The sequence below is a fragment of the Pseudomonas ovata genome (assembly GCF_003131185.1).
GTDB classification, from domain to species: Bacteria; Pseudomonadota; Gammaproteobacteria; order Pseudomonadales; family Pseudomonadaceae; genus Aquipseudomonas; species Aquipseudomonas ovata.
This window is the reverse complement of sequence record NZ_QFFU01000021.1, coordinates 1-55,370: the sequence shown is the minus strand read 5'-3', so window position 1 is coordinate 55,370 and position 55,370 is coordinate 1. Positions and strand designations below refer to the sequence as shown.

Here is a 55,370-nt window from a genome sequence, read left to right as displayed (position 1 = left end):
CTGATCGGCCACACCCAGCCACGGCGGATTGCGGCGCGCAGCGTGGCCAGCCGGGTCGCCGAAGAACTGGCCACGCCCCTGGGAGCACTGGTCGGCTATCAGGTTCGGTTCGAGGACCAGAGCGGCGATAACACGCTGATCAAGCTGATGACTGACGGCATTCTGCTGGCCGAGACCCAGAACGATCGCTTCCTGGAGCGCTACGACACCCTGATCGTTGACGAGGCCCACGAACGCAGCCTGAACATCGACTTTCTGCTCGGCTACCTCAAGACCCTGTTGCCGCGCCGTCCGGACCTGAAGGTCATCATCACCTCGGCGACCATTGACCTGCAGCGTTTCTCCGAGCATTTCAATGACGCGCCGATCATCGAAGTGTCGGGCCGTACCTTCCCGGTCGAGACCCTGTACCGCCCGCTGGCCAGCGAGCAGGACGAGGAGGGCAACAGCGTCGAGGAAGACCTCACCGTCGACCAGGCGATTTTGGCCACCCTCGATGAACTGGCGGCCATGGAGCGCAGCGAAGGCAAGCTGCCGGGCGATGTGCTGGTGTTTTTGCCTGGCGAGCGCGAGATTCGCGACGCCGCCGAGGTGCTGCGCAAGGCCCAGCTGCGGCACACCGAGATCCTGCCGTTGTATGCACGCCTGTCGCCGGCCGAGCAGCAGCGCATTTTCCAGTCGCACCCCGGACGCCGCGTGGTGCTGGCCACCAACGTCGCCGAAACCTCGCTGACCGTGCCGGGCATTCGCTACGTGATCGACACCGGCACCGCGCGCATCAGCCGCTACAGCTACCGTGCCAAGGTCCAGCGCCTGCCCATCGAGGCGGTGTCCCAGGCCAGCGCCAACCAGCGCAAGGGGCGCTGTGGCCGGGTCGAGCCGGGCATCTGCATCCGCCTGTACAGCGAAGAGGATTTTCTCGGACGCCCGGAATTCACCGACCCCGAGATCCTGCGCACCAACCTGGCGGCGGTCATCCTGCAGATGCTGCACCTGCGCCTGGGGGATATCAGCGACTTCCCGTTCATCGAGCCGCCGGACGGCAAGGCCATCAGCGACGGCTTCAACCTGTTGCAGGAGCTGTCGGCGGTCACCCGTGAAAACCAGTTGACCCCGCTGGGTCGCCAGCTGGCGCGCCTGCCGGTGGACCCGCGCATGGGCCGCATGCTGCTGGAGGCTGCACAGCAAGGCAGCCTGCAGGAAGTGCTGATCATCGCCAGTGCGCTGTCGGTGCAGGATGTGCGCGAGCGTCCGCCCGAGCGTCAGCAGGCGGCCGACCAGGCGCATGCACAATGGAAGGACGCCGACTCGGATTTTGCCGGGCTGGTGAACCTCTGGCGCGGGTTCGAAGAGCAGCGCCAGGCGCTGACTTCAAGCCCGTTGCGCAACTGGTGCCGGCGTAACTTTCTCAATTACCTGCGCCTGCGCGAATGGCGCGATGCGCACCGGCAACTGAGCCTGATCTGCCGCGAACTGAAGCTGCCGGTCAATGCGGAACCGGCCGACTATGGCAAATTCCACAAGGCGATTTTGTCCGGCCTGCTCAGCCAGGTCGGCCAGAAGACCGAAGAAGGCGACTATCTGGGCGCCCGCCAGCGCCGTTTCTGGGTGCATCCCTCTTCTGGGCTGGGGCGCAAGCGTCCGCAGTGGGTGATGGCTGCCGAACTGGTCGAGACCACCAAGCTGTATGCGCGCATGGTGGCCAAGATCGACGTCGACTGGATCGAGCCGTTGGCCGGGCACTTGATCAAGAAGAATCACTTCGAACCGCACTGGGAGAAAAAGCGTGGCCAGGTCGTGGCCTTCGAGCAGATCACCCTGTACGGGCTGATCATCGTCGGTCGTCGTCCGGTGCACTATGGCCCGGTGGACCCGGTGGTTTCGCGCGAGATGTTCATCCGCGAAGGCCTGGTGCGCGGCGATATCCTGTCGCGGGCCAAATGCCTGAGTGCCAACACACGCCTGCTTGAAGAACTCGATGAGCTGGAAGCCAAGGCCCGGCGCCGCGACATCCTGGCCGACGAAGAAACCCTGTACGGCTTTTATGACGCACGGCTGCCGGCCGAGGTGCATCAGACTGCAACCTTCGACAGCTGGTACCGGGTGCACAGCCAGAAAGACCCGCAACTGTTGATCATGCGCGAAGAAGACGTGCTGGCCCGCGAGGCCAGCGAAGTCACCGCTGCACAATACCCCGACACCTTGCGCCTGGGTGAACTGACCCTGCCGCTGACCTATCACTTCGAGCCCAACCACCCGCGCGATGGCGTGACCTTGCGGGTGCCGGCGCCGCTGTTGCAGTCGCTGCCGGCCGAGCGCCTGGAGTGGCTGGTGCCGGGCCTGCTGGAAACCAAGTGCATTGCGCTGGTGCGCAACCTGCCCAAGGCCACCCGCAAGAACTTCGTGCCGGTGCCGGACTTTGTCCGCGCCGCCCTGCAGCGCATCACCTTTGCCGAGGGCTCGCTGCCCCAGGCACTGGGCCGTGAACTGTTGCGCATGACCGGCGCACGGGTCACGGACGAGGCCTGGAGCGAGGCCGCGGCCGAGCTTGAAGGGCACCTGAAAATGAACCTGGAGGTGGTCGACGGCAACGGCAAGTTCCTGGGTGAAGGCCGCGACCTGGACGCGCTGACCGCCCGCTTTGCCGAAGCCGGGCAAGCCGCGCTGGCCATGCCGCACAGCGCCAAGGGGCAGCAGCCGGTGGAGGCCAAGGGCTTTGCGCCCGTGGCGCAGCAGACCCAGCAGAAAATCGCCGGACTGTCGCTGACCGTCTACCCGGCGCTGGTCGAGGAAGGCGGTACGGTCAAGGAAGGACGTTTCCCGACCCAGGCCGAAGCCGAGTACCAGCACCGCCGCGCCTTGCAGCGCCTGCTGTTGCAGCAACTGGCCGACACCGCGAAATTCTTGCGCGGCAAGTTGCCGGGGCAGACCGAGCTGGCGCTGTTGTACCGTGACCTGGGCCGGGTCGATGCACTGATCGAAGATATTCTGCTGGCCAGCCTGGACAGCTGTGTGCTCGAAGGCGAAGACACGCTGCCGCGCGATGGCGCCGGGCTGTTGTCGCTGGCCGAGCGCAAGCGCGGCGAATGGGCCGAGCATGCCGAGCGCCTGGCGCGCCTGGCCCTGGACATTCTCAAGCTGTGGCATGGCCTGCAAAAGAGCTTCAAGGGCAAGATCGACCTGGCCCGCGCCGTGGCCCTCAACGACATCAAGGGGCAATTGGGCAAGCTGGTGTACCCGGGCTTTGTGCGCGAAACGCCGGGGCAGTGGCTCAAGGAACTGCCGCGTTACCTCAAGGCCGTGGAGCTGCGCCTGGAAAAACTGCCCGGCCAGTTGCAGAAGGACCGGGTCTGGAGCATTGAGCTGGGCGAGCTGTGGGCGCAATACCAGGCCCGCGCTGCCAAGCACGCCCAGGAAGGCAAGCGCGACCCGGAACTGGTGACCTGGCGCTGGTGGCTTGAAGAGTACCGCGTCTCGCTGTTCGCCCAACAACTGGGTACCCGCATGCCGGTGTCCGACAAGCGGCTGAGCAAGCAGTGGAGTCAGGTGCAAGGCTGACAGTACCGACACTGCGGCTGTCCTTGGAGACTGCAATGCGGTCTCTGGATTGTGCCTCACCCGTAGGAGCGCGCTTGCCCGCGACCGAGTGCGTAGCAGTCGTAAAATTTCAGCGTTTCACAAATTTTTCGGTCATTCGCTGCAGATTTTCGGCGTTTTGGAGATTTTGCGAGCGCTGCGCACTCGGTCGCGGGCAAGCGCGCTCCTACAGCACGCGGGTGTGTTCGGGCTGCGATAGCACCCGCTTGCGGCGATATGTCAAACTTTGCGCCTTGCCTGGCCTATAGGCCCCTACCTTCAAGAAGAGAGAAACGACCGTGCACAACGTCGTCATCAGCGGCACCGGCCTTTATACCCCGGCCCAGAGCATCTCCAACGAAGAGCTGGTGCAGTCCTTCAATGACTGGGTCGCACAGTTCAACCACGAAAACGCCGCGGCCATCGAGCGTGGCGAGGTTCAGGCGCAGGCCGCGTCCGATGCTGCTTTCATCGAGAAGGCGTCCGGCATCAAGAGCCGCTTCGTGATGGACAAGCAAGGCATCCTCGACCCGCAGCGCATGAAGCCGTCGCTGCCCGAGCGCAGCAACGACGAGCGCTCGATCCTCTGCGAAATGGGCGTGGCCGCCGCCGAGCAGGCCCTGCTGCGTGCCGGCAAGACCGCCGCCGACATCGACGGCGTGATCGTGGCCTGCTCCAACCTGCAGCGCGCGTACCCGGCCATCTCGATCGAGATCCAGGCAGCATTGGGCATCCAGGGCTACGGCTTCGACATGAACGTGGCCTGTTCGTCGGCCACCTTCGGCATCCAGACCGCCTGCAACAGCGTGCAACTGGGCCAGGCCCGTGCCGTGCTGGTGATCAACCCGGAGATCTGCACCGCTCACCTGAACTTCCGCGACCGCGACAGCCATTTCATCTTTGGCGATGCCGCCACTGCCGTGGTGGTCGAACGGGCCGACCTGGCGACATCGGCACATCAGTTCGAGATTCTCGGCACGCGCTTGTCGACGCAATTCTCCAATAACATCCGCAATAATTTCGGCTTCCTCAACCGCACCGCTGATCAAGGCGTCGATGCGCAGGACAAGCTGTTCGTGCAGGAAGGCCGCAAGGTGTTCCGTGAGGTATGCCCGATGGTCGCCGAACTGGTGGGCAGCCATCTGCAGGACAGCGGCTTGAACGTCAGCGACGTGCAACGCTTCTGGCTGCACCAGGCCAACCTGAGCATGAACCACCTGATCGTCAAGAAATTGCTGGGCCGCGAAGCGACGCTCGATGAAGCGCCGGTGATCCTCGACACCTATGCCAACACCAGTTCGGCAGGCTCGGTGATCGCGTTTCACAAGTACCAGGATGACCTGCCAGCTGGCGCACTGGGTGTGCTCAGCTCGTTCGGTGCCGGGTATTCGATTGGTTGTGTGATTCTGCGCAAGCGCTGATCCACAGACCCTAAAAGCAGGCCCACGAAAAAGAGCCTGCCGGTATCGCCGGATGATGGGGAGCGATACCTGCAAGCTCTTTTCTTGAAGCGGACGCTGAGCGGGTCAGCGTCCTTGTAGCGCCGCTTAGAACTTGACCTCGGCATCCAGTTGCAGGATGTCGACGTCCTTGTTGCGACCGGCACGGCTGGCAAAGTCGGCTTCGGCCATCAGGTAGGTCGCGCCCAGGGCGAAGTTCTTGTCGATTTCATAACCGACTTTGAACTTGTGGCCACGGGAACCTGTGGTGCCGTTGGCGAAGTCCGAATCGGTGAAGGCACCGACCACGGCGTTACGCTGCACGTCGCGGTAGTTGTAGTCCAGGCTGAACCCGAACGCCTTGGTCTTGGCACCGGCCAGCCAGGCGGTGTCGTGGCCGTCGGTGGACTCATCGTTGACCACGTACTGACCATAAAAGGCCAGTGGCACGGCCAGGCCGGTCAGGTCGATCTGGCCAAAACCTTCGTACAGGCGGAACTCGGTGGTGGTGTTGCCGTTGACCGACAGGGCGCAAGGGGTGGTGCTGGCGGTGGCGCCGCAGGTGCTGTCCTTGTCGTTGTCGTAACCGTAGACGCTACCGCCCAGGGTCACTTTCAGGTCGTCGATCGGCGCGAAACGTGCGCCCACCTGGCCGGCGTACAGGCGCAGGTCATTCTTGAATTCCACGCCGTTGCCGTCGACGTTGTCCTTGAGCGTGTAGTGACCGGCGCTGGCGAACAGCTCGGTCTTGCCGGCCAGTGGCAGCTTGTAGGCCAGGGCCAGACCTTCCGGGTTGATGTCGCTGTCCCAGATCACGTCGCCCATGCTGACCCACGGCTGGTTCATCTTGCCGCCGATGAGCGACAGGCCCTTGATGGCGGTCGGGTGGTAGTCGATGTAGGCCAGGTCCAGCCAGATCGATTTCTTCGAGAAATAGCCGTCCAGGTCCTGGTTGGTGGAGCGTGCGTCGTTGCCGCCACCGGTGGCGATACGGATGCCGCTGTCGACCTGCGGGTTGATTTCGGTGTAGGCACCCAGGCGTGCACGAACGCGCTGGCGATCCTTGTCACGGCCACCGTTGTCGGCTTCGCCGTCGATGTCGATGTTTTCCTGGCGGATACGCACATCGCCCTTGATCTGGGTCTTGGCTGCCCAGGCGACTTTTTTCTCGAAATCGCTCTGCGTCGACGACTTGGTGGCAGCGGCAGCTTGCTGCTCCTTGGCCAGGTCGGCTTGCAGTTCGGCATGTTGAGCTGTGCTGATCGAGCCGTTGGCCTTGAGCATGTCGAGCAGTTTGGCATCGACTGCGGCGCTGGCCGGTACGCTCATGGCCAGTGCGAAGCCGCCACACAGGGCTGCTGCAGTACGAATGGAAACAGGACGCATAATTCTCTCCAAGATGAGTACGCAGGTTCGTGTCGACCCGCTGAACATCCCTGACGGGATAACTGCAAGAGGGGTATGTAACCCCCGGTTCTAAAAACAGGCGCCAGTATTGCTGCCAGTCATTACAAAAAAGTGGCAATGTAATGGCGTGTCCGTGACAATCCTGTTTCATCTTGAAGGCTCAAGAAGCTTGAGATAGAGCGGTCGGCCCATTGGGGTGGTGTATAAACCTGACTGATCGGTGATACTCGGGCCTGCCTGACCACCGGGGGAGAAGCTGAATGTCCGTGCAAGTCGTCGACAGCCTGAGCGCCGTGACGGCCGTCCAGTGGGACGCGCTGTTACCCGATGCCCAACCGTTTTTGCGCCATGCTTTTCTCAGCGCACTGGAAGACAGCGCCAGCCTGGGGCCGCGTTCGGGCTGGCGGGCCGAACATGTGCTGAATATCGAGCAGGGCGAGTTGATTGCCGCCTTGCCGGCGTACCGCAAGGGCCACTCGTATGGCGAATACGTGTTCGACCATGCCTGGGCCGATGCCTGTCGCCGGGCCGGCATTGCCTATTACCCCAAGCTGCTGGTGGCCGTGCCCTTCAGCCCGGTCAGCGGTGCGCGGGTGCTGGCGCGCACCCCGGAGGCCGGCCTGGCGCTGCTGGAGGGTTTGCCGAACTACCTGCTCAGTCAGGGCCTGTCCAGCGCCCATGTGAACTTCACCGATTCGCACGCCGACGCCCTGCTGGCCGAACAGCCTGGCTGGCTGCAGCGCTATGGCTGCCAGTACCACTGGCATAACCGCGGTTACCGGGACTTCCAGGACTTTCTCGAGGCCTTGAGTTCGCGCAAGCGCAAGCAGATGCGCAAGGAGCGCGAGCAGGTGGCCGGGCAGGGCATCGAGTTCGATTGGCTCGACGGAGCGCAGATGAGTGAGGTGCTCTGGGATTTCGTCTATGCCTGCTACAGCAACACCTATGAAATTCGCGGCCAGGCGCCGTACCTGACCCGTGAGTTCTTCAGCTTGCTGGGCGAGCGCATGCCCGAGGCGATCCGCGTGGTCATTGCCCGCCAGGGCAGCCGCCCGGTGGCAATGGCTTTCAGCCTGGTAGGCGGCGGCAGTTTTTATGGGCGTTATTGGGGCTGCCTGGCCGAGTACGACCGGCTGCACTTCGAAACCTGTTTCTACCAGGGCATGGACTACGCCATCGCCCACGGCCTGCAACGCTTCGACGCCGGCGCCCAGGGTGAGCACAAGCTGATTCGCGGTTTCGAGCCGCAGATCACCCATTCCTGGCACTACCTGCTGCACCCGGGGCTCAAGGACGCCGTGGCGGACTTTCTCGAACAGGAGCGGGTGGGCGTGCTGGCCTATGCCGACGAAGCGCGGGGGGCATTGCCGTATCGGCAGGCTTGACCCAGCGGGTATCCTCAAGCGTGTCCATGCCCACTCAGTGAAAGAGGCCGGCGCTCCGGTTGCCTGCGACAGGGCCCGTCAGGCCATTGCAGGTGCAGTGCCTGTGAGACCGCCATCGCCGGCAAGCCGCCTCCCACCGGTTCAGTGGTGAGGCGTCCGTTTGCGTTTACCTTGCGGCAGGTTGGCGCAGATAGCCCAGCGTATCAATCCACCCCCACAAACCCGCCGGTCTGGTGCTGCCACAGCCGTGCATACAGCCCGCCGTGGGCCAGCAGTTCGCTGTGGCTGCCCATTTCGACGATGCGGCCCTTGTCCAGCACCACCAGCCGGTCCATGCGCGCGATGGTCGACAGGCGGTGGGCGATGGCGATCACGGTCTTGCCTTGCATGAGGGTCTCCAGGCTTTCCTGAATCGCGGCCTCGACCTCCGAGTCCAGCGCCGAGGTGGCCTCGTCCATGATCAGGATCGGCGCATCCTTGAGCAGCACCCGGGTGATCGCGATGCGCTGGCGCTGGCCGCCGGACAGCTTGACCCCGCGTTCGCCCACATGCGCATCAAAGCCGGTACGGCCCTCGGCATCCGACAGCAACGGGATGAACTCATCGGCCTTGGCACGGTGCACTGCTTCCCACAGCTGCGCCTCACTGGCGCCGGGGTTGCCATACAGCAGGTTGTCACGGATCGAGCGGTGCAGCAGCGAGGTGTCCTGGGTGATCATGCCGATCTGCGCGCGCAGGCTTTCCTGGGTGACGCCGGCCACATCCTGGCCGTCGATCAGGATGCGCCCGCCCTGCACGTCGTACAGGCGCAGCAGCAGGTTGACCAGGGTCGACTTGCCGGCCCCGGACGGGCCGATCAGGCCGATCTTCTCGCCGGGGCGAATGTCGAGGTCCAGGTGCTGGATGATGCCCCGGTCATTGCCGTAGTGAAAATTCACCTTGTCGAACGTCACGCCGCCCTGGGTGATGGCCAGTGCCTGGGCGTCGGGCCGGTCGGTGACCGCCACGGGCTGGGCGATGCTCTGCAGGCCGTCCTGCACGGTGCCGATGTTTTCAAAGATGCCGTTGACCACCCACATGATCCAGCCCGACATGTTGACGATGCGGATCACCAGGCCCGTGGCCAGGGCAATGGCACCCATCGAAATCAGCGACTGGGTCCACAGCCACAGCGCAAGGCCCGTGGTGCCGACGATCAGCAGGCCGTTCATGCTGGTGACCACCACATCCATGGCCGTCACCACACGCCCGGCCAGTTGGGTCTTCTCGGTCTGCTCGGTGATGGCCTCGCGGGCGTACTGCTGTTCATGGTTGGTATGGGCGAACAGCTTGAGGGTGATGATGTTGGTGTAGCCGTCGACGATGCGCCCCATCAGCCGCGAGCGCGCATCGGAGGCGTCCACCGAGCGTTGCTTGACCCGTGGCACGAAGTACATGAGCGTCAGGATATAAGCACCGATCCACGCCACCAGCGGGATCACCAGCCGCCAGTCGGCCTCGGCGAACAGCACCAGGGCGCTGACCGAATAGATCAGCACATGCCACAGGGCATCCATCGCCTGCACGGCCGACTCACGCAGCGAATTGCCGGTCTGCATGATGCGCTGGGCAATGCGTCCGGCAAAATCGCTCTGGAAAAAGTTGAGGCTCTGCTTGAGCACATAGCGGTGGCTCTGCCAGCGAATCAGGCTGGTCATGCCGGGGGCGATGGTCTGGTGCACCAGCAGGTCGTGCAGGCCGACGAAGATCGGGCGCAGCAGCAGGGTGACCACCACCATCCAGATCAGCTCGGTTTTATGCGTGCTGAAAAACTCGGCTGGCGGGGTGACTTGCGCCAGGTCGATGATGCGGCTCAGGTAGCTAAACAGCGCGACCTCGATCAGCGCCACGATCAGGCCGACCACCATCAAGGCCACAAAGCAGGGCCACACCTGGCGCAGGTAATGCAGATAGAAGGGCAGGACCCGATTGGGCGGTGCAGCACCGGGCGCGTCGCGGAAAATGTCGATCAACCGCTCGAAACGACGAAAAAGCATGCGTATGACGCTCTTGCAGGGGGTGGGAAAGGTTCCCGTCGGCCAGCCCGGCGAAGGCCGCAAGGCTGGCCGGCCCCGATCAGTCCACGCGTTTGGCGGACTTGATCAGGATCGGGTCGACAGGCACGTTCTGCATGCCTTTCTGGGTCTTGGTGCTGGCATTGACGATCTGGTCGACCACGTCCATGCCCTTGGTCACCTTGCCGAACACGGCGTAACCGTAGTCACGCACGCCGTTGTCGAGCATGGCGTTGTCGTTGGTGTTGATGAAGAACTGGCTGGTGGCCGAGTTCACCGCCGAGGTGCGGGCCATGGCAATGGTGCCGCGCGCGTTCTTCAGGCCGTTGGCGGCTTCGTTCTTGATCGCATCCTTGGTGGGCTTCTGGTCCATGTTCTGGGTAAAACCGCCGCCCTGGACCATGAAGCCCGGGATCACGCGGTGGAAGATCGTGTTCTTGTAGAACCCGCTGTCGACATAGCCGAGAAAATTCTGGGTGCTGATCGGCGCCTTGTCATCGGCCAGTTCCAGTTCGATCTGGCCGAAGCTGGTGTCGAGCACGACATGCGTGCCCTTGGCAGGCTCGGCGGCCATCAGGTGGGCCGAGAACAACAGGGTGCTGGCAAGGGCGAGGGTCTTGAACATGGGGCAGTGAATCCTTCAGTGGTGGTATCGACTGGCCGGCAAGCAAATCACGTTTGGCCCGGCTTGCCCAGCCCGATGCAGTCGACGGGCTGTGTCAGACCCTGTGTGCGGCGATGAATTCAAGTACGGTGCGGTTGAAGGCTTCGGGCTGGTCCAGCGGGGTGGCATGCCGGGAGTGGTCGATGACCACCAGGCGCGCATCAGACATCAGTTTCACGTAGGCCTGCTTGACCGCCACCGGGGTGTAGTCGCGGTCGGCACTGATCACCAGCACCGGGCAGGTGATGCGTGACAGCCGCTCCTGCACGCCCCAGCCGACAATGGCATCGAAACTGGCGAGGTACGCGCGTTTGTCATTACGCGCCCAGCGCTCGGCGATCTTGCGCCGCAGGTCGGCCTGCCCGGGTTGCGGAAACAATAATTTGCCCAGGGCCTGCCCCAGGGTCTGCATGCTCATGACCCGGGCCAGGCTCCAGCGCTTGAACCATTGCCACACATCGTTGGCGCCACGCACCTTGACCTGCGGCCCGCTGTTGACGATGCACAGGCTCTTGAGCAGGTGCGGTTGATCGACCGCCAGTTGAAAGCCGACCATGGCGCCCATCGACAGGCCGACCAGGTGCACCGGTCCCAGGTGCAGGTGGTCGATCAGCGCTTCGACATCGGCGCTGAACATCCGCATGCTGTAGCGCTCGCGCGGTTTGTCCGAGCGGCCATGGCCGCGCAGGTCCAGGGTGATGACCCGGTAGCCGGCGGCCCTGAACGCCGGGACCTGGTATTCCCAATCCAGGCCGCTGGAGCCCAGACCGTGCAGCAGCAACAGCGGGGCGCCCTGGCCATAGTCTTCGTAGTGCAGCGAACAGCCGTCATGTTCGAAAAAAGCCATGCGTCCATCTCCTGTCAGGCTTGCGGTGGTGCCGCAAACGGCGCGGCCAGCGGCGCGGTGTCGAAGGTGCGGATCAGTTCGATCAGGATCTGCGTCGCCGGGCCCAGTGGTTTGTCCTTGCTGGAGTAAAGATAGAAGGTCGGGCTGCGGGTGCCGCCTTTATCGAGCGGCAAGGGCTTGAGCACCCCTTCGCGCAGCTCGCGTTCGATCATGTGCCGGGGCAGCCAGGCAAAGCCCAGGCCGCTGCTGACGAAGGTGGCAGCAGTGCCCAGGCTGCCCACGGTCCAGCGCTGCTCGGCGCCCAGCCAGCCGACATCCTTGGGTTGCTGGCGGCCCGAATCGCGGATCACCACCTGCAACTGCGACTCCAGGTCCTGGAAGGTCAGTTCGCGGTTGGCCTGATGCAGGGCATGCTCGGGGTGGGCCACGGCGACGAACTCCACCGGGCTCATTTCCGTGCCCAGGTGCCCGGCAATGCTGAAACTGCTGATCGCCAGGTCGGCCACGCCTTCAAGCAGCACTTCCTCGACGCCGGACAGCACCTCCTCGCGCAGACGTACCCGGCAACCACGGCTCTGCGGCATGAAAGCGGTCAGCGCACGGACAATGCGCGCGGTGGGGTAGGCGGCGTCCACCACCAGGCGCACCTCGGCCTCCCAGCCCTGTTCCATGTAATGGGCCAGGTCTTCGAGCTGGCTGGCCTGCTTGACCAGTTGCCGCGAGCGGCGCAGCAACACCCCGCCGGCGTCGGTGAGCACCGCCTTGCGACCGTCGATGCGCAACAGCGGCACGCCGAGTTGCTCCTGCATGCGCGCCACGGTGTAGCTCACCGATGACTGCGAGCGGTGCATGGCTTCGGCGGCCTGGGCAAAACCACCGTGGTCGACCACCGCTTGCAGGGTGCGCCATTGATCGAGGGTGACACGGGGGGCTTTCATCGACGCAATCTCCGGGAGTGTCTATCGTCCAGTTCAGACATCTCGCCTGGAGACTGCCCGATGAACCGATTCTGTTGTATATGGCTGGCGCTGTTGCCGGTCACCGCCCTGGCGTACCCGATCGAGGTGCAGAAAAGCACACCGGGTGTGCAGATCGACTACACCCGCCACGCCACCTTTGACGACACCGGTACGATCACCCTGAACAACTACGGCCAGGTCGATGCGCGCTGCACGGTGCAATTCAATAACGGCCCGGAAGCGCCACGCACCCGACGGGTGCAGGTCAAGGCCGGGCAAAGCGTGAATGTGGTGTCAAAGTTTTCCCGCAGCATCATCAAGCTGCGGGTCAGGCTGGACTGTGAGCCGGCTGCAGAAGGGTAGATCAATAGAACGGATTGTTCGATAGGTTTGAGCCGGTTTTTAAGCTTTTTTATCGATCAATCCCTGCTTAAGATCCACTCCATCAACTCGACACTTATGCAAATGGAGCCCTTCACATGTCCCGTGTACTGATCATCGAAAGCAGCGCCCGCCAACAGGATTCGGTGTCCCGCCAGCTGACCCGGCAGTTCATCGAGCAGTGGAAGGCCAGCCATCCAGCCGACGCCATCACCGTGCGCGACCTGGCCGTTAACCCGGTTCCGCACCTGGACGCCACCCTGCTGGGCGGCTGGATGAAGCCTGAGGATCAACGCAGCGACACTGAACAGGCCGCCCTGGAGCGCTCCAATGTACTGACCGACGAACTGCTGGCCGCCGACGTCGTGGTCCTGGCCGCACCCATGTACAACTTCGCCATCCCCAGCACCCTCAAGGCCTGGCTGGACCATGTGCTGCGGGCCGGCGTGACCTTCAAATACGGCGAGACCGGCCCGCAAGGCCTGCTGACCGACAAGCGCGCCTTTGTCCTTACCGCCCGCGGCGGCCTGTACACCGGCAGCAGCCTGGACCACCAGGAACCCTACCTGCGTCAGGTGCTGGGGTTCGTCGGCATCCATGACGTCACCTTCATCCATGCCGAAGGCCTGAACATGGGCGGCGAGTTCAGCGAAAAAGGCCTGAGCCAGGCCCTGGCCCGCGTGGCCGAAGTGGCGTGATGAATCCCTGATTGACCGCAACGACTTCCCTTTGGTACCTGTGCTCCTGGGTACGTGGCCCGATCGACCCCAGTGATGGTGGTTGCTCGGGCTTTTTCTTTTGAGGGGGGCTGCAGGTCTGGTTAGGCTTGATGGGCTTCAGCCGGGAATGGCGTTGTGCCCTTCGCGGTTGAAACCCCTCCTACAAGTCAGCAGGCCAAGGCCGAGGTGAGGTTTCATGGACAGCCTGTTGCCCAGCCGCTAAGGTCGCGTCCGTTCATCCGGGGGCAATCATGATCTATCTACTTATCGTCACGCTGATCCAGGCGTTTTCCTTCAGCCTGATCGGCGTCTACCTGGCCGGGCATGTCGACAGCTACATTGCCGTGCTGATCCGCGTGCTGCTGGCCGGGCTGGTGTTCATTCCGCTGACGCGCTGGCGCCAGGTGGAACCCGGTTTCATGCGCGGCATGCTGCTGATCGGCGCCTTGCAGTTTGGCATCACCTACGTGTGCCTGTACCTGAGCTTCCGGGTGCTGACGGTGCCGGAGGTGCTGCTGTTCACCATCCTGACGCCGCTGCACGTGACCCTGATCGAAGACGCGATGAATCGTCGCTTCAATCCCTGGGCATTACTGGCGGCGGCGGTGGCGGTGCTGGGGGCGGGGGTGATTCGCTACGACGGGCTGGACGGCGATTACCTGGGCGGCTTTTTGCTGCTGCAACTGGCCAACTTCACCTATGCGGCCGGGCAGGTGCTGTACAAGCATCTGGTAGCACGCTACCCCAGCGACCTGCCGCATTACCGGCGTTTCGGCTATTTCTATCTCGGGGCGTTGGCGGTGGTGCTGCCGGCGTGCCTGGCGTTCGGCAACTTCAGTCACCTGCCGGCTGCACCCCAGCAATGGTTGGTGCTGGTGTTTCTGGGCCTGTGTTCCACCGCGCTGGGGATGTACTGGTGGAACAAGGGCGCGTGCCTGGTGCACGGCGGCACCCTGGCGGTGATGAACAACCTGCATGTGCCGCTGGGGCTGCTGGTGAACCTGTTGATCTGGAACGGCCACGAGGACTACACCCGGCTGTTGATCGGCGGCACCGTCATTGTTGCGTCGGTGTGGATCAGCCGTCTGGGGATGCGCCGCGCGCCAGTGGCGTCGCGGCTGTCCTGATCAGGCAGGCGAGGGCAGACGCACTCAGCGATAGCGTTCCAGCCAGTGCGCGTAAGGCGCCGGCAGGGTCCAGGAGGCTTTGTCGACGCCCAGCTCCTTGGCCGCAAAGTAGGTCCAGTGCGGGTCGGCCAGGTGCGCCCGGCCTACCGACACCAGGTCGAGCTGGCCGGCCTGCACGGCTTCATTGGCCAGTTGCGGCGTACCGAAGCCCCAGGCCGAGGTCACTGGAATACCGGCTTCACGACGCACCTGCTCGGCCACCGGGCCCATGAACGCAGGGCCCCACGGAATGTTGGTTTCAGCGATGGTGAAACCGACGCTGACACTGAGCAGGTCCAGGCCGCCGGCCTTGAAGCGCCGCGCCAGTTCAATGGACTCGGCAAGGGTCTGCTCGTCACGGCCATCGTATTCGATGACGCCGAAACGGGCGGTCAGCGGCAGGTTTTCCGGCCAGACTTCACGCACGGCGGCCAGGGTTTCCAGCAGGAAACGACTGCGGTTGTCGAAGCTGCCGCCGTAGGCGTCGGTGCGCTGGTTGCTGTGCTCAGAGAAAAAGCTTTGTCCCAGGTAACCGTGGGCGAAGTGCAGCTCGATCCATTCAAAACCCACATCGCGGGCGCGACGGGCGGCATCGACGAAGTCCTGCTTGACCTGGGCGATGTCGTCCAGGGTCATGGCGCGCGGCACCTTCGGCAGGTGGTGGCCGAAAGCGATGGCCGAAGGGGCAATGGTCTGCCAGCCGCGTGGGTCGCTGTCGGCAATATGATCATCGCCTTCCCAAGGGCGATTGGCGCTGGCCTTGCGGCCGGCGTGGGCAATCTGGATGCCCGGCACCGAGCCGGCCGCCTTGATGGCCTTGACCGCCGGGATGAACGCCTGGGCTTGCGCGTCGGTCCAGATGCCGGCGCAACCGGGAGTGATGCGACCTTCAGGCGCCACGGCTGTCGCTTCCACGACCACCAGGCCTGCGCCACCGCGGGCCATGCTGGCCAGGTGCACATGGTGCCAATCATTGACCACGCCTTCTTCGGCGCTGTACTGGCACATCGGCGGAATGGCAATGCGATTGCGCAAGGTCACGTCTTTGAGCTTGAAGGGTTCGAATAATGCAGACATGCAAAAACTCCGGGAGGCGGGTTGGTTCTGTTGTTCGATAGTATTCGAAATATGGCGAAGATTGAACCCCCTCGTTATCATGTCGCCCATGAGAACCTTCAAACACCCCGCCATTCAGGACTTTGTCCTCGAACGCCTGCTCTACGCCCTGAGCGATCCAGTGCGCATGGACATCGTTCGCCACCTCGCCCGTGTCGACGAAGCCAGCTGTGGCGAACTGGACGGCGGCCGGCCCAAATCCAGCATGTCGCATCATTTCCGGGTATTGCGTGATGCCGGCCTGGTGCACACGCGCAATATCGGCACCACGCACATGAATTCATTGCGCAAGGCTGAGTTGAGCGAGCGGTTTCCGGGGTTGCTGGAGGCAATTCTGCGGCAGAAGTGAACAGCGGGATATTTCATCGAGGCGCGTGTGCGAAATGCTCTGGACAGTGAGGTCAAGGTGATGCTGGCCCAAGGCCGGTTGGCATCACCTTGCGTGCGACGTGGGATGTTGCGCCTGTAATCAGCCCCCGCCGGCCGAACCACCGCCGCCGGCACCACCTGCGCCGCCACCCGAACCTGCGCCGCCGCCGGAGCCACCACCGCCCGCAGCACCGCCGCTGGCCCCGCCGGCCCCGCCATTAGGTGCGCCACCGGCGCCGGTCGCGCCACCGGGACCTGCCTTGCCGGCATCGGTCGCGTTGCCCGCGCCGGTCCCGGTGCTGTTGCTGCCACTGCTGGTGCCGTCGGTGTTGCCGCCATTATCGGTGGTCGAGCCGGGGTTGAGTGTGCCTTGCGAGCCAGTGCTCGGGCTGTCCATGCTGCCTGAAGACCCGGTGCCCGTACCGGTGCCAGTGCCGTTCATGTCAGTGGCAGCAAAGCTCATCGGGGTAAAAACGCCCAGGCATAACACCAGGGCCAGTTGTTGAGGACGAATCATTTTCATGGTGAACCTCCTTTTGTTATCACCTAGGATTCGGCCACCCTGTGTCCGTGGGGTGCCATGCGCACGACGAATGGTCGTGAAATGCCTGGGCCGTTCTCGCGCATTGCTCGCACGGGTATGCGTCAATGCCGTACGGAACCCGCCTGAGCACTGGAACCCATCCGCGCACGCAGACTCCATCACCCGCTGTGGGATATCACCTTTCATCCAGCAAGGAGCAGGACCATCAAATTCAAGACTGTGCTGTGCGTTGCCGTCTGCTCGATCGCGGGGCTGTTCCTGTCCGGCTGCATCAATGAAATCCGGCTGGCCCATCAGCAGGCCATCGATCCGGTGCAGGTCACCTTCCGGGTGGTAGACCAGCAGGGCCGGCCCATTCCCGGCACCGTGGCCAAGGTGATCCAGCAACTGGACGTGGGCACCGAGCTGTTCTGCCTGAGCCTGCCGGGTGCAAGAGGCTGCACCAAATACAAGAACATTCATATCTTCAAGGGCAAGGTCGGCGACAACGGCGAACAGAGCGTGACCGTCGAATACGCCAGTCCCTTGATCATCCGAGTGGCCACTGCCTGTCGCGACAACAGCCCCAAATCGAACCGGCAGTATTTTCATCGCGTGGTTTCGCGAGAGGATTTTTCCAGAGGACAGGTCCTGATCCTGGGCTATGGCCAGGACCCGGACAAAGAAACGTCCGTGACCAGCATGCCGTGTCATTTCCAGGAAACGCCGCTGCAGGAGTGGGACGACTTTTTCTGATGGCCAGGCGTCCGAGTGGGCTTGCCAGCAAGCCCGACCGGGTTTCGCAAACGCTTTGCCTGAGCAAAAGGTGACAGGCGCCGGAACCAACCCCCCGCGTGCGCACTCCATCACACCCTCAAGGACAGTACTTTCAGACCATCAGGAGTCAGGCCATCAAACTCAAAGCCATGGTGTACACCGTTGCCTGTGCAACATTAGGGTTGTCCCTGTCAGGGTGCATCGGCGAAATGAGGGAGGCCCGCCGGCAAGCCATTGAGCCCCTCGATATCACCCTGCGCGTCGTGGACGACGACGGCCGGCCGATCCCCGGCACCGTGGCCCAGGTGACCCAGAACCTTAACGTGGGCGAGCGGTTTTTCTGCATCAGCCTGATGGGCGGAAACTGTGCGAAGTACAAGCGCATCAATATTTTCAAAGGCGAAGTCGGCGACGATGGCGAACAGACCTTCAAGGTCGGTTACAGCAGCAACCTGACCCTGGTGGTGGCCAAGTCGTGCCCTGACCCGGCAGGGCACCGTGAGTATTTCATCCGCCATGTGAAGTCGGAGGAATTTTCCAGGGAGCCGGTGGTGATCATGAAACGTGGGTGGAACCCGTCCAAAGGCATGTATGTCAGCGACCTGCCGTGCGCAACGACCACGCCGCCCTTGAGACACTGGAGCAGTTCTTACTGAGGCACACTGCCCGGATGACGCTTGAGACCGAAATCCAGACGTGCCGCTTCAGGATCTGTGGTGCCTGGCCCAGGCGCGCCTGGGCAATCCGCTTTTTGCGGATTCACGCATTGCGCACCAGGTGCGGCGCCTCGGCTGCCGGTTCCGCCTCCACCGCCGGTCCCGGCAACGCCAGCGCACCCGCCGCCGGTTCGCGCCCGGCCAGGCCCTGGCGCATGTCGGCGCCGCTGGGTTGTTGATACAGGCTCAGGCCGAACTCCGGCAGCACCGCCAGCAGGTAGTCGAAGATATCGCCCTGGATCCGCTCATAGTCGGCCCACACGATGGTGCGGCTGAAGCAGTAGATTTCCAGCGGCACGCCGTGTTCGGTGGCAGCCATCTGGCGGACCATGCAGGTCATGTCCTGGTGCACTTCGGGGTGGTTTTTCAGGTAGGCCAGGGCATAGGCGCGGAAGGTGCCGATGTTGGTCATGCGCCGGCGGTTGGCCGACAGGGTCGAGACATTGCCCTGGGCGTGGTTCCAGGCCTTGAGCTCGGCCTGCTTGCGTGCCATGTAGTCGGTGAGCAGGCGCACGCCGGAGAATTTCTCTTCCTCTTCATCATCGAGAAAGCGAATGCCGCTGGTGTCGATGAACAGGCTGCGCTTGATGCGCCGTCCGCCCGATTGCTGCATGCCGCGGTAGTTGCGAAACGACTCGGACATCAGGCGCCAGGTCGGGATCGAGACGATGGTCTTGTCGAAGTTCTGCACCTTGACGGTGTGCAGGGTAATGTCGACCACATCGCCGTCGGCCCCCACCTGCGGCACCTCGATCCAGTCGCCGACGCGCAGCATGTCGTTGCTGGTCAGTTGCACGCTGGCCACGAACGACAGCAGGGTGTCCTTGTAGACCAGCAGGATCACCGCCGACATGGCACCCAGACCCGACAGCAACAGCAGCGGCGAGCGGTCGATCAGGGTGGCGATGATGATAATCGTGGCGAAGATATACAGAATCATCTTGGCCAGTTGCACATAGCCCTTGATCGAGCGGGTGCGGGCATGCACGGTGCGGGCGTAGATGTCCAGCAGGGCATTGAGCGACGCGCCGATGGCAAGGGTCATGAACAGGATGGTGAACGCCAGGGCGATATTGCCGATCACGTTCCTGCCGGCAGCGCTCAACCCCGGCACCAGCACCAGGCCGAACTGGATCACCAGCGACGGCATCATCTGCGCCAGGCGATGGAAGACCTTGTTGTGGCGCAGGTCGGCAATCCATTGCAGTGCCGGTTTGCGGCCCAGTGCCTTCATGCTGTAGATCAGCATGAACCGCGCCAGGCGCCCTACCAGCAAGGCGGTGATCAACAGCAGGGCCAGCGACAGGCCGGTGTGGATCAAGGGGTGCTTGTCGAGCATGTCCCACAAGGATTGCAGGCGCAGCGTCAGGGTTTGAATCTCCATTGCGGCCACAGGGCTCCGATCAGGAAAGAGGGTGAGGATTAGAACATTCCTGGTGCTGCGATGACAGGCGCGGGCCCACGGCGTCATGTAACTGTCATGGATGCGGCAAGGCGCCGGCTTGGTCTTTTGCAATGGACTGGGTAGGGTGGGCTTGCGCCCGTCTGGATGATCCACGTCGGCGCTGCCGCCCAGGCAGCCGCTGTCACTGCATTAGGAACTGTATGTTGTTCACTGTTCGGCTTGCCCGTGTTTTCGCACCGCTGATGGCGATAGTGACCTTGCCCTGCGCCCTGGCGGATGACCACAGCCCCGACGCCTTGCCCTTGCCGCCTGAAATCGCCACCGGCTACCGGCCGGGCATGACGGCCGTGCAGGCCTCGAAACACATGGCCGCCGCTGCCAACCCGCTGGCCACTGCCGCCGGCCAGCAGATGTTGCGCGCTGGCGGCAGCGCCATTGATGCGGCGGTGGCCATGCAGGCGGTGCTGACTCTGGTCGAGCCGCAATCGAGCGGCATTGGCGGCGGTGCGTTCCTGATGTACTGGGACGGCCAGCGGGTGCAAGCCTTCGACGGCCGGGAAACCGCCCCCGCCGGCGCGGATGAAAACCTGTTCCTGAAGGCCGATGGCACGCCCATGGCGTTCAACCCGGCGCGCATCGGCGGGCGCTCGGTGGGGGTGCCCGGTGTGTTGCGGGCCTTGAAACTGGCGCATGAGCAACACGGTAAGCTGCCTTGGCGCGATCTGTTCGAGCCGGCCATCCGCCTGAGCCGGGAAGGGTTTGCGCTGTCGCCGCGCTTGCAGGCGCAAGTGGCCGCCAGCGACTTCATCAAGGACTCGCCGGAGATGGCGCGCTACTTTCTCGACGCCGACGGGATGGCCAAACCGGTGGGCAGCCTGTTGCAGAACCCGGCCCTGGCCGCAACCTTCGAGGCCATCGCCAGCGACGGTCCGCAGGCGTTCTATCGTGGCGCACTCGCCCAGGCCATCGTCGACAAGGTCAACCATCATCGCAATCCGGGCTCGCTGAGCCTTGCCGACCTTGCGTCCTATAAGGCCAAAGAGCGCACCCCGGTGTGCGCCGACTACAAGCGCTGGAAGGTCTGCGGCATGCCGCCGCCGTCTTCGGGGGGCGTGGCGGTGTTGCAGACGCTGGGGGTGCTGGAGGCCTTGCAGCGCCAGTCGCCACAGCTTGATCTGGCCGCCATGGCGCCGACTGCCAGCCAGTCGCCGGCCGGTCAAGCGCCTGCCGTCGAGGCGGTGCACCTGTTGGCCGAGGCGCAGCGCCTGGCGTTTGCCGACCGCACCCTGTACCTGGCCGACAGCGATTTCGTGCCGGTCAACGTACAAGGCCTGCTGGACCCCGGCTACCTGGCCGCACGTGCGGCGTTGATCAGCCCGCACAGCATGGGCCGCGCCCAGGCAGGCATGCCGCCGGGCCCGAAGGTGGCGCTGGCAGCGGACCGCTCGCCCTTGCGGACCTCGACCTCGCACCTGACGGCGGTCGATGACCAGGGCGGCGCGATTGCCATGACCACCTCGGTGGAAGCCAGCTTCGGGTCGCACCTCATGGTCAATGGCTTTTTGCTGAACAACCAGTTGACCGATTTCTCGTTCATCCCGCGTGAAGACGGCAAGCCGGTGGCCAATCGCGTGCAGCCCGGCAAGCGCCCGCTGTCGTCGATGGCGCCGACGCTGGTGTTCGACAGGGCCAGCGGCGAACTGTTGGCCACGGTCGGCTCGCCCGGCGGCTCGCAGATCATCGAATACGTCAACAAGACCCTGATCGCCCTGCTGGACTGGCAGCTTGACCCGCAGGCCGCCGTCAACCTGCCCAACTTCGGCAGCCGCAATGCCGGCACCGAAGTGGAGGCCGGCCTGATCGGCGCGGACGTGATCAGGCAATTGAAGGCGCGTGGCCATGAGATCAGGCCGCTGACCATGACCAGCGGTACCCAAGTGATCCTGCGCACGGCCAATGGCTGGACAGGCGCGGCCGACCCGCGCCGGGAGGGCAGTGCCGCGGGCGATTGAGCCCTGGCCACGGTTGAAATCCTGGCCGTTTCATGGCCTGCCAGACAGCGGGCCCGGCAATAAAATCCGCCTGCGGCGTTAAAGACGCTCGGTTCCGAGGCGCGAAACCGTTACGATACGCGACTGTATTTTTGTATTCCGTCGAGGTAGCACCCGTGTTTTCCGAATTAGCCCTGCACGAACGCCTGCTCAAAGCTGTGGCCGAGTTGAAGTTTGTCGAGCCTACGCCTGTGCAGGCAGCGGCCATTCCCCTGGCCTTGCAAGGGCACGATCTGCGGGTGACGGCGCAGACCGGCAGCGGCAAGACCGCCGCGTTCGTGCTGCCGATCCTCAATCGCCTGATCGGGCCTGCCCGTGTGCGGGTCGACATTCGTGCGCTGATCCTGCTGCCGACCCGCGAGCTGGCCCAGCAGACCCTCAAGGAAGTCGAGCGCTTCTCGCAGTTCACCTTCGTCAAGGCCGGCCTGATCACCGGCGGTGAAGACTTCAAGGTCCAGGCCGCCATGCTGCGCAAGGTGCCGGACATCCTGATCGGCACGCCGGGGCGCATGCTCGAACACCTCAATGCCGGCAACCTGGACCTGAAACTGGTCGAAGTGCTGGTGCTCGACGAAGCCGACCGCATGCTCGACATGGGCTTTGCCGAAGACGTCGAGCGCCTGTCGCAGGAATGTGCCCAGCGCCAGCAGACCCTGCTGTTCTCGGCCACCACCGGCGGCGCCGGCCTGCGTGAAATGGCGCAGAAAGTGCTCAAGGACCCGCAGCACCTGCAGCTCAACCGCGTCAGCGAACTGGCCACCGGTACGCGCCAGCAGATCGTCACCGCCGACCATAACGTGCACAAGGAGCAGATCATCAACTGGCTGGTCGCCAACGAGACCTACCAGAAGGCGATCATTTTCACTAACACCAAGGCCATGGCCGACCGCCTGTACGGACGCCTGATCGCGCAGGACCTCAAGGCCTTCGTGCTGCACGGCGACAAGGACCAGAAGGACCGCAAGGCCTCCATCGAGCGTTTCAAGCAGGGCGGGGCCAAGATTCTGGTGGCCACCGACGTTGCAGCCCGTGGCCTGGACATTGATGGCCTGGACCTGGTGATCAACTTCGACATGCCACGCAGCGGCGACGACTACGTGCACCGCATCGGCCGTACCGGTCGTGCCGGTGGCGAAGGCCTGGCCATCTCGCTGATCTGCCACGGCGACTGGAACCTGATGTCGAGCATCGAGCGCTACCTCAAGCAGACCTTCGAGCGCCGCGTCATCAAGGAAGTCAAAGGCACCTACGGCGGACCCAAGAAGGTCAAGGCCTCGGGCAAGGCCGTGGGCGTCAAGAAGAAAAAGACCGACGTCAAGGGCGACAAGAAGAAGACCACTGCCAAGGGGCCGAACAAGCGCAAGACGGTCAACCGTCCAAAGCCTGATTCGCTGGTCAGCGAAGACGGCATGGCCCCGCTGAAAAAGCGCAAGGCGCCGGCACCCGCTGCCGAGTGATGCCTTGAACGGGCAGGGGGCGCTGCACTGACGGCGCCCCCTGCCACACACTTTCCCCGCTGTTCGCCGACATCCTGTCCATTGCCATCCGGCAACCCGCCTGAACGCCTCGCACTGCCTTGGGTCACACCCATGAGGCCACCTTTGACTGCGCGTCATACGGCCACTCATTCATGCGGGACGGAGGATGAATCATGAAATACGATTGGGATCTGATCGAACGTCTGCTCCACGAAGTCCAGAACGGGGCTGGCGAAACCTTTACGCCACGCCAGTACGCGACCGAGCACGCCGAGGCCAAGATGGCCCAGGGCGAGCCGCCGGCCAGTCTCGATGAACTCAAGGCGCAGGCCGCCGACCTTGAGGCGTTGCTGGTCAAGCGTGGCTACATCGAGCCACGTCCGCAGGAAGAAGGCGGCACCGGCTCCAACTTCATCCTGACCCCGCGCGGCTCCAGCCTGCTGGCGATGATCGACAGCAGCATCCCCGGCAACGACCACCCGCGCCAGGTGCTGGACGAACAGAACGGCGACCCGCTGGAGCCTGTGCGCTTCGACCACATCGCGGCCAAACCCCAGGTGGCGTGAAATCACCCCGCGGTGAGTTCAATCGCTAAAATTATTGCGTGCCTTAGGAGCGCGCCGCCTTGAGGCAATCGAGGTCGTTGAAGTCGTTGCGCATGTCATCGATGCGCCGCAGCAGCCGCTGGCGCTGGTCGGGGCTGCTCTGGGCGTAGACATCCACCACCAGATTGATCGCGGCCTGTTCGGTGCGCTCGTAGGCTTCGCGGTAGTCCTGGGTCCAGAAGGTCTGGCGGTCTTGTAGCAGGGCGGTGATGCGCGTGGCAAAGTCGCTCTGCTGGCGTTGCTGCACGGCGGTCAGGAAGCGGTTCTGCCAACTGGCGCGGTTGGCCAGCCAGGCCTGGTTCTGTTCGCCCAGTGAGGCCGACCACTGTTGCACTCGGGCCTTCTGCGCCGGGTTCAGCGAACCCAGCCAGGGCGACAGGCGTTTTTCCATGCGCTCGGCGCGTTCGGCAATCTGTTTGTCCAGCGACTGGTTCAGGTACTGCTTCTGGCGCTTGGCCTGGTCACGCTCGAACGCGGCCTGCATGTCCTGCACCTGGCGGTCGTCCAGGCGGCTCAGCAGTTCCACGGCCGAAGGCGTGACCTGCTGCGCAATGCGTGCAATGGCCTGCTCGGCCTCACGGGTGCGGGCGGTGAGGCCGGCGGCGGTGACCTTGTCATCGCGCACCATCTGCTCCAGGCCGTCGAGCCAGCTCAGGTAGCCGGGTAACTGGGTGCTGCAATGCCATTGCAGGTGCTGCTTGAGGCGCTCATCCAGCCAGTCCTTCTGCTCGCCCTTGACCTTCAGGTAGTCGTTGAGCGACCAGGGAATGATCATGTCCAGATTGCGGTAGGCAAGGCCCACCTGGCTGCAGCCGGTCAGCAAGGACACGGCAAGCAACAGCGTCACAACGACTTTCGACAGGTACTGCATGACCGCTCCTTGATCTGCTGGCGTTGCAATAGAGGCCAGCTTACACAAGGCAGTTCCATGGCGTTCAGAACAGTGTGCGCACAGCCTTGATGGTGAAGGTCTGCTCGCAGCGCGGGTTGTGCCCGCTGTAGACGTTGCAGCTGTCGCTGGACAGGCTCGAGCCGCTGTAGATCAGGTTCATGTCGATGCCCAGCCAGGGGCGCGAGAGTTTCAGCGACCAGTCATTGAAGCCGCCGATCAGGCTGCCGTCGCTGGCGATCTGGGTGGTGTCGAACTGATGCGTGGCGTACTGCATGCGCACGTTCATGCCCAGCCGCTCCAGGCTGCCCAGGTCGACGAACAGCGTGCTGTTGCGCACGCCAATGTCATCGCTGAAGGCCGCGCCCAGCCGGCTGTCGAGCACACGCAGGCCGGCATAGACCTCGTGGCTGTCGATCTGGCTGGTCTCGGGGTAGCTGTAGCGGATCATGCCCAGTTCGTAACCCAGGGTCTGGTCGAAAGGCTTCTTGAAGCCCAGGTACGAATCCAGCTCCAGGTCGCTTTCAGGCACCAGGCCCATGTTGGGTGACCACTGGCCCATGTACAGGCCGCTGGCGTGGGTCAGGTCCAGGCCGCCATGAAAGGCGTCGGAGCCACCGGTCGGGGACACCAGGCCCTGGGCCATGGTGCGTGTCGGCGTGGTGCCGACTTTCAGGCTGAAATCGCCCAGGCTGCGTTCCAGGACCTGGGCCGCCGCCGGCTGACTCAGCAGCAGGGCGCCCAGCAAGGGCGCAAGATGTCTAAACACGAGCATGGCTCACTCCTGAGGTGAACAAGGAGTGTGGAAAGAGAGGGCATACGTCATAAGGTGCAAGCTGCAAGCCTTGGGCCAGAGCGTTGCCAGCATACCGGTGAAACATTCAAGGGTTTGACCGTTCGTCGATCCGCCGGCAAATCCGTTGTGCAGGCAGCCGCAGAATCAGTGCGCGGCGGTCATCTCGGGGGCAGGCGTTACCAGGCTATCAATCACCATCAGGGCTTGCTCGAACGAGGGGTAGCCGCTCTTGGCCACGTCCAGCTCGGCGTACTCGGCACGCCAGTGGGCGGCCTGCTTGTCATCGCGGCCGGTCAGTTGTTGCGAGAGCAGGGCAATGGCCAGCGGGTGACGATGGTCGGCAGCGGTTTGCAGCCGCTCGATAATCGCGTCAGGCTCGGCCTGCTGGCGAATCAGCAGCACGGCCTGGTAGAACTCGGCCTCGCCCGAGGCGTCGGTCAGGGCGGCGCGACGCAACATGGCCTCGGCCAGTTCGTAGTTTTCGCGGTCGGCCTGGCTGATCAGCAGCTTGGCCTGGAGCATGTCGTTCTGATAGAGCAGTTGCCCGGCCCGGCAGTTGTCGCCGGGTGCGGCGTGCAAAGCGCCGTATTCGCAGGACGGCGATGCGCAGCCGCTCAGCCCGATCAAGGCGCCCAACACCATCCAGTTTTTCATCGCACAGCCCGCCAAGGAGATGACCGCAAGGTCGTATGACCTTCGCTTCCTGATTACCTGACATCAGATTAGCAGCCCATGCGCGAAAGTAGCCAGCGCGTCGCCATCTGTAGGCCGGATGAAAATCGTCCGGTAAAACCGGTTAGAATGCGCGTCACGCAATCAGGGTATCGGCACATGGCTTTAATCGGGCGCTTCAACAGCTTGCAAATCGTCAAGCACACCAACTTCGGCCTGTATCTGGACGGCGGCGCGGACGGCGAGATCCTCCTGCCCAACCGCTATATCCCGAAGGACACGCCCACCGAGGTCGATGACTGGCTGAACGTCTTCATCTACCTCGACAGCGACGACAAGCTGATCGCCACCACCCTCAAGCCCAAGATCCAGGTCGGCGGCTTTGCCAGCCTCAAGGCGGTGCAGGTCAACAACATCGGTGTGTTCCTTGACTGGGGCCTGCCCAAGGACCTGCTGTTGCCGTTCTCCGAAGAAAAGCGCCAGATGGAAGCCGGTGAATACTGTGTGGTCCATGCCTATCTGGACAAGCACACCCGGCGCATCACCGCCACCTCGCGCCTGGACCGTTACCTGGACAAGACCCCGGCCAACTACAGCGCCGGCCAGGCGGTCGACCTGCTGGTGGTCGAAGCCACCGACATGGGCTTCAAGGCGATCATCGACAACCGTCACTGGGGCCTGATCCACAAGAACGAAGTGTTCAAGTTCCTGCGCCCTGGCATGCAGGAAAAAGGCTTCATCAAGCAGGTGCGCAGCGACGGCAAGATCAGCCTGAGCCTGCAACCGGTGGGCAGCGAAGCGGCCGACGGGCTGTCGGGGCAGATCCTGGCCCGCCTGCGCGACAACCAGGGCGTGCTGCCGGTCAACGACAAGAGCGACCCGAAGGTCATCAGCGACCTGTTCGGCGTCAGCAAGGGCAATTTCAAGAAAGCCATCGGCGGCCTGTATAAACAGGGACTGATCGTCATCCACCCGGACCGCATCGAACTGGCCTGAGCGCGCGCGCCTCAAAAATAAATGAATATTGAATTCACCCCCGTAGGAGCGCGCTTGCCCGCGACCGAGTGCGCAGCGCTCGCAGAAATCTGTGAAACGCCACAAATTTACGACTGCTAACGCAGCCGGTCGCGGGCAAGCGCGCTCCTACAGGTCTGCGCCACAGGGGGGGTCGATTTGATTTCAGGCAGCACCGTCCCAGGACTCACCCCAGCAAGGCATCAAACGCCTGAGTCAAACGTTGCAAGGGCAGGGTGCCGTTGAGCACCTGCGCCTCTGTCAGCGGCTGGTCGGCCCGGCGCAGCAGCAGCGCCGGCACGGCCCGCAAGCCCAACTGGTCGGCCAGTCCTTCGTCAGCCAGTACGCTGGCGCAGTACTGTTCCTGCACCAGGGCCGCTTGCAGCGCCTGGGCATCCAGCCCCGCCATGCTCGCCACCTGCAACAGAACCTGCACGTCACCGATGTCCTGACCCTGCTCGAAAAACGCCTGGAACACTGCCCGGTGAAATGCTTCGAAACGGCCATGGGCGCGTGCGAAAGCCGCCGCTTGCAAGGCCTTGCGGCTGTGCGGTTGCACCGGCGGGATCTTCATCCGCAATTGACGCTTGTCGGCCATGGGCAGCACCGCCCGTGACCAGGTCATGCGCAGGTGTTCAGCGCACGGGTCGGGCGTTGCCAACGGTTCCGGACGCAGCTCGAACGCGTGCCAGCACCATTGGATCGAGGGGCCATAAAGGGTCTGGAGCTGTTCGAGCACCGGCAATTGCAGGTAGCTGAAAGGGCAGACGTAGTCACTCCAGAGATCGACCCTGAGAGTGGTGGGTGTACCCGTGTTCATTGGTAAGGCTCCTTGATGGCTCCTTACGAGTGACTGCCCGGTTCAGGGAAAAGTCCGGTTATTTGCAAACGAGGGTGCCCAGTGGTGTTCAGACCTGAAGAAACACCGCAAATCCAAGGTTGCTGCCTTCAGGGCGCAAGTCTTTCAAAAAGCCGTCACGGTCGGCGCTCAGTTCCAGGCTGATGGTCGCCTTGCGCTTGCCGGCATTGCGCACTTCAACGCCTGCGATGCGCGCACGCAAAAACGAGGTTGGCACCTTCACATGCAGCAATTGTTCGGATTCAGGGGTGTGCAGCAACAGGTTGAGCCATTCGAGGCTTTTCAGCTGGCTGACAGGCAGGTCGAACCACCAGATATTGCGCCGCGGGTCCAACAGGGCGAAATAGCTGTTGTCGGCATTGAGCACCGGGTTTTCCAGTTGCTGGTTGCGACGATCAATGGCCTGTTTCTTGTCGAGCTTCATAAGGTTTTCCGGAAATTCATTGAATCTGTGCGGGCTCAAGCACCCGGCGCTGGCGGGTATTGTGGCATAAAGCCCAGGACCGGCGGATGAATGGAAAACCGCTTGAGCAAATAATTGAAACTCTGCGCCGCCGCTTCGGGTCCATCATTTTGTCGGGTTCATCACGACATCCTTACTTTAGTCAGGGTCCCCGTGGCCCAGGAGAGTCTCATGAGCAGCACCAGCGATAAGATCAAAGGCATGGCCAATGAAGCGGTCGGCAATATCAAGCAAGGTGTCGGCAAGGTGACTGATAACGACAAACTGCGTGCTGAAGGCAAGGCTCAGGAAATCAAGGGTGAAGGCCAGCAGGTCAAGGGTGAAGTCAAGGATCAGGTCAAGAAGGGCCTGGATCACTGAGTCTGATACACCTGTAATGCCCGACCGTCATGACGGCCTGCAGGCGCCATGACGGTCATGCTTGCTGAAACCTTTTGCTGTTATTCAAGTCCATGTGTGCGCACGATCAGGATGCCTGTACAAAGGCCTTGATCAACACCACACCCATCGTCGTGAAGACGTAAAGTACCTGGGTACATTCGCGAAAGGAGACGCCATGAATTTCGCCCATATGCGTAACTTGTCATTCGGCAAGGTGATGGTTCGCACCGTCAGTGAATTCATTGACGACGAGATGTCGACCTATGCGTCTGCCCTGGCCTATCAGGCCCTGTTTTCACTCTTTCCCTTCCTGTTGTTCCTGATCGCCCTGATCGGCTTTTTGCACTTGCCCGACTTTTTTTCCTGGCTGCGCCTGCAGTCCGAACTGGTGTTGCCGCCCCAGGCCCTGGAGCAGGTCAACCCGGTCATCGACCAGTTGCAGCAATCGAAGGGCGGACTGTTGTCGGTGGGTATCGTCATTGCCTTGTGGACCGCCTCGGCCGGTGTGCGCCTGATGATGAGCGCCATGAACGCCGCCTATGACGTGGTCGAAGGCCGCCCCATCTGGAAACGCCTCCCGCTGTCGATCTTCTACACCATTGGCCTGGCCGGCATGCTGCTGGCCGCCGCCGCCCTGATGGTCACCGGGCCCCAGGTCATGAACTGGTTTGCCGCGCACCTGGGCATCGAAGAGTTCATCGTCACACTGTGGACCATCCTGCGCTGGCCGCTGATCATTTTGCTGATGATGATCGCCGTGGCCGTCATGTACTACGTCATGCCCGACGTCAAACAGGAGTTTCGCTTCATCACCCCAGGCTCGGTACTGGCCGTGGTGGTGTGGATCATCGCCTCGCTGGGCTTTGCCTTCTACGTCAAGACCTTTGCCGACTACAACGCGATGTACGGCAGCATCGGGGCCATCATTGTGCTGTTGCTGTATTTCTACATTTCGGCCGCGGTGCTGCTGCTGGGCGCCGAGATGAATGCGGTGATCGAACACATGTCCCAGGAAGGCAAGGACAGCGGCGAGAAAGTGCCCGGCGACGGTGCCGTCGAAGCCTCCGGCCCCGAAAAGACAGGTGTTGGCGGTGCGCACACTGCCCCGCATGCCTGACGGACTGCGCGGGGCGCGAAATAATGTGGCAGGATGGCCCTTTGTCTTACCGGGTGTTGCCTGATGATTCGCGAGATTCTGAAAATGGGCGATCCGCGCTTGCTGCGTATCGCCCCGCCGGTGCCTGAACACCTGTTCGGCAGCCAGGAACTGCAAACCCTGATCGATGACATGTTCGACACCATGCACAGCGTCGGCGGTGTCGGCCTGGCAGCGCCGCAGATCGGTGTTGATCTGCAACTGGTGATCTTCGGCTTCGAGCACAGCGAGCGTTATCCGCAGGCCGAGGCGGTGCCACGCACCATTCTGCTCAATCCCCTGATCACCCCGTTGACGCCCACCCTGGAAGGCGGGTGGGAAGGTTGCCTGTCAGTGCCGGGCCTGCGTGGTTTTGTCGAGCGCCCTCAACGCATTCGCTACGAAGGTTTCGACCCCCAAGGCCAGCCGATCCAGCGCATGGCCGAAGGGTTTCATGCCCGGGTGGTGCAACATGAGTGTGATCACCTGATCGGCCGGCTGTACCCGTCGCGCATCACTGATTACAGCAAGTTCGGCTTTACCGAAGTGCTGTTTCCGGGCATGGACCCGAACGCTGACGATTGAGCCCTCATGACCCTGAACACCCCTTTGATCCTGGCGACTGAACGCCTGTGGTTGCGTGGCTTCCAGCCTGACGACCTGCCCGGATTGTCTGCCCTGCTGGCCGACCCGCAGGTCATGCGCCATTCGGTGCGCGGGGTCATGACCACAGCGGCCAGTGGCGAATTCCTGCACCACTGCCGCGAGGCCCTGCTACGTGATGGCTTTGCACCGCTGGCCATGATCGAGCAGACCGGCGAGCGGCTGGTGGGGTTTTGCGGGCTGAGCCTTGAGACGTTCGAAAACATGCCCGAGGTCATGCTCGGTTACCGCTTGCAACCGGCCTTCTGGAACCAGGGGCTGGCCACCGAGGCGGTGCGTGCAGTCTTGGCGCATGCCTTCGACACCCTGGAACTGGGCTCGGTCGTGGCGGTGGTTGAGCCTGACAACCGCGCTTCGGTGCAGGTGCTGCACAAGGTGGGTTTCAGTGACGCGTTGACGGGTATGTATTACGGCATTGGCGTGCGCATCTACCGGATGAATCGTGACAAGTGGCTAAATGCTAGCTCCTGAGAACGGCATATCAGCGCTGTATGCGACCTGCTGCATGTCAATCGACCCCATTGGCTGCTAGTTTCAAGGCTGTAGCCAGTCAATCTGCCGGGAGGGGCGATGAAAGACTGCAATGCAGGGCTCACCCCCGGCGTCCTGGTCTTGCTGGTGGCCCTGGGCAGCCCGCTGTCGACGCCAACGTACGCCGCTGAAGTCGACGACACGGCCCTGGCCTTCGTGCAGGAGCGCAGGCTGGGTGACGGTCTGGGCTGGCTGGGCTACCAGATGGCTTCGCGTACCGTGACGTTCAGCCAACTGGTCGAACGCCTGGGCAAGACCCAGGCCCAAGCCCTGGTGCAAGGTGAGCTCAAGCGTGTGCAACCGCAGTACCAGGGACAATGGGAGCGTAACCTGGCCAGCGCCTATGCCCACTCGTTCAGCGTCGACGAATTGCGCCAGCTCAATCAGGGGCAGGGCTCGCCGACCTTGAAGAACCGCTTTAAAGTGCGTAATAACGAAGTCGGCCAGGAAATGAAGAACACCTCTTCACAGCTCTTGTCCGAGTTCGTGGCCCAGGCGCTGAACAATGCGCTGAAGTCCCCCTGAGGCCCTTTTTTTCGCAAACGAGAGAACCCATGGACCCATTCATGCAAGCTGCCATTGACGAGGCACAACAAGGCCTGGCCGAGGGCGGCATTCCCATCGGTTCGGTGATCGTGCACAACGGGCAGATCATCGGCCGCGGCCACAACCGGCGGATCCAGGAGGGCAGTGCCATCAAGCACGGCGAAATGGACGCCCTGGAAAATGCCGGCCGCCAGCCTGCCAGCGTCTATCGCGAGGCCACGCTGTACACCACCTTGTCGCCGTGCTCGATGTGCAGCGGCGCCATCCTGCTGTACGGCATTCGCAAGGTCATCGTCGGTGAAAACCAGACCTTCATGGGCGAAGAGCAACTGCTGCGCAGCCGCGGCGTGCAGGTCGATGTGCTGGGCGATGCCACCTGCGAACACATGATGCGCGACTTCATCGCCACTCAGCCGCAGCTGTGGAACGAGGACATCGGCGAGTAAGCCTTCCAGAGCCGGGCATGAGGCAAGGTGCCATGTATTTTGCGCTGCCTGACCGTGCGAACGATGATAATCTCGTGGCCTTGTCATCGTTGCGCATCGTCAGGCATGCGCGGTCCTGGAGGAAAGCCAGCAATGCCGGTGCAGCAACGCAATAACGTAAAGGTGCTCGGCAGCGGGCCGGTGACCTTGATCTTCGGTCACGGCTTTGGCTGCGACCAGCGCATGTGGCGGTTCATGCTGCCGGCCTTTGTCGACCGTTACCGCGTGGTCCTGTATGACCTGGTGGGCAGCGGCAGCTCTGACCTGTCGATGTACTTTCAGCACAGATACGAGCGCCTGGACGGCTATGCCCGGGACTTGCTGGAAATCATTCATGAGTTCGGCCAGGGGCCTGTGGTGCTGGTCGGGCACTCGGTCAGTGCGATGATCGGGGTGCTGGCCGATCGCATGCAGCCTGGGTGCATCAGTGGCCATATCATGGTCGGCCCATCGCCGTGCTACATCGACGGCGACGGCTACGTGGGCGGTTTCAGCGCGGCTGACATCGACTCATTGCTCGACACCCTCGACAGCAACTACCTGGGATGGTCCAGGTCCATGGCGCCGTCGATCATGGGCGCCCCTGACCAGCCTGAACTGGGGGATGAACTGGTCAACAGTTTCTGCCGCACCGACCCCGATATCGCCCGGCATTTTGCGCGCGTGACGTTCATGTCCGACAACCGCAAGGACGTGCAGGGCCTGACCACCCCGACCTTGATCCTGCAATGCACGGATGACCTGATCGCACCGCTTGAAGTGGGTGACTATCTGCATGCCGCCATGCCAGGCAGCACCTTGAGCCTGATCGAAAATACCGGTCATTGCCCACACATGAGTGCACCCCGTGCCTGTATCGAAGCCATCGAGCAATTCTTGCAGCCTTATGGACAGGCCACGGATGCCCTCTGAGCAACCGGCCAGCCAGGCGCTGTACGACCAGGCGCCCTGTGGCTTGTTGCTGACCCAGGGCAACGGTTGCATCGAGCAGGTCAACGGCACCTTTTGCCGCTGGCTGGGGCGTGAGCGCGACACGCTCGTGGGCCTGCGCTTCCAGAACCTGCTGACCATGGGCGGCAAGATCTTCAGCCAGACCCACTGGTTTCCGGTCTTGCAGATGCAAGGCTCGGTGCTGGAGGTCAAGCTCGACCTGCTGCATGCCGATGGCCGCCTGGTGCCGATGATGCTCAATGCGGTGCGTCGCGAGCACGATGGCGTCTTCTACCACGAACTGGCGCTGTTTGTAGCCGAGGAACGCAACCAGTACGAGCGTCAGTTGCTGGAAGCCCGGCAACTGGCCGAAGAGCTGCTGCAGCAACAATTGGCCGCCCAGAAAGAACTCAGCCTGGCGCAGAGCCGCCTGCGCCTGGCGCATGCCGAGGCCCAGATTCGTGCGACCTTTGCCGAACAGATGATCGGCATCGTCAGCCATGACCTGCGCAACCCGCTGTCGGCGATCAAGATGGCCGCCGACCTGCTGCAGCGTGGCCCGCTCGATACACGGCAAAGCCGGGTGGCCGGGCATATTTCCCAGTCGGTTGATCGCGCCGGGCGCCTGATCGCCGACTTGCTCGACTTTACCCAGGCGCGGGTCGGCCAGGGGCTTACGGTCAGCCCGCAGCCGATTGAGCTGCATGCGGTGACCGAGCGTTGCGTCGAAGAGCTGCGCCTGGCGTTTCCCGATCGCCAACTGGTGCATCAGGTCATGGGCGAGGGCGCGTGCAACGCCGACACCGATCGCTTGTTCCAGGTGATCGGCAACCTGGTGGGCAATGCCTTCAGCTATGGCGATCCGCAAGGCATCGTCACCGTCACTTCCGCCTTCGACACCAAGGGCAGTTATCTGTCGGTGCATAACCTGGGCGAGGTGATCGCGCCGGAGCGCTTCGAGCAACTGTTCGAGCCACTGGTGCGCGGCGTGGCGCATGACACCAGCCGCAGCGTGGGCCTGGGGCTGTTTATCGTGCGTGAAATCATGCGTGCTCACCTGGGTGATATCACTGTGCAGTCCAGCGCTGAACATGGCACTACCTTTACCGCCCGGCTGCCACGCGTCCTTTAGAGCGGCTGGCCGACCAGCCTTGTTACAAACTCCCCAGCGCAAACCTTGCCTGCACGCCACCACTGCCCGAACCTGCACGAACAATCGTCCTCAAAGACCTGAGCCTCTACCTTTATAGGGCAGGAAAATGATGAACCGTTTCGTGCAATGCCTGGCCATGGCCCTGATGCTGGCCGGTGCCACCTTGTTCAGCGCCCCGTCGATGGCCGGCGCCGAGCGCGGCGCCAACAGCAACCCTTACAACAGCCCCATCAAGCGCGCCAACCCCAACAGCCGCCAGGGCACCGCGCCGGCCACCCCTCAGGTGCGCACCCCAAACACCATGCCCACACCGCGTGCGCCTACGCTGGAAAACGGCGGCATCGGCAATGGCTATCCGACACGCCAGCAAGCCCCTGTGCGGCCTGCACCTGACACTCGCCCGAGCACGCCTGCACGCGGCAACTGATTTTTACCGACCTCTACGCCATGCATAAGGAATCGTCCATGCTGAGAAAAACCCTGATCGCAACACTCTGTGCCACTGCATTTGCCGGCGCGCCGCTGATGGCTTCGGCTGCCGAGGGGCCCAAGCCCAAGGAGTACAAAAGCGAGCTGGGCACCGTGACGGTTACCGAAGTGGCCAGCGGCCTGGATCATCCCTGGGCACTGGCGTTTTTGCCGGACAGCAAGGGCATCCTGGTCACCGAGCGCTCTGGCGACCTGCGCCTGGTGAACGCCGACGGCAAGCTGTCCGGTCCGCTTTCCGGGGCGCCACAAGTCTGGGCCAAGGGGCAGGGCGGCTTGCTCGACGTGGTGCTGTCACCGGATTTTGCCAATGACCGTATGGTGTACCTGGCGTACGCCGAGGGCGATGGCAAGACCGCGGCCGAAGGCGACAAGGCCGGTACGGCCGTGGGGCGCGGGCGGCTGTCGGCCGACATGACCCGCCTGGAAGACTTCAACGTGATTTTCCGCCAGCAACCCAAGCTGTCGGTGGGCAACCACTTTGGTGCACGCCTGGTGTTCGACCGCCAGGGCTACCTGTTCGTGACCCTGGGCGAGAACAATGACCGCCCCACCGCGCAGGATCTCGACAAGCTGCAAGGCAAGGTGGTGCGCCTGTTCCCCGACGGCCAGGTGCCGGACGACAACCCCTTTGTCGGGCGTGAAGGCGTGGCCCCGGAAATCTGGAGCTTTGGCCACCGCAACCCGCAGGGCGCGGCGCTCAATCCCTGGAGCGGTACAGTCTGGCTCAATGAACACGGCCCCAAAGGCGGCGACGAGATCAATATCGTCGAGCGTGCGCAGAACTTCGGCTGGCCGCTGGCAACCCATGGCATCAACTATTCGGGGCAGCCGATTCCGGAAGCCAAAGGCAAGCGGGTCGAAGGCACCAAGGCGCCGTTTCATGTCTGGGAAGTGTCGCCGGGTGTCAGCGGCATGGCGTTCTACGATGACGGTCGTTTCAAGGCCTGGGACCATAACGTCTTTATCGGGGCGTTGAAGAGCGAAGATTTGATTCGTCTGCAGTTCGAAGGCGACAGGATTGTGCACGAAGAGCGCTTGCTGGGTGAGCGCAAGGAACGCATTCGCGATGTCAGGCAGGGGCCGGATGGGTACTTATATGTATTGACGGACGACAACAGCGGCAAGTTGCTGAAAGTGGGACTCAAGGAATAAAGGCAGGGAGTGGTTCGCGGCTAAAGCGGTTCGCCGCCCGGCCGCGCCTACCATTTCGTAGGCGCGGCCGGGCGGCGAATCGCGTTAACTGTTATTCAGCGATTAACGATCTTCTTTATCGACCAGCACGGTGCCGTCTTTGGCATTGACGTGGTAATCCCATTCCTTGCCACTGGCATCCCGCAGTTCAATCTCATAGACATATTGGCCGCTGGCATTCTTGTCCAGCTCGGTGTCATGAATCGTAAAGCCAGGCTTGGCTTTCAGGGCCTGTTCATTGAACTTCTGCAGGTCACCGACGGTGCCGGCTTTTTGCAGGCCTGCTATTTCATCAGGGCGCACATCTGCCTGAGCCATACCGGCAGCAGACGTCAGGGCAAGAGCAGCAAACAGGGCAGGCATCAATTTCATGAGGGTCTTCCTTTATAGGTCAGGGAATCTGTGTGTATAGAGACACGTTCAACTGAGGAGTTCAGTTGTTTCGTTGGGGCCAGATTAATCATCCCAACTTAATTCACCCTTAAAACATGAATCCCTGCGGCCGTGTTCGTTTTTATTGAATGAGCGCCGGTAACGCTTGTAAAAGCGCCGCCGGAAACGTAAAAGATGGCCCCCGCCGATTTCAGGAGTCACCTGTTGATGAGTACGCCGCACCGATTGCCCTGGTCCCTGTTGCCCTTGGGCATGGCCGTCGCCGCCCCGTTGTGGGCGGCAGAACCGGTCAGGCTCGACGCCACGCATATCAGCGGCGCGGCCAGCCAGGCTGCGGCCGAGGGTTATCAGGCCAGCCATGCCGCGGTGGCCGGTTTTGGTGAGGCGCCGCTGCTCGACACCCCGGCGTCGGTCGCGGTGTTCACCCAGGCGCAGCTCCAGGATCGGCAGGCAAGGCTGCTCAGCGAAGTGCTGCGCAACGACGCCTCGGTGGGCGAGGCCTACGCGCCGGTGGGTTACTACGAAAACTTCCTGGTGCGCGGTTTCTCGCTCAATGCCGGCAACAGCTACCGCATCAACGGCCGCAGCATCGCCGGCGAGCAGAACGTCGCGCTGGAAAACAAACAGCAGGTCGAGCTGCTCAAGGGTGTCTCCGGCCTGCAAGGCGGGGTGGCCGAGCCTGGCGGCGTCATCAATTACCAGACCAAGCGCGCCGAAGACGTGCGGTCGGTCACCGTCGCGACCAACGAACACGGCGAACGCTACATGGCCACCGACGTGGGCGGCTGGTTCGGCAACGAACGCCAGTTCGGCCTGCGCGCCAACCTGGCCCATGAAGACATTCGCTCCTACGTAGAGCATGCCGACGGTGAGCGCGACTTTGCTTCCCTGGCCTTCGACTGGGCCATCAGTGAGCGCGCCACTTTGCAACTGGACGCCGAATACCAGACCCGCGAGCAACGCTCGGTGCCGGGTTACCAGTTGCTGGGGGGGAACCAGTTGCCCCATGACGCCTCGCCACGCAAGCGCTTGGGTCACCAGGACTGGTCGAACCCGGTGGGCATCGACTCGCTGAACCTGGGCGGGCGTTTTGAATACCGTTTCAATGATGCCTGGACCGGCAGCCTTAGCGCTTCGCGCAGCCGCGTGGTGATCGATGACTACAGCTCGTTTGCCTGGGGCTGCTACGGCGCGGCCAGTTGCGCCGACACCGCCGTGCCGAACCACTTCAGCCCCGAAGGCGACTACGACATCTATGACTTTCGCAGCCCCGACGACACCCGGCGCAACGACGAAATCGAAGCCGCGCTCAGCGGGCGCTTTGCTACCGGTACGCTCAGCCATGAGCTGAGCGTCGGCACCAGCGCGTTCCGGCGCACGGTCGACACCCGTGGCACCTTCAATGAGTGGGTCGGTTCCGGCAACATCGACCAGACCCCGGACACCTTCGTGCCGGCCGACCTGGCCCTGCCGCACACCGAGCGCCGCCTGGACAGCCGCCAGTACGGGGTGTTCTTCACCGACCGGATTCGTTTCGACGAGCACTGGCAAGTGGTGGCCGGCGGGCGCCAGGTGTACGTCGATGAACAGGCCTGGAGCGAAACCGGCGCTGACATCCGCCACACCCGGCGCTCGCTGTTCCTGCCGCAGGCGGCGCTGATCTACAAGCCGCTGGACGACCTGTCGCTGTACGCCAGCTACAGCAAGGGCCTGTCGCTGGGGGGCACGGCGGCCTGGTTCACCCACAATGCTGGTGAAATCCTGGCACCGACCGTATCGCGCCAGCTGGAAGCCGGCATCAAGTACGACCTGAACCGCATGAGCCTGACCGCTGCGCTGTTCCAGATTCGCAAGGCTTATCAGTATTCGCAGCCCCAGGACGACGGCACCTTCACCTATGTGCAACAGGGTGAGCAGAAGAACCTGGGCCTGGAGCTGGGCGCCAATGGCTGGTTGACCGAGCGCCTGCAGGTCTCGGCCAGTGCCGCCGCGATTCGTGCACGGGTCGAAGGCAGCGGCACCGAGGCCTATGAAGGCCACCAGGCTCTCAACGTACCCAAGTACCGCGCCAGCCTGCAGGCCGACTACCGCCTGCCCGTCCCGGGCCTGGCCCTGCTGGGCGGCGTGCAGTACAGCGCCAGCAAATACGCCGACCGGCAGGGCGAGGTGCAGGTCAACGACTACGCCCTGTTCAACGTCGGCGGGCGCTACAGCACCCGACTGGGCGGTTACGACACGGTGTGGCGACTCACCGTCGATAACCTGTTCGACAAACGCTACTGGCGCGACGTCGGCGAATACCTGGGCGACGACTACCTGTTCCCCGGCGCCCCGCGCACGGCACGCCTGTCGGCCTCGGTGAATTTCTAGTCCGGTTCTACGGATACATGTAGGCGCGGCTTCAGCCGCGAAGGGCAGAACGCGGATGGGTGGCTAAAGCGAATCACTGCCCGGCGGGTCCTGTAGGAGCGCGCTTGCCCGCGACCGGCTGCGTTAGCAGTCGTAAATTTGTGGCGTTTCATAGATTTTGAATACGTTCACAATCGTAAATTTGTGGCGTTGCGCAGATTTTGCGAGCGCTACGCACTCGGTCGCGGGCAGAGCGCGCTCCTACAGGTGTGAATTCAATAGCCAATAAAATCAATAAGTTATTGTGCCCTTGATGAGGGCAGTTTCAGCCGCGAAGGACGCAACGCAGGTTGGCGGCGTGTGCTTCCCGGCTAATGCAGATCGCCGCCCGGCGGGTCCTGCGGTTCTGTGTGAATGCGTTCATCCGACTGTCATCAAACTGCCATCTTTCATTGATTCAATGCCCGCGCACAGGGAGGTGCCAACGAATCAACGAGGGCGCATGCACCGCCATGACGCCGTCCCTCCCGTGAGATGCCTGTCCCCTATGCACAAATCCCTGAGACTTCAGATCCTGGCCTTGCTGGGCTTCAGTCTGGCGTTGCTGCTGGCCATTGCCCTGGCCTGCTTCTACCTGCTGTCCAATAACGTGCGCGACTACCGCGGGCTGCTCGACGGTCCCTTGCGGGCCTCGCAACTGATCGATGAAGCCAACCTGCAATTCAAGATTCAGGTCCAGGAATGGAAGAACGTGCTGTTGCGCGGCAAAGTGGCGACCGATCGTGACCGCTACTGGGCGCAGTTCGAACAGCAGGAGCGTGCCGTACAAACCGTGCTGGGGCAGCTCAGCGCCTGGCCGGGCCTTGAGGCGCCGATCAAGCACCAGATCGAGCGCCTGCGCCAGGAACATCGCACCCTGGGCGAGGCGTACCGCAAGGGGCGCGAGGCCTTTATCGCGGCCGGTGCGGATCCGGTGGCCGGCGACCTGGCGGTCAAGGGCGTGGACCGTGCTGCCAGCGAACAGATGAGCGCGCTGGTAGAAACCCTGCGCCAGCACAGTCAGGCGCAATCGCAACAGATCAGCGACGCCGCCGGCCGCACCATCCTCAGTGGTGCACTGATCATGCTGCTCTCGGCGCTGCTGGTCGGGCTGTTTACTTTGTGGCGGGTCAACCGCAGCATTGTCGCCCCGGTGCGCCTGCTGATCGACTATGTCGCGCAATTGAGCGAAGGCCGCTTCAGCGAACGGGTCGATGTCCGTCGCCAGGATGAATTGGGGCGTCTGGCCGTGGCCGCCAATCTGCTGCGCGATTTTCTGTCACAGACCTTCGTCAGCCTGCGCGGTGGGACGACCGACCTGGACAGCGCCAGTGTCGAACTCAAGACCATCGCCGGCATCATGGCCAAGGGCACCGGCGAGCAGTTCGAACGCACCGACCAGGTGGCGACGGCCATGCACGAAATGTCCGCCACCGCCCTGGAGGTGGCCCGTCATGCGGCACAAGCGGCCAATGCCGCCGACGAAGCCGACCATTGCGCGCGTGAAGGTGAGCAGGTCATGGGCGCAACCATCACCGCGATCAACCGCATGCGCACCGAAATCGGCAACACCGCGACGGTCATCGGCCGCCTTGAAAGCGACAGCGGACGCATCGGCAAGGTGCTGGAAGTGATTCGTGGCATTGCCGAGCAGACCAATCTGCTGGCCCTGAACGCGGCCATCGAGGCCGCCCGCGCCGGTGATGCCGGACGCGGGTTTGCCGTGGTGGCCGATGAAGTCAGGACCCTGGCACAACGCACCGCCGCGTCCACCGCCGAGATCAATCAGATCATCCATTCGGTGCAGACCGGTGCCGTCGATGCGGCGCAGGCTATCGAGAGCGGCCAGGCCCGCAGCCAGGAAAGCGTCGAGCAGGTGGCACTGGCCAGTCATTCCCTGCAGCGCATCACCACGGCCGTGGAATCGATCCGTGACATGAACCGCCAGATTGCCACGGCGGCCGAAGAACAGACTTCGGTGGCCGAAGACATTGCCCGCAACCTGACCCAGATCAGCGCCATCGCCACGGTCAACCAGGACAACATCCAGCGCACCCAGGTGGCCAGCGACGACCTGCACGCTCTGTCGCTGGGCCTGAACAGCGTCATCGCCGGCCTGACGCCCTGACACAACGCGACCGCACATGGCGCGGGGGTAGGAGCCCGCTTGCCGGCGACCGGCTGCACTAGCAGTCGTAACGTTGCAGCGTTTCCGAGATTTTGCGAGCGCTACGCACTCGGTCGCGGTGGCTCGGCATTCCGGCAAGCGCGCTCCTGCCGGACCCCATGTTTGCTGTGCGGCAGCGTGCCGCCTTGCGCTGTGTCACTCAGCCTACCTTGCTCACCTCGAACTGCCCCACCAGTTTCTGCAGTTTATTGGCGTTCAGGCGTACGATCTCGGCGCTGTTCTGCAGGCCGTTCACGGTCTGGCGCATTTCGCCGCTGGCCAGGTCGACCCGTTCGATGGTCTTGCCGTAATCCATGCTGCGTTCGCTCAGTTGCTGAATGATGGTGATCATGCTTTCCACCTCTTCATGCAACTGGGCGTTTTCAGTGGAGGCATCGACGCTGGTGCGCAAGTGATTGTCGACGTCCTGCACACCGCTTTCCATGAACGCCACCGCCTCGCGGGTCTCGCTTTGCAGGCCTTCGACCATCTGGCGGATCTCGTCGGCGGCACCGGCGGTGCGCACGGCCAGCGAGCGCACTTCATCGGCCACCACCGCAAAGCCCCGGCCATGCTCACCGGCCCGTGCCGCCTCGATGGCGGCATTGAGCGCCAGCAGGTTGGTCTGGTTGGTGATATTGGTGATCAGGCTGATGATCGTACCGATCTGGCCCATGCGCGCATCCAGCGACTGCACGCTGGCGGCCGAACGTTCGACCACATCGCGAATCGACTGGGTGCCCACCCGCGCGGCCTCGAACTGCTCGCGGGCGCGGCGCACCACATCGTCCATGGCCAGCCGGGTCTGTTCGGCCGTCATCGAGGCCTGCTGAATCTCTCCCAGTTGCCCCTCGACGATGCGCATCATGCGGTTGACGGCCTCGGTGACCTCGACCGAGGTGTGGCTGGCCTGCTGGCTGCTGCCGAGCATCTGCGCATTGGTCTTGCCCATGCTGTGTGACGCCTGGATCACCTGGCCGACCACGGCATCGAGGCGGTCGATAAAACTGTTGATCCAGCGGCCCATGTCGCCGGTTTCATCGTTGGCCATGCGCGAGGTGTCCAGGCGCTGGCGCAGGTTGCCTTCGCCTTCGGCGATGGTGCGGATCACCTCGGTCATGTCGCCCAGGCGTCCGGCCAGGCGCCTGGGGCCCAAGGCGCAGAACAACCACGCCGTGGCCACCATGGCCAACACTTGCAGGCCATCAATCAGCCAGGGGCTCAATCCGCTGTAGTGGTGCAAGCCATAATTGAAGGCGAACAATCCGCCCAGCGTGGCCAGATACGGCTTCATCAGCCCGTAGCTGAGCGAGCGGCGCCGATAGACTTCCTCAAGGTCCGCCTCGCACATCATGCCCCAGCGGTCCGGCGAGCCGGGCAACTGGAACGTCACGCCCTTGCCGATCACCGGAATGTGCCGGTAATCGGCGTAACCTGGGTAGGTGACGAACAGGTTCGAGCCGATGCGAATGGTTTCGCGCACGCCGGGGTGCAACTGGCCGGTGGCCGGGTCGATGAAGCGCAGTTCCAGTTCAGTGTGCTGGCTGACCCGCACCGTGCCCCAGTCGGTGCGCACACCGCTCTTGAGGTTGTCGCCGTGGGTAAAGGTGCTGTCTTCGAAGCGGCTGCGCGACAGCGCCGTACCCGGCGCGATGCCCGGCTCGAACACCGCCTTGGCCATGAACAGGTAGTTGTCGCCGGACTCGGGGTACACATGCCCGGCCTCGCGCTGGATCAGGTCACCCAGCACGTCATTGGGCACCCGGCCGCACAGGCAGCCCAGCACGCGGCCATCACGCAGCAGCGGCTGATAGAACATCAATGTCACTTCATCATGAAAGCGCGACGACGACGGGCCGATCTTCAGGGTCAGCGAATCGGTGTACGGGCCATGCAGAAACGGCTGGCGCAGACCGCAGGCCAGCGCTTCGTCCTGTTCATGGCGGCTGTTGCGCCCGCTCCAGGTCGAACACAGCACCGTGCCGTGCGGGTCGACGACAAACAATTCGGAAAAGTCCCGCGCCTGGCTGAGCTTGGCCTGCAGCAGGCCGGCATCGAGGCGTTCCAGTGCCGGGCCACCCAGTTGTGCGCCCAGTTCCACAAGGTGATCCCAGTATTCCTGCGCCCAGTGTTGCAGCAGGCGCACGCGCGTGTCGGCGATGGATTCGAACGTACGCTCCATCACCGGGTACAACGCACGGTTGAGGCGGCACGAGCGGCCCAGGGCCAGCTTGCCGTTTTTGCCCAGCCAGGGCAGCCAATGGTGTTCAGCAGGAGAGAGGTGCATGGATTCACTGTGCAGGGTCATGCCGATTCCTTTTCAGCCAAACATCAGATAGCCATCACTACGCAAACTCCGCGCCAGACGCTTTGTGTCAAAAGGATTGCGGTTATGTGATGACTCATGAGTGGTCGCGCACAGCCGTAAACGCGGGCTCTTGACCGTTCGTCGGGTTCAATCCGGTGGTTACGGTCAAGGTTGCACACGAAGTGCGCCCGATTGCGTTTATCTGAAAGCCATGCGCAGGCATGTTCATTTATGGTGCGGGTTTTTGGCGAGCGCCTTGAAAGCGGGCATGTGCGATGCCGGTCGCGTCCGGTAATCGTCAGTCGATGTCGCTTTCAGGACTGCAAAAAATATTCTTGTGGGGAAATAGATACCTTTCGCCCTTTTGTGGTGCGTTTTTTTAATCGGTTTTGCCGCAAGGTGAAGGTGGTAGGGCAGGGCAGCTTTGCTATTCTTCGCGCCTCGCGAGCGCCAGGCGCTTTTACTGTCATGTTTCGGGGTACCCAATGACGGCCATTGCACGACCACGTCCCCAACCGTTTTCCCGCGCCGATTACCGGACCCTGGGTCTGGCGGCGCTGGGTGGCGCCCTGGAAATCTACGATTTCATCATCTTCGTCTTCTTTGCCCTGACCCTGAGCCAGCTGTTCTTCCCGCCGGAAATGCCCGAGTGGCTGCGCTTGCTGCAAAGCTTCGGCATCTTCGTCACCGGTTACCTGGCCAGGCCGCTGGGCGGCATCCTGATGGCGCACTTTGCCGACCGGCTGGGGCGCAAGCGCGTGTTCAGCCTGAGCATCCTGATGATGGCCTTGCCCTGTTTGCTGATCGGCCTGATGCCGACCTACGCGCAGATCGGCTACTGGGCGCCCTTGCTGCTGCTGGGGCTGCGCATCCTGCAGGGCGCGGCGGTGGGCGGCGAGGTGCCCAGCGCCTGGGTCTTCGTGGCCGAACACGCCCCCCAAGGCCATCGCGGCTATGCGCTGGGTGTGCTGCAGGCCGGCCTGACCTTCGGCTACCTGCTCGGGGCCCTGACCGCCACCTGGCTGGCGAGGGTCTACACCCCGGCCGAAATCCTTGATTACGCCTGGCGCATTCCGTTCCTGCTGGGCGGTGTGTTTGGCGTGGTGGGGGTCTGGCTGCGCCGCTGGCTGAGTGAAACCCCGGTGTTCATGGCCCTGCACGCCCAGCGTCAGGACATCAAGGGCCTGCCGCGCCTGCCTTTGGGCCAGGTGCTGCGCGAGCACCGCCAGGCACTGCTGCCGGCGGCCTTGCTGACCTGCGTGCTGACCTCGGCGGTGGTGGTGCTGGTGGTCATCACCCCGACGGTCATGCAACAACGCTTCGGCTTCAGCGCCAGCCACACTTTTGCCCTCAGTGCGCTGGGCATCGTGTTCCTGAACATCGGCTGCGTGCTGGCCGGCCTGCTGGTCGACCGCCTGGGCGCCTGGCGCTGTGTCGGGCTCTACAGCCTGCTGTTGCCGCTGGGCATCGGCCTGCTGTATGCCAGTCTGATCGAACAGTGGCAGTGGCTGACACCCGGTCTTGCCTATGCCCTGGCCGGTCTGGGCTGCGGCATCGTCGGGGTCGTACCGTCAGTGATGGTGGGGTTGTTTCCGGCGCGTATCAGGGTCTCGGGCATTTCGTTCACCTACAACATTGCCTACGCGCTGTGGGCCAGCCTGACGCCGCTGCTGTTGATCGGCCTGATGCCCTGGAGCCCATGGGTGGCGGTGGGGTACTGCCTGGTGATGGGACTGGTCGGAATGCTGGCGGCGGCGGTGTTCGGCGCCCGGCAGCCGCTGGCCATCGAGACGCACACGGCCTGACCCATGACATGCGCCCATGACCGTCGCCGGATGGCCGGCCGTCCTGGGCGAGGGCAGGCGAACTACGCTTTATGGACCTGCAACCGAGCCGAGTATCGGCAGGAGCTTTTCCATGAACACTCAACGCAATGACAGCGCCATTGCCGGGCAGATCAGCGCACTGCTCAAGCGCTGGTCCGAGGCCGTCCGTGAACGGGATACGGACGCGATCATGGCCTGTTACCACAGCGATGTGATCGCCTTCGACGCGATCAACCAACTGCAATTCAAGGGGCTTGACGCCTATCGCCAGCACTGGGCGGCCTGCCTGGACATGTGCCCGGGCGCCATGGTGTTCGAACAGCACGACCTGGTGGTTCACGGTGAAGGCGAGACCGCTTTTGCCCATTGGTTGAACCGGTGTGGCATCGAGGGCGACAAGGACCACCCGCAAGGCTGCTGGATGCGCGGCAGCGCCGGCTACCGGCTGACCGACGCCGGCTGGAGGATCATCCACGAGCACTTTTCGGCGCCTTTCGACATGATCAGCAGCAAGGCGCTGCTGGACCTGCAGCCTGACGAGCATCGGCCCCTGGAGGCGGGCCATCAAGGCCGGCGCCACTGAAATCCGGTCACCGAGCCGTTCCATGGCGACCGTTGCGGCACGCTGCGTGATCCGTTCGGCAACCTGCGGTTCATCGCTACCCGCGTGCAGGACCTCGATCCTGAGCAGATCAAGGCCGGTGCCAGGGAGCGGTTCGCGGCGCCTTCGTGACCGGACGCAATGGATCCAAATGTAACAGTGGATTGTAATTTCATGGGCGCAAGTTTATCTTGCGCCCAGCGCCTTATTAACGCGTGAAAAGTCAATGGCCTATTAAATACATGCACTTAGCGTGCATCAAGGGCGCTTGTTCGGAATTCGGATATTGAAGTGTTAAGAGAAGTCCGAGTTGTATGTAGGAATTGTCCGAGTTGATAAATAATCAGCGCGTGGATTCGTCTGGCGTGAAGAATGTGCGCAGTGAATAACGGCAAGTGCTCAGGGGAGGGAGTGCTCGATTTATCGTCGGTGCCGTGCGCCAGATAATTGAAAGCCATAAATAGCAAGTGTAGGGAAAACTCCTACATGTTAAGTCGATGATGTTGCAGTTATCAGGGGAAACATCATGTGTGTGACAAGCCGGGAGCGGCAGGTGCTGGGGTTGCTGCTGCAGGGCAGGACCAACAAGGAAATCGCTGAACAGCTCAGGATCAGCGGCTATACAGTGCGTGATCATGTGTCGTCGCTGTTGCGAAAGAGTCAGGTCAAAACGCGTGCGCAACTGCTCGCCCAATACATGCGCGATATGTTGATGCCGCCGTTTGTTTGACCCCCTACATCTGTCGGATTGTACGGTGGCTCAATAACGACATAATGCGCCTGTTGCCGATGTGTGGATGCGGCTTATGTAAGGTCGCTCGGTGAGTGTGTGGCGGTGCAATAAATAACAGTCAGCAAGGATGTCCGCGTCCGGGCACGACAGTGCGATGGATGAGAGGGCATTGCTCAGCGTTAACACAAAGAAAGTCGCGATGCCGACAGGCTTTTTCCGGTGTTCAGGGACGCCGCGCGCCAAGGTGTCGTGAACTTTAATTTTTCTGACAAGGAGTTTTTCCATGGCAAGAAGTCTTGAATACTATGCAACGATCGCCACACAGCCGGAGGAGGTGCCTGGCGACGATGACTGCCTTGTGGCGTTTCGCACGGTGTGGCAACGCCAGGCAAAACTGTCGCCGGCAAAGCTGGGCACGTTGCATGATCGGCTGCTGGGCCCCAAGGGTATTTTCGTGTTGCTGGGGCGCCAGCTTGAACGGCTCGGCCGCCAGGCCCCCCTGCTCGATGAAGTGACCGCCCTGGGCGTGACCGAGCGCCGCGCCCAGGCGGAAAAGGCCCTGGTCTATGCGCTGGCCTATCACAACCGCCGCAGCGCCACCCTGAACCCGTACCGCACGGCCAGTCGCGAGCGCCTGTGCTGGATGATCTACGACAAGCATGCGCCGTTCGTGCTGGTGGAGCGCTACGTGGCCTTGCTGGCCCTGCACCAGCGTGACGGCGCCTTCTTTGCGCGCCTGATCGAGACCACCCGCGGCAGTGTCGAGCGGCGCATCCTGTTCAGCGGCCTGCTGGAACATCATGACGCCTTGCTGCCGATCGAACGCAGCGTCTACCCGGCCGACTACCGCGCGGCACAGCAAAGCCACCTGGACCATGAAGAGGCACTCTACGGCCAGTTGAACCTCGACCAGCCGATCTGGCTGCTGCTTGAAACCATCGGGCCGAAAAAGCTGGTTCGAAAGGTGGCCGCGCAATTGGCGCAACGCCAGGCGCAATAGGCCCTACGCGCTGGCCGGCATCCTTTGTTCATGATCGGTCTCCCACGAGGCGCCGACCACCCGGTTACGCCCGGTGCTCTTGGCCCTATACAGCGCCTTGTCGGCCGCATTCAGCCACAGCGCGGCCTCGGTGATATGGCTTTCGAGCGGCGCAATGCCAATGCTCAGGCTGACCTTGAGGCCGGGCCACTGTGTATCGCAATAGTCGTCCACGACCTGGCGCAGGCGTTCCAGTACATCGACGGCCTGATACAGGTGAGTGCCGGGCAGGATCACGCAGAACTCATCGCCACCATAGCGGCCGGCCAGGTCGGTTTCGCGAATATTGTCGCGCAGGGTCTGGCTGAAGGTCTTGAGCACCGCGTCACCCACCAGGTGCCCATACTCGTCATTGATGGCCTTGAAGTGATCGATATCAATCAGCGCCACGCAGCACGGCCGATGCACGGCGCGCACCTTGCTGAACTCCAGTTGCAGCAGGTCTTTCCATGAACCGTGGTTGATCAGCCCGGTCAGGCTGTCGGTGCGGCTGAGTTGGCGCAGGATACGCTTGTGCTCGCTGAGCTTGAGCGCGACCTTGTAGCCCATCCAGCCGATAAAGATCGGGTAGACCACCAGCAGCGGCAGGCAGGCGTAGGTTTCAAGCATAGTGCTGGCAAACTGGATTGGCGGCGACAGCACCAACAGGCATAACAGCAGGCCGCAGGCATTGGCCAGCAACCCTTGAAGCATCAGGCGCAGGCCGTTGGCGGCAATGTTCTGCATGGCCATCATCGCCAGAATGGCCACGCTGGGCAGCACGCTGATGCCCATCAGCCCCACCCAGATGCCGCCGGCCAACGAGTCACAGAGCATGTTGCGCAGTTCGGCCCGGTAAGGGTTGGCGCTGCGCCGTGCCCATTGCCAGGCCAGGTGCGGCCAGACAAAGGCGTGCAGCACCAGCAAGGCCCAGACCCAGTGGGTCGACGGCAGCGGATACAGCGCTGTGGCCACACACACTGAACCGACGCCCAGCCCGATTGTGCGCGGCAGATAGATACGCCGCGCAAATGACACTCCCTTGCCCTGGTGAAGCTCCGCTCTGATCGTTCCCATAATGCCTACCGGATGCTTCGTACTGCCCGGTCAGAAAAAGACTGCTTGACCGACAGAGGCAGTTTCACCTGTGGTCAAGACCAGGGGAAGATCACAAGGCCATTATTGTGGAACTATCAGACCAGACGCCGGTCCCGGCGACACAAATTCATCAATTGTTCACCTGTTCTGGCTTGAAAACAGCTCTGAAACAGGAGTTACCGACCGATGATGGCCTTTACGGCGGCCTCGTGGGCCTTGGGGTCCCTGGCGCTGGAAATCACATTCAATACCGCTGAGCGCTTGCCCGAGGCGGCGAGCAGGGTGGTGCTCAGCACATTGGCGCCGCCGAGGGTGGCCGACGCATCCAGCTGGCGCACGCCCAGACCGTTCTTCTTGGTCAGGCGCTGTTCGCCCAGGCGCTGCACATCCTGATAGCTGCTGCCCTGCTGGGTGAGCGCAGCCGCCGACAGCTCGTCGAGTACCTGGGCGTCATCGTCGCTGGCCTCGACCCCGACGGGAATCGGCGTTTCAGTGACGATCAGCACGCGCTTCTCGGCCTGCTGGGTATACATCGCACCGCTCACGCCTTCGGCCCGCGCCTTGGCATCGACTTCCGGCATCTCGTCCTTCACATAGCCGGCCGGCAGGGTAAAGGCCAGCTTGCCGCCCAGCAGCGACACTTGCAGGCTGGCCGCTGCCGCCTGGGCAAGCTTGGCGCGCGTGTCGGCCTGCACGGTGGCAGGTGCCAGAGGTGCGCTCAGCAACAGGACCAGCAGTGCGAATCTGAAGGGCGGCATGAACATCGGAAAAGGCCTTGATCGGTTGCGCAGAGAAGGCGGTCAGTGTGCCTCAATGACGCCGGATCTGTCGCCTGCGGATCTGCGCCAGGCGTGTTCAGGACACCCGTAGAGGCACACGTGTGCTCTGCCTGAATGCGACGTCACGGGCAGCGTGAAAAACTTGATCGGATTCTCAAATGTAAAAAATTTTCATCTTTAGGGAACTTTTAGAAAAGGCCCGAGAATCCGCTTGCATCGCCCTCTCGCTTGCCCAATGATGCCGCTGTGCCACCCCCACAACCACGACTTGCTTGCCGCAGGTTCTTCGCTACGCTTGCCCTCAGATACAGCCCGGTGATAACCCGCGTTTTATTAGAAAGAGCCATGTAAGGCGTCGCTCACAACCGTGCCCGGTGTGCTAAACCTTCAAGCGTGCCCGGACACTTGCAGTTCCATCAGGATGAGGTTGCAGTCGATGCGTTTGAACATGCCCGTCACCCAGAACGAAAGAACCTTTCCTGCCCACGAGCGGCTGATCTCCACCACCGACCTGAACAGCCACGTCACCTACTGCAACGACGCCTTCGCCGCCATCAGCGGCTTTACCCGCGAAGAACTGGTCGGCCAGCCGCACAACCTGGTGCGCCACCCGGACATGCCGCCCTCGGTATTCGCCCACATGTGGGAAACCATCAAGCAAGGCAAACCGTGGATGGGCGTGGTCAAGAACCGCTCCAAGAACGGCGATTTCTACTGGGTCAGCGCCTACGTCACCGCCGTGTATGAAAACGGCCGCATCGTCGGCTACGAGTCGGTGCGCTCGCTGCCCACCCGTGATCAGGTGCGCCGCGCCGAAGCGTTGTACGCGCGCCTGCGCGCCGACAAGCCGGCCGTCTCGATCGCCAGCAGCGCGGCGTACCATCTGGTGCGGCAACTGCCCATGATCTTCGCCGCCATCGCACTGGTGGCGGGCAACTATCTGCTCGACGACACCCCGTTTCTGGCGCTGATGCTGGTGGTGCTGCTCGGCCTGGGTGTGTACCTCGAAATCCGCCAGCGGCGCGACCTGCAGAAAACCCTCGACGAACACCCCAAGGCCTTTACCAGCGCCCTGGTGGCCCTGACCTACAGCGACAACCGTGGCCCCCAGGCGCAACTGGACCTGGCCATGCTCAGCGGCGAAGCGCGCCTGCAAACGGCACTGACCCGTCTGGTCGACACCGGTGAAAGCGTCAAGCAACGCGCCGGGCAATCGGCGCAACTGTCGATCCAGCAAGCCCGCTCGCTGGACCAGCAACGCAACGAAACCGACCAGTCGGCCACCGCCATCAACCAGATGGCTGCCACCATCCAGGAAGTAACGCACAACGTGCAGAACACCGCACACGCCGCCCAGGAGGCCGACAAACTGGCGCTGCAAGGCCGCAACCTGGCCGACGAAAGCCTGCTGGCGATCCGGCACATGGCCAATAGCGTCACTGAAATCGGCAACGCCGTCGGTGAGCTGGCCAGCGCCACCCAATCGATCGGCAGCGTGGTCGACGTCATCACCTCCATTGCCCAGCAAACCAACCTGCTGGCCCTCAACGCCGCCATCGAAGCCGCCCGTGCCGGCGAGCAGGGCAGGGGCTTTGCCGTGGTCGCCGACGAAGTCCGCAGCCTGGCCTCGCGCACCCAGTCATCCACCGAAGAAATCCAGAAAATCATCACCTCCCTGCGCGACGGCGCCGACCGCGCCGTGGCCACCGCCAGCCGCGGCGGGCAAATCTCCCAGGAAAGCGTCGCCAGTGTCGAAGCCGTGCAACAAGCCCTGGACGGCATCAGCCAGGCCGTGACCCGCATCACCGGCATGAGCCAGCAAATGGCCTCGGCCTCCGAAGAGCAAAGCCACGTGGCAGAAAACATCAGCCAGCAGATCACCCGCATCGCCCAACTCTGCGACCAGAGCGCCGGGCAGGCCGAACAAGGCTCGGCCATCAGCAGCGAACTGGAAGCCTCGGCGCAGTACCTGCACAGCCTGGCGGAACGGTTCAGTCGGTAAGACAGTACCGAACCGATACAGGTCATCACCCGCCGCGTTGGCGCGCCGCCAACATCTGGTCTGTAGGAGCGACCAACGGTCGCGAAAAGGCTATGCGGCGTTCGCGACCGCTGGTCGCTCCTGTGGCGTAATGCCGGACCACCGCGACCGGCTGCGCCAGCAGTCGTAAAAATAGCGCCTCGCTACCGCCCTGTCTGATGGCGGCAGATCTCTACGGTCTTTAAAGCACAACAGCGCCGTATCAAAAACCAGGTGCGCCCCACACGACCCTCAGCGTATCCGCGGATCAAACCCTTTCTTCCAGAACTTCAACCTGTAACGTTTGCGCCAGAACCGCTCATCCTCGGAAACGGGATAAGTGGTTGCATGCAAGGCAGTGCACAGCATGGACATCAGCCGCAATAGCGGTTCATCGATGTACCCGTAAAAAACCAGATGATTGGTTTTCACGACCGTCCAATGCACAAACATCATGACGAGGTTGTGGGTGAAAACAGTGCGCCAAACCAGTTTGCTGTAGCGCTTGCCAGAGCGTTTCAGCTTGCACCACAGCGAGGGCAAGTAGAGAGCGATGGATAAGGTGATATAGAGAAGATAAAAGTCAAAGTCTGTCATTGGCAGTGTCGGGTCGATTGCGACGGTCAGAGAGGGGCTGCATGGGTAGGGATTCAGCCGCGCTTTTTTCGATGCTCACGGCGGTAGTCATGAATGGATTTTTTATGCCGACGGATTTTAGGATCAAAACGATTTCGCCAGCGCCAGCGACGATTTTTATGTTCACGAGGAATGGCCAAACCATGAAGCAGTATCAAGGCAGCCGACAGAAAACCTGCCGGCAGGAACAGAAGACTTTCCTGAGAGAAAAGCCTGCCCGACTCTATAAGGTAGGAGTGGTAGATGATCATGAGGATGTTGTAGATCAACATGATGTGGTTGCGAGCTTTGGTAAAGCCTCTTCCAGACCAGGCGAATTTCGTCCAGTGTGCCGGAAGATAGAACACTGTCGAGACGGCGATCACCAATAAAGCGAGCAGCGTGTTGTTCATGATCGTTTCCAGAAAAACAGAATGGATTTTCTCGGCTGTGCCAGTCGATAACGATCAAAGGTCAGTTTGTGTTTGCGGATTTTTGGGTCGAAGCGTTTGCGCAGACGCCAAGGTCTTCTTTTCCACGTTGTAGGAATGGCGGAAATGTGTAAGAAAATCATCAGTGCGGATAGCCAGCCCAGAGGGAATCTGTCCATGGAACCGTAGAAAGGGATGTGGCCCTTTTCTAGGAAGTACATATGAAGTGATCCGGCATAAATATTATAGATCATCAAGATCCATAGTTTTGTGTTGGAAAAGCCTTTGCCTGAAAATGCAAACTTTGCCCAATGGGCAGGGATGTAGATGACGACTATTATTGCCAGAATAATAATGATTTCATTCATGTTGTTTGGTTTTTTCTTTATGCAGGCTGTGTAAGGTTGCACCATCACCGATGGCCTCAAGGCCGAGTGCATATTTTGAAGTGTTTTTATAAGCTCTGACTTTGTCGCTCTCTGTATATCGCCAGAGCCGCCAAGCGTCAGGTTTTTTTATAAGTCGGACTAATCCGTAAAAAGACAATCCCAAGTCAGCCGCGCCATAGATCATGTTTCCTTCATATTCTGTACCGCCAAGCCACACAGAAAGCCCCTGGTATTGTTTGCGTACCCATCCCTCTGTGTCCGTGCGGTTTCCAATTAGATTATGGCCATTTTCATAGATGTTATTGATTCCATGAGAAACAAGGGGAAGGCCGAAAAACAAGCAAAGTGTTCCTCCTGATCCCGTACAAACACCGGCCCCTGTGGCAATCTGTGCGGTGCCAGCGGCGACGCCTACGACTTTTTTACCTACCTCAAATGATTGGATGGAGAGTCTCTTGATTTCTGCTGTGATCGCATCCAAACCTTCTTGGGCATCTTTTAGTTCGGCCTTTACATCCTCTAAAATCCCTTGTACAAAACAAGCGATCTCCCGATTAAACTGCAGCCGCAACATCCCATCCTGAATATGCCGCGCCGATAACGTACACGCTTGCCCTTGCAGCGAAATCGCCGCCTGCTCGACCTCCGCCAGCCCATGCCCGCCCGCCGTAGGCTTCTTCTCCAGCAGCGTCATGACTCGGCACTCCATGACGCATACCCGGTCGTGCCTGCCGTATGGTGCGTCCAGATAATGTCGCGGTAACGAATGGCAACATGCTCTTGCGGCTGGGCATCGCCTTGCATCAGCACATGCGGCATATCCAGGGTCAGTTCGGTCAGCAACCCGCCGCGGATTTCCACGGTGTAGAACTTCTCTTGCGCCCCGAATGCGGCGGTGCGGTAGAAATTGATGATGCAGTCAACCTGCTCACGGTTGGCCAGGGCCTGGCTCAGCAAGGGCGAAGACTTGTCGACATGCTTGGTGATGAACACCGGGCGGTGGGTGGCGTGCCGGGCGTTGTCGATATTGGCCACGTTGTGCGCGAACGACAGCACCATGATCTCGTCGCTGTGCCCGGTCTGGCATTTACTGCCCATCGAGACCGGCGTCGAACACCCCGCCGAAATCAGGCCCTGTTTCTCGCCCTTGATGGTCATATAGCCGCAGTTCGCCATGACGGTCCTCCTTGATAAATGGAGGGCCAGTCTATTTTCGAGCTTCCCGGCGATATGTAGGACGCGTCCGAAATGAACGCTGCCGATGGCTATTGCTCATCGGCTCAGAATCATGAACGGCCCGACACGACACAGTGCTATCGCACCGCAGGCACCGAGCTGATGTGGGAGGGGGCTCTGCCCGCGATGAGGCCAGTAGGAATGGTACATAGGCCACGGCTGTAAACCAGTCATCGGATAGCCAGCCCAGAGGGAATCTGTCCATGGAACCGTAGAAAGGGATGTGGCCCTTTTCCAGGAAGTACATATGAAGTGATCCGGCATAAGTGTTATAGGTGATTCACTATGTTCTACGCCTAAACCAGCAGGGCGAGCAGTGTGGTGTTCATGATCGTCTCCAGAAAGAAAGGATGGACTTTCTTGGCTGTGCCAGTCGATAACGATCAAAGGTCAGTTTGTGTTTGCGGATTTTTGGGTCGAAGATTTTTCGTGAGCGCCCAGGTCTCCTTTTCCACTCCGTAGGGATGGCAGAAATATGTAGGCATATCATCGCTACGGATAGCCAGCCCAAGAGGTAATTTTCCATAGGGCCATAAAAAGGGATGTGACTCTTTTCCACAAAGTACATATGAAAGCACATGAAGTAAAAGTTGTAAGCTGTCCAAACCCAGAATCTCGTCTTTGTGAAGCCTCTTCCTGAACATGCAAATTTTGCCCAGCGGGCCGGTTGGTAAATGGTGATTGCAATTAAGGTTAGGATGGTGTAGCTGAATAATTCATTCATTTTTCTCTTTTCGCTCCTGATACATACTGCCTGACGTTATTGCGTCGCCTGCAGCTTCAAGGCCGAGTGCATATTTTGATGCGTTTTTATACGCTCTGACTTTGTCGTTCTCTGTATATCGCCAGAGCCGCCAAGCGTCAGGTTTTTTTATAAGTCGGACTAATCCGTAAAAAGACAATCCCAAGTCAGCCGCGCCATAGATCATGTTTCCTTCATATTCTGTACCGCCAAGCCACACAGAAAGCCCCTGGTATTGTTTGCGTACCCATCCCTCTGTGTCCGTGCGGTTTCCAATTAGATTATGGCCATTTTCATAAATGTTATTGATTCCATGAGAAACAAGGGGAAGGCCGAAAAACAAGCAAAGTGTTCCTCCGGATCCCGTACAAACACCGGCCCCTGTGGCAATCTGTGCGGTGCCAGCTGCGACGCCTACGACTTTTTTACCTACTTCAAATGATTGGATGGAGAGTCTCTTGATTTCTGCTGTGATCGCATCCAAACCCTCTTGGGCATCTTTTAGTTCGGCCTTTACATCCTCTAAAATCCCTTGTGCAAAACAAGCAATCTCCCGATTAAACTGCAGCCGCAACATCCCATCCTGAATATGCCGCGCCGATAACGTACACGCTTGCCCTTGCAGCGAAATCGCCGCCTGCTCGACCTCCGCCAGCCCATGCCCGCCCGCCGCAGGCTTCTTCTCCAGCAGCGTCATGACTCGGCACTCCATGACGCATACCCGGTCGTGCCTGCCGTATGGTGCGTCCAGATAATGTCGCGGTAACGAATGGCAACATGCTCTTGCGGCTG

At 61.9% G+C, this 55,370-nt stretch carries 54 protein-coding genes and 2 pseudogenes (1 of these 56 running past the window's edge); 31 read left to right on the top strand and 25 right to left on the bottom strand.

Annotation, left to right across the window (positions count from 1 at the left end):
• Window positions 1–3,558: the 3' portion of an ATP-dependent RNA helicase HrpA gene (gene hrpA, locus DGA31_RS22385; protein WP_109514023.1), read on the top strand. Its footprint begins 354 nt before the window's first position; only the last 3,558 of its 3,912 coding nucleotides appear in the window; the start codon falls outside the window, past its left edge; its stop codon occupies window positions 3,556–3,558.
• A gap of 317 nt (window positions 3,559–3,875) precedes the next feature.
• Window positions 3,876–4,997 carry a beta-ketoacyl-ACP synthase III gene (locus DGA31_RS22380; protein ID WP_109514022.1) on the top strand — a complete coding sequence of 374 codons (1,122 nt, stop codon included), beginning with the start codon at window positions 3,876–3,878 and terminating at the stop codon, window positions 4,995–4,997.
• A 126-nt stretch (window positions 4,998–5,123) separates the two neighbouring features.
• Here the strand turns inward: DGA31_RS22380 and DGA31_RS22375 are convergent, their stop codons facing one another.
• On the bottom strand, window positions 5,124–6,401 hold the full coding sequence (locus tag DGA31_RS22375; protein ID WP_056835568.1) for a putative porin: 1,278 nt from the start codon (window positions 6,399–6,401) through the stop codon (window positions 5,124–5,126).
• A gap of 281 nt (window positions 6,402–6,682) precedes the next feature.
• Here DGA31_RS22375 and DGA31_RS22370 point away from each other — a divergent pair, with 281 nt between their 5' ends.
• A complete protein-coding gene (locus DGA31_RS22370) occupies window positions 6,683–7,807 on the top strand; it encodes a GNAT family N-acetyltransferase (RefSeq protein ID WP_109514021.1) in 1,125 nt (374 codons plus the stop codon).
• 203 nt (window positions 7,808–8,010) lie between these two features.
• On the opposite strand, the gene DGA31_RS22365 is transcribed toward DGA31_RS22370, so the two are convergent.
• The 4 genes from DGA31_RS22365 to DGA31_RS22350 all read right to left on the bottom strand — a co-directional run bounded on the left by DGA31_RS22365 (window position 8,011) and on the right by DGA31_RS22350 (window position 12,310).
• Entirely contained in the window at window positions 8,011–9,843 is a 1,833-nt protein-coding gene (locus tag DGA31_RS22365; RefSeq protein ID WP_109514020.1) for an ABC transporter ATP-binding protein, read from the bottom strand.
• Window positions 9,844–9,922: 79 nt separating this feature from the next.
• Entirely contained in the window at window positions 9,923–10,486 is a 564-nt protein-coding gene (locus tag DGA31_RS22360) for a peptidylprolyl isomerase (RefSeq protein ID WP_109514019.1), read from the bottom strand.
• A gap of 94 nt (window positions 10,487–10,580) precedes the next feature.
• Entirely contained in the window at window positions 10,581–11,372 is a 792-nt protein-coding gene (locus DGA31_RS22355; protein WP_109514018.1) for an alpha/beta fold hydrolase, read from the bottom strand.
• 14 nt (window positions 11,373–11,386) lie between these two features.
• Window positions 11,387–12,310 (bottom strand): LysR family transcriptional regulator, encoded by a 924-nt coding sequence (locus DGA31_RS22350; RefSeq protein ID WP_056835580.1) that lies wholly within the window; start codon window positions 12,308–12,310, stop codon window positions 11,387–11,389.
• A 60-nt stretch (window positions 12,311–12,370) separates the two neighbouring features.
• Here DGA31_RS22350 and DGA31_RS22345 point away from each other — a divergent pair, with 60 nt between their 5' ends.
• The 3 genes from DGA31_RS22345 (at window position 12,371) to DGA31_RS22335 (ending at window position 14,558) form a co-directional block, all read left to right on the top strand.
• Complete coding sequence (locus DGA31_RS22345; protein WP_056835582.1) at window positions 12,371–12,694, top strand: hypothetical protein; 324 nt, start codon at window positions 12,371–12,373, stop codon at window positions 12,692–12,694.
• A 116-nt stretch (window positions 12,695–12,810) separates the two neighbouring features.
• Complete coding sequence (locus tag DGA31_RS22340) at window positions 12,811–13,410, top strand: FMN-dependent NADH-azoreductase (protein ID WP_056835584.1); 600 nt, start codon at window positions 12,811–12,813, stop codon at window positions 13,408–13,410.
• Window positions 13,411–13,682: 272 nt separating this feature from the next.
• Window positions 13,683–14,558: a carboxylate/amino acid/amine transporter gene (locus tag DGA31_RS22335; RefSeq protein ID WP_056835586.1), complete on the top strand. Its 876-nt coding sequence runs from the start codon at window positions 13,683–13,685 to the stop codon at window positions 14,556–14,558.
• Window positions 14,559–14,582: 24 nt separating this feature from the next.
• Here DGA31_RS22335 and DGA31_RS22330 read toward each other — a convergent pair whose 3' ends face one another.
• Window positions 14,583–15,674, bottom strand: a complete 1,092-nt coding sequence (locus DGA31_RS22330; RefSeq protein WP_109514017.1) for an NADH:flavin oxidoreductase/NADH oxidase — start codon at window positions 15,672–15,674, stop codon at window positions 14,583–14,585.
• A gap of 79 nt (window positions 15,675–15,753) precedes the next feature.
• Here DGA31_RS22330 and DGA31_RS22325 point away from each other — a divergent pair, with 79 nt between their 5' ends.
• On the top strand, window positions 15,754–16,062 hold the full coding sequence (locus DGA31_RS22325; protein WP_082481318.1) for an ArsR/SmtB family transcription factor: 309 nt from the start codon (window positions 15,754–15,756) through the stop codon (window positions 16,060–16,062).
• A 120-nt stretch (window positions 16,063–16,182) separates the two neighbouring features.
• Here the strand turns inward: DGA31_RS22325 and DGA31_RS22320 are convergent, their stop codons facing one another.
• Entirely contained in the window at window positions 16,183–16,605 is a 423-nt protein-coding gene (locus DGA31_RS22320) for a hypothetical protein (protein ID WP_056835592.1), read from the bottom strand.
• 240 nt (window positions 16,606–16,845) lie between these two features.
• Between DGA31_RS22320 and DGA31_RS22315 the strand changes: the two genes are divergently transcribed.
• A complete protein-coding gene (locus DGA31_RS22315) occupies window positions 16,846–17,361 on the top strand; it encodes a hypothetical protein (protein ID WP_056835593.1) in 516 nt (171 codons plus the stop codon).
• Between the two features lie 230 nt (window positions 17,362–17,591).
• Window positions 17,592–18,038, top strand: a complete 447-nt coding sequence (locus DGA31_RS22310; protein ID WP_109514016.1) for a hypothetical protein — start codon at window positions 17,592–17,594, stop codon at window positions 18,036–18,038.
• Window positions 18,039–18,141: 103 nt separating this feature from the next.
• Here the strand turns inward: DGA31_RS22310 and DGA31_RS22305 are convergent, their stop codons facing one another.
• The gene (locus tag DGA31_RS22305) at window positions 18,142–19,482 is read right to left on the bottom strand and encodes a mechanosensitive ion channel family protein (RefSeq protein ID WP_109514015.1); all 1,341 of its coding nucleotides are present in this window, start codon (window positions 19,480–19,482) and stop codon (window positions 18,142–18,144) included.
• A gap of 263 nt (window positions 19,483–19,745) precedes the next feature.
• Between DGA31_RS22305 and ggt the strand changes: the two genes are divergently transcribed.
• From ggt to DGA31_RS22290, 3 genes are all read left to right on the top strand, one after another.
• Window positions 19,746–21,515, top strand: a complete 1,770-nt coding sequence (gene ggt, locus DGA31_RS22300) for a gamma-glutamyltransferase (protein ID WP_240043451.1) — start codon at window positions 19,746–19,748, stop codon at window positions 21,513–21,515.
• Window positions 21,516–21,670: 155 nt separating this feature from the next.
• Complete coding sequence (locus DGA31_RS22295) at window positions 21,671–23,011, top strand: DEAD/DEAH box helicase (RefSeq protein ID WP_109514013.1); 1,341 nt, start codon at window positions 21,671–21,673, stop codon at window positions 23,009–23,011.
• 191 nt (window positions 23,012–23,202) lie between these two features.
• Window positions 23,203–23,598, top strand: a complete 396-nt coding sequence (locus DGA31_RS22290; RefSeq protein ID WP_109514012.1) for a transcriptional regulator — start codon at window positions 23,203–23,205, stop codon at window positions 23,596–23,598.
• 43 nt (window positions 23,599–23,641) lie between these two features.
• Here DGA31_RS22290 and DGA31_RS22285 read toward each other — a convergent pair whose 3' ends face one another.
• From DGA31_RS22285 to DGA31_RS22275, 3 genes are all read right to left on the bottom strand, one after another.
• The gene (locus tag DGA31_RS22285) at window positions 23,642–24,508 is read right to left on the bottom strand and encodes a DUF6279 family lipoprotein (RefSeq protein ID WP_109514011.1); all 867 of its coding nucleotides are present in this window, start codon (window positions 24,506–24,508) and stop codon (window positions 23,642–23,644) included.
• A gap of 64 nt (window positions 24,509–24,572) precedes the next feature.
• On the bottom strand, window positions 24,573–25,301 hold the full coding sequence (locus DGA31_RS22280; protein WP_056835603.1) for a TorF family putative porin: 729 nt from the start codon (window positions 25,299–25,301) through the stop codon (window positions 24,573–24,575).
• Window positions 25,302–25,466: 165 nt separating this feature from the next.
• Window positions 25,467–25,976 carry a hypothetical protein gene (locus DGA31_RS22275; protein ID WP_109514010.1) on the bottom strand — a complete coding sequence of 170 codons (510 nt, stop codon included), beginning with the start codon at window positions 25,974–25,976 and terminating at the stop codon, window positions 25,467–25,469.
• Window positions 25,977–26,153: 177 nt separating this feature from the next.
• Here DGA31_RS22275 and DGA31_RS22270 point away from each other — a divergent pair, with 177 nt between their 5' ends.
• Window positions 26,154–26,990, top strand: a complete 837-nt coding sequence (locus DGA31_RS22270; protein WP_056835605.1) for a CvfB family protein — start codon at window positions 26,154–26,156, stop codon at window positions 26,988–26,990.
• Window positions 26,991–27,195: 205 nt separating this feature from the next.
• Here DGA31_RS22270 and DGA31_RS22265 read toward each other — a convergent pair whose 3' ends face one another.
• Together DGA31_RS22265 and DGA31_RS22260 are read right to left on the bottom strand one after the other, a co-directional pair.
• Window positions 27,196–27,828: a DsbA family oxidoreductase gene (locus tag DGA31_RS22265; RefSeq protein WP_109514009.1), complete on the bottom strand. Its 633-nt coding sequence runs from the start codon at window positions 27,826–27,828 to the stop codon at window positions 27,196–27,198.
• 88 nt (window positions 27,829–27,916) lie between these two features.
• Window positions 27,917–28,291: a hypothetical protein gene (locus tag DGA31_RS22260; protein ID WP_109514008.1), complete on the bottom strand. Its 375-nt coding sequence runs from the start codon at window positions 28,289–28,291 to the stop codon at window positions 27,917–27,919.
• 210 nt (window positions 28,292–28,501) lie between these two features.
• Here DGA31_RS22260 and DGA31_RS22255 point away from each other — a divergent pair, with 210 nt between their 5' ends.
• The 10 genes from DGA31_RS22255 to DGA31_RS22210 all read left to right on the top strand — a co-directional run bounded on the left by DGA31_RS22255 (window position 28,502) and on the right by DGA31_RS22210 (window position 35,795).
• Entirely contained in the window at window positions 28,502–28,690 is a 189-nt protein-coding gene (locus tag DGA31_RS22255; protein ID WP_056835612.1) for a CsbD family protein, read from the top strand.
• A gap of 196 nt (window positions 28,691–28,886) precedes the next feature.
• The gene (locus DGA31_RS22250; protein ID WP_109514007.1) at window positions 28,887–29,828 is read left to right on the top strand and encodes a YihY/virulence factor BrkB family protein; all 942 of its coding nucleotides are present in this window, start codon (window positions 28,887–28,889) and stop codon (window positions 29,826–29,828) included.
• 63 nt (window positions 29,829–29,891) lie between these two features.
• The gene (gene def / locus DGA31_RS22245) at window positions 29,892–30,431 is read left to right on the top strand and encodes a peptide deformylase (protein ID WP_109514006.1); all 540 of its coding nucleotides are present in this window, start codon (window positions 29,892–29,894) and stop codon (window positions 30,429–30,431) included.
• Window positions 30,432–30,437: 6 nt separating this feature from the next.
• The gene (locus DGA31_RS22240) at window positions 30,438–30,980 is read left to right on the top strand and encodes a GNAT family N-acetyltransferase (protein ID WP_109514005.1); all 543 of its coding nucleotides are present in this window, start codon (window positions 30,438–30,440) and stop codon (window positions 30,978–30,980) included.
• A 99-nt stretch (window positions 30,981–31,079) separates the two neighbouring features.
• Complete coding sequence (locus DGA31_RS22235; RefSeq protein WP_109514004.1) at window positions 31,080–31,565, top strand: hypothetical protein; 486 nt, start codon at window positions 31,080–31,082, stop codon at window positions 31,563–31,565.
• Between the two features lie 29 nt (window positions 31,566–31,594).
• Window positions 31,595–32,032: a nucleoside deaminase gene (locus DGA31_RS22230; RefSeq protein WP_109514003.1), complete on the top strand. Its 438-nt coding sequence runs from the start codon at window positions 31,595–31,597 to the stop codon at window positions 32,030–32,032.
• 132 nt (window positions 32,033–32,164) lie between these two features.
• Entirely contained in the window at window positions 32,165–32,983 is an 819-nt protein-coding gene (locus tag DGA31_RS22225) for an alpha/beta fold hydrolase (RefSeq protein ID WP_109514002.1), read from the top strand.
• The gene (locus DGA31_RS22220) at window positions 32,973–34,133 is read left to right on the top strand and encodes a PAS domain-containing sensor histidine kinase (RefSeq protein WP_109514001.1); all 1,161 of its coding nucleotides are present in this window, start codon (window positions 32,973–32,975) and stop codon (window positions 34,131–34,133) included. Before DGA31_RS22225 ends, DGA31_RS22220 begins: the two co-directional genes overlap by 11 nt.
• A gap of 130 nt (window positions 34,134–34,263) precedes the next feature.
• Complete coding sequence (locus DGA31_RS22215) at window positions 34,264–34,581, top strand: hypothetical protein (protein WP_109514000.1); 318 nt, start codon at window positions 34,264–34,266, stop codon at window positions 34,579–34,581.
• 38 nt (window positions 34,582–34,619) lie between these two features.
• Entirely contained in the window at window positions 34,620–35,795 is a 1,176-nt protein-coding gene (locus DGA31_RS22210; RefSeq protein ID WP_109513999.1) for a PQQ-dependent sugar dehydrogenase, read from the top strand.
• A 102-nt stretch (window positions 35,796–35,897) separates the two neighbouring features.
• Here DGA31_RS22210 and DGA31_RS22205 read toward each other — a convergent pair whose 3' ends face one another.
• A complete protein-coding gene (locus tag DGA31_RS22205) occupies window positions 35,898–36,206 on the bottom strand; it encodes a PepSY domain-containing protein (RefSeq protein WP_056835633.1) in 309 nt (102 codons plus the stop codon).
• A 228-nt stretch (window positions 36,207–36,434) separates the two neighbouring features.
• Between DGA31_RS22205 and DGA31_RS22200 the strand changes: the two genes are divergently transcribed.
• Both DGA31_RS22200 and DGA31_RS22195 read left to right on the top strand, forming a co-directional pair.
• Window positions 36,435–38,597: a TonB-dependent siderophore receptor gene (locus DGA31_RS22200; protein WP_109513998.1), complete on the top strand. Its 2,163-nt coding sequence runs from the start codon at window positions 36,435–36,437 to the stop codon at window positions 38,595–38,597.
• 526 nt (window positions 38,598–39,123) lie between these two features.
• Entirely contained in the window at window positions 39,124–40,743 is a 1,620-nt protein-coding gene (locus DGA31_RS22195; protein WP_109513997.1) for a methyl-accepting chemotaxis protein, read from the top strand.
• 199 nt (window positions 40,744–40,942) lie between these two features.
• Here DGA31_RS22195 and DGA31_RS30890 read toward each other — a convergent pair whose 3' ends face one another.
• Window positions 40,943–41,575, bottom strand: a complete 633-nt coding sequence (locus DGA31_RS30890; RefSeq protein ID WP_421958002.1) for a methyl-accepting chemotaxis protein — start codon at window positions 41,573–41,575, stop codon at window positions 40,943–40,945.
• A 2,000-nt stretch (window positions 41,576–43,575) separates the two neighbouring features.
• Between DGA31_RS30890 and DGA31_RS22185 the strand changes: the two genes are divergently transcribed.
• The 3 genes from DGA31_RS22185 to DGA31_RS22175 all read left to right on the top strand — a co-directional run bounded on the left by DGA31_RS22185 (window position 43,576) and on the right by DGA31_RS22175 (window position 46,247).
• Window positions 43,576–44,895 (top strand): MFS transporter, encoded by a 1,320-nt coding sequence (locus DGA31_RS22185; protein WP_109513995.1) that lies wholly within the window; start codon window positions 43,576–43,578, stop codon window positions 44,893–44,895.
• Window positions 44,896–45,007: 112 nt separating this feature from the next.
• Window positions 45,008–45,499, top strand: a complete 492-nt coding sequence (locus DGA31_RS22180) for a YybH family protein (RefSeq protein WP_109513994.1) — start codon at window positions 45,008–45,010, stop codon at window positions 45,497–45,499.
• 544 nt (window positions 45,500–46,043) lie between these two features.
• Window positions 46,044–46,247, top strand: a complete 204-nt coding sequence (locus DGA31_RS22175; RefSeq protein ID WP_056835643.1) for a helix-turn-helix domain-containing protein — start codon at window positions 46,044–46,046, stop codon at window positions 46,245–46,247.
• Window positions 46,248–46,277: 30 nt separating this feature from the next.
• Here the strand turns inward: DGA31_RS22175 and DGA31_RS29675 are convergent, their stop codons facing one another.
• On the bottom strand, window positions 46,278–46,535 hold the full coding sequence (locus DGA31_RS29675) for a PH domain-containing protein (RefSeq protein ID WP_152035065.1): 258 nt from the start codon (window positions 46,533–46,535) through the stop codon (window positions 46,278–46,280).
• Here DGA31_RS29675 and DGA31_RS22170 point away from each other — a divergent pair.
• A complete protein-coding gene (locus tag DGA31_RS22170; RefSeq protein ID WP_109513993.1) occupies window positions 46,534–47,250 on the top strand; it encodes a hypothetical protein in 717 nt (238 codons plus the stop codon). The two genes, DGA31_RS29675 and DGA31_RS22170, sit on opposite strands and share 2 nt — an antisense overlap.
• A 3-nt stretch (window positions 47,251–47,253) precedes the next feature.
• Here DGA31_RS22170 and DGA31_RS22165 read toward each other — a convergent pair whose 3' ends face one another.
• Both DGA31_RS22165 and DGA31_RS22160 read right to left on the bottom strand, forming a co-directional pair.
• On the bottom strand, window positions 47,254–48,345 hold the full coding sequence (locus DGA31_RS22165) for a diguanylate cyclase (protein ID WP_109513992.1): 1,092 nt from the start codon (window positions 48,343–48,345) through the stop codon (window positions 47,254–47,256).
• Window positions 48,346–48,542: 197 nt separating this feature from the next.
• Complete coding sequence (locus DGA31_RS22160) at window positions 48,543–49,130, bottom strand: DcrB/PsbP domain-containing protein (RefSeq protein WP_421958000.1); 588 nt, start codon at window positions 49,128–49,130, stop codon at window positions 48,543–48,545.
• Between the two features lie 436 nt (window positions 49,131–49,566).
• On the opposite strand from DGA31_RS22160, the pseudogene DGA31_RS30885 reads away from it, so the two are divergent.
• Window positions 49,567–49,863 (top strand): annotated as a pseudogene (locus DGA31_RS30885) (PAS domain-containing protein); the annotation flags it as partial.
• A gap of 252 nt (window positions 49,864–50,115) precedes the next feature.
• A complete protein-coding gene (locus DGA31_RS22155) occupies window positions 50,116–51,147 on the top strand; it encodes a methyl-accepting chemotaxis protein (RefSeq protein WP_421958001.1) in 1,032 nt (343 codons plus the stop codon).
• Between the two features lie 270 nt (window positions 51,148–51,417).
• Here the strand turns inward: DGA31_RS22155 and DGA31_RS22150 are convergent, their stop codons facing one another.
• The 7 genes and pseudogenes from DGA31_RS22150 to DGA31_RS30340 all read right to left on the bottom strand — a co-directional run.
• On the bottom strand, window positions 51,418–51,762 hold the full coding sequence (locus DGA31_RS22150) for a hypothetical protein (protein ID WP_109513990.1): 345 nt from the start codon (window positions 51,760–51,762) through the stop codon (window positions 51,418–51,420).
• Between the two features lie 53 nt (window positions 51,763–51,815).
• Window positions 51,816–52,193 (bottom strand): hypothetical protein, encoded by a 378-nt coding sequence (locus DGA31_RS22145; protein ID WP_109513989.1) that lies wholly within the window; start codon window positions 52,191–52,193, stop codon window positions 51,816–51,818.
• Complete coding sequence (locus DGA31_RS22140) at window positions 52,190–52,579, bottom strand: hypothetical protein (RefSeq protein WP_109513988.1); 390 nt, start codon at window positions 52,577–52,579, stop codon at window positions 52,190–52,192. Before DGA31_RS22140 ends, DGA31_RS22145 begins: the two co-directional genes overlap by 4 nt.
• Window positions 52,572–53,294 carry a DUF4225 domain-containing protein gene (locus tag DGA31_RS22135; RefSeq protein WP_109513987.1) on the bottom strand — a complete coding sequence of 241 codons (723 nt, stop codon included), beginning with the start codon at window positions 53,292–53,294 and terminating at the stop codon, window positions 52,572–52,574. The genes DGA31_RS22140 and DGA31_RS22135 overlap by 8 nt, the downstream gene beginning before the upstream one ends.
• On the bottom strand, window positions 53,291–53,776 hold the full coding sequence (locus DGA31_RS22130; protein ID WP_109513986.1) for an Hcp family type VI secretion system effector: 486 nt from the start codon (window positions 53,774–53,776) through the stop codon (window positions 53,291–53,293). Before DGA31_RS22130 ends, DGA31_RS22135 begins: the two co-directional genes overlap by 4 nt.
• Before the next feature lie 776 nt (window positions 53,777–54,552).
• A complete protein-coding gene (locus DGA31_RS22125; RefSeq protein WP_109513985.1) occupies window positions 54,553–55,275 on the bottom strand; it encodes a DUF4225 domain-containing protein in 723 nt (240 codons plus the stop codon).
• Window positions 55,272–55,370: pseudogene (locus tag DGA31_RS30340) on the bottom strand (type VI secretion system tube protein Hcp); the annotation flags it as partial. The gene DGA31_RS22125 and the pseudogene DGA31_RS30340, both read right to left, overlap by 4 nt.

Bases quoted from the DNA above. Each gene is read 5' to 3' on its own strand.
- DGA31_RS29675 (WP_152035065.1), bottom strand. From the start codon at position 46,535: ATGGAAAAACTCCTTGTCAGAAAAATTAAAGTTCACGACACCTTGGCG.
- DGA31_RS22265 (WP_109514009.1), bottom strand. From the start codon at position 27,828: ATGAACACGGGTACACCCACCACTCTCAGGGTCGATCTCTGGAGTGAC.
- DGA31_RS22215 (WP_109514000.1), top strand. From the start codon at position 34,264: ATGAACCGTTTCGTGCAATGCCTGGCCATGGCCCTGATGCTGGCCGGT.
- DGA31_RS22260 (WP_109514008.1), bottom strand. From the start codon at position 28,291: ATGAAGCTCGACAAGAAACAGGCCATTGATCGTCGCAACCAGCAACTG.
- DGA31_RS22200 (WP_109513998.1), top strand. From the start codon at position 36,435: ATGAGTACGCCGCACCGATTGCCCTGGTCCCTGTTGCCCTTGGGCATG.
- DGA31_RS22285 (WP_109514011.1), bottom strand. From the start codon at position 24,508: ATGCAGTACCTGTCGAAAGTCGTTGTGACGCTGTTGCTTGCCGTGTCC.
- DGA31_RS22240 (WP_109514005.1), top strand. From the start codon at position 30,438: ATGACCCTGAACACCCCTTTGATCCTGGCGACTGAACGCCTGTGGTTG.
- DGA31_RS22235 (WP_109514004.1), top strand. From the start codon at position 31,080: ATGAAAGACTGCAATGCAGGGCTCACCCCCGGCGTCCTGGTCTTGCTG.
- DGA31_RS22195 (WP_109513997.1), top strand. From the start codon at position 39,124: ATGCACAAATCCCTGAGACTTCAGATCCTGGCCTTGCTGGGCTTCAGT.
- DGA31_RS22155 (WP_421958001.1), top strand. From the start codon at position 50,116: ATGCTGGTGGTGCTGCTCGGCCTGGGTGTGTACCTCGAAATCCGCCAG.
- DGA31_RS22140 (WP_109513988.1), bottom strand. From the start codon at position 52,579: ATGAATGAAATCATTATTATTCTGGCAATAATAGTCGTCATCTACATC.
- DGA31_RS22180 (WP_109513994.1), top strand. From the start codon at position 45,008: ATGAACACTCAACGCAATGACAGCGCCATTGCCGGGCAGATCAGCGCA.
- DGA31_RS22230 (WP_109514003.1), top strand. From the start codon at position 31,595: ATGGACCCATTCATGCAAGCTGCCATTGACGAGGCACAACAAGGCCTG.
- DGA31_RS22205 (WP_056835633.1), bottom strand. From the start codon at position 36,206: ATGAAATTGATGCCTGCCCTGTTTGCTGCTCTTGCCCTGACGTCTGCT.
- DGA31_RS22340 (WP_056835584.1), top strand. From the start codon at position 12,811: ATGTCCCGTGTACTGATCATCGAAAGCAGCGCCCGCCAACAGGATTCG.
- DGA31_RS22345 (WP_056835582.1), top strand. From the start codon at position 12,371: ATGAACCGATTCTGTTGTATATGGCTGGCGCTGTTGCCGGTCACCGCC.
- DGA31_RS22325 (WP_082481318.1), top strand. From the start codon at position 15,754: ATGTCGCCCATGAGAACCTTCAAACACCCCGCCATTCAGGACTTTGTC.
- DGA31_RS22175 (WP_056835643.1), top strand. From the start codon at position 46,044: ATGTGTGTGACAAGCCGGGAGCGGCAGGTGCTGGGGTTGCTGCTGCAG.
- DGA31_RS22320 (WP_056835592.1), bottom strand. From the start codon at position 16,605: ATGAAAATGATTCGTCCTCAACAACTGGCCCTGGTGTTATGCCTGGGC.
- ggt (WP_240043451.1), top strand. From the start codon at position 19,746: ATGGCGATAGTGACCTTGCCCTGCGCCCTGGCGGATGACCACAGCCCC.
- DGA31_RS22210 (WP_109513999.1), top strand. From the start codon at position 34,620: ATGCTGAGAAAAACCCTGATCGCAACACTCTGTGCCACTGCATTTGCC.
- DGA31_RS22330 (WP_109514017.1), bottom strand. From the start codon at position 15,674: ATGTCTGCATTATTCGAACCCTTCAAGCTCAAAGACGTGACCTTGCGC.
- DGA31_RS22185 (WP_109513995.1), top strand. From the start codon at position 43,576: ATGACGGCCATTGCACGACCACGTCCCCAACCGTTTTCCCGCGCCGAT.
- DGA31_RS22365 (WP_109514020.1), bottom strand. From the start codon at position 9,843: ATGCTTTTTCGTCGTTTCGAGCGGTTGATCGACATTTTCCGCGACGCG.
- DGA31_RS22370 (WP_109514021.1), top strand. From the start codon at position 6,683: ATGTCCGTGCAAGTCGTCGACAGCCTGAGCGCCGTGACGGCCGTCCAG.
- DGA31_RS22305 (WP_109514015.1), bottom strand. From the start codon at position 19,482: ATGGAGATTCAAACCCTGACGCTGCGCCTGCAATCCTTGTGGGACATG.
- DGA31_RS22250 (WP_109514007.1), top strand. From the start codon at position 28,887: ATGAATTTCGCCCATATGCGTAACTTGTCATTCGGCAAGGTGATGGTT.
- DGA31_RS22375 (WP_056835568.1), bottom strand. From the start codon at position 6,401: ATGCGTCCTGTTTCCATTCGTACTGCAGCAGCCCTGTGTGGCGGCTTC.
- DGA31_RS22130 (WP_109513986.1), bottom strand. From the start codon at position 53,776: ATGGCGAACTGCGGCTATATGACCATCAAGGGCGAGAAACAGGGCCTG.
- DGA31_RS22125 (WP_109513985.1), bottom strand. From the start codon at position 55,275: ATGACGCTGCTGGAGAAGAAGCCTGCGGCGGGCGGGCATGGGCTGGCG.
- DGA31_RS22135 (WP_109513987.1), bottom strand. From the start codon at position 53,294: ATGACGCTGCTGGAGAAGAAGCCTACGGCGGGCGGGCATGGGCTGGCG.
- def (WP_109514006.1), top strand. From the start codon at position 29,892: ATGATTCGCGAGATTCTGAAAATGGGCGATCCGCGCTTGCTGCGTATC.
- DGA31_RS22165 (WP_109513992.1), bottom strand. From the start codon at position 48,345: ATGGGAACGATCAGAGCGGAGCTTCACCAGGGCAAGGGAGTGTCATTT.
- DGA31_RS22220 (WP_109514001.1), top strand. From the start codon at position 32,973: ATGCCCTCTGAGCAACCGGCCAGCCAGGCGCTGTACGACCAGGCGCCC.
- DGA31_RS22145 (WP_109513989.1), bottom strand. From the start codon at position 52,193: ATGAACAACACGCTGCTCGCTTTATTGGTGATCGCCGTCTCGACAGTG.
- DGA31_RS22275 (WP_109514010.1), bottom strand. From the start codon at position 25,976: ATGAAAAACTGGATGGTGTTGGGCGCCTTGATCGGGCTGAGCGGCTGC.
- DGA31_RS22350 (WP_056835580.1), bottom strand. From the start codon at position 12,310: ATGAAAGCCCCCCGTGTCACCCTCGATCAATGGCGCACCCTGCAAGCG.
- DGA31_RS22160 (WP_421958000.1), bottom strand. From the start codon at position 49,130: ATGTTCATGCCGCCCTTCAGATTCGCACTGCTGGTCCTGTTGCTGAGC.
- DGA31_RS22170 (WP_109513993.1), top strand. From the start codon at position 46,534: ATGGCAAGAAGTCTTGAATACTATGCAACGATCGCCACACAGCCGGAG.
- DGA31_RS22150 (WP_109513990.1), bottom strand. From the start codon at position 51,762: ATGACAGACTTTGACTTTTATCTTCTCTATATCACCTTATCCATCGCT.
- DGA31_RS22310 (WP_109514016.1), top strand. From the start codon at position 17,592: ATGAGGGAGGCCCGCCGGCAAGCCATTGAGCCCCTCGATATCACCCTG.
- DGA31_RS30890 (WP_421958002.1), bottom strand. From the start codon at position 41,575: ATGGACGATGTGGTGCGCCGCGCCCGCGAGCAGTTCGAGGCCGCGCGG.
- DGA31_RS22280 (WP_056835603.1), bottom strand. From the start codon at position 25,301: ATGCTCGTGTTTAGACATCTTGCGCCCTTGCTGGGCGCCCTGCTGCTG.
- DGA31_RS22360 (WP_109514019.1), bottom strand. From the start codon at position 10,486: ATGTTCAAGACCCTCGCCCTTGCCAGCACCCTGTTGTTCTCGGCCCAC.
- DGA31_RS22255 (WP_056835612.1), top strand. From the start codon at position 28,502: ATGAGCAGCACCAGCGATAAGATCAAAGGCATGGCCAATGAAGCGGTC.
- DGA31_RS22225 (WP_109514002.1), top strand. From the start codon at position 32,165: ATGCCGGTGCAGCAACGCAATAACGTAAAGGTGCTCGGCAGCGGGCCG.
- DGA31_RS22270 (WP_056835605.1), top strand. From the start codon at position 26,154: ATGGCTTTAATCGGGCGCTTCAACAGCTTGCAAATCGTCAAGCACACC.
- DGA31_RS22355 (WP_109514018.1), bottom strand. From the start codon at position 11,372: ATGGCTTTTTTCGAACATGACGGCTGTTCGCTGCACTACGAAGACTAT.
- DGA31_RS22335 (WP_056835586.1), top strand. From the start codon at position 13,683: ATGATCTATCTACTTATCGTCACGCTGATCCAGGCGTTTTCCTTCAGC.